Here is a 55,325-nt window from a genome sequence, read left to right on the forward strand (position 1 = left end):
GATCGGGGGCCGACTTGAACGTGCCGGTCAGCTTGGCCGCGTCGACTTCCACCCACTGGGGGATGCCGATGCTGGTGGCCAGGTCGAGCGATTCCTTGATACGGCCTTGCTTCTTGGCCTTTTCACGAACCGAGACGACGTCGCCAGCCTTGACCAGCATCGAAGCGATGTCAGCCGTGTGGCCGTTCAGTTCGATGGCGCGGTGGCTCACCAGCTGGCGAGCTTCGGCGCGCGTCGAGCCGAAGCCCATGCGGTAGACGACGTTGTCCAGACGCGATTCCAGCAGCTGGATCAGCGTTTCGCCGGTGTTGCCACGGCGACGCTCGGCTTCAGCGAAGTACTTGCGGAATTGCTTTTCCAGCACGCCGTACATGCGCTTCAGCTTTTGCTTTTCGCGCAGCTGCAGGCCGTAGTCGGAAGTGCGGGCACCCGAAGTGCGGCCGTGTTGGCCAGGCTTGGAATCCAGCTTGCACTTGGAATCCAGCGAGCGGCGGGCGCTCTTCAGGAACAGGTCAGTACCCTCGCGGCGCGAGAGCTTGCATTTGGGTCCAATATAACGTGCCATGTGGATTCCCTTTAGATACGACGACGCTTCGGCGGACGGCAGCCGTTGTGCGGAACGGGCGTGATGTCGGCGATGGACGAAATCTTGATGCCCAGCGCGTTCAACGCACGGACCGACGACTCGCGGCCAGGACCGGGGCCCTTGATGCGGACTTCCAGCGTCTTGATGCCGTACTCGAGCGCAACGCGGCCAGCCGTTTCAGCGGCAACCTGCGCGGCAAACGGGGTCGACTTGCGCGAACCCTTGAAGCCAGCACCGCCCGACGTGGCCCACGACAGTGCGTTGCCCTGACGATCGGTGATGGTGATGATGGTGTTGTTGAACGAAGCGTGAACGTGCGCGATGCCGTCCGAGACGTTCTTCTTGACCTTTTTGCGCACGCGCGAAGCGCCGCTGGTGGAAGCTTTCGCCATAATCCTGTTCCTCGATTATTTCTTCAGGGACGCAGCAGCACGACGCGGGCCCTTACGGGTCCGGGCGTTGGTGCGAGTGCGCTGGCCGCGCACGGGCAAACCGCGCTTGTGACGCATACCGCGGTAGGTTCCCAGGTCGATCAAACGCTTGATCGAGAGCTGTACTTCACGACGCAGGTCGCCTTCAACCGTGAACAAACCAACATGTTCGCGGACGCGTTCCAATTCAGCGTCGCTCAGATCCTTGACCTTTTTGTCAAAGGGTACGTTTGCCGCTTCGCAAATCTTGCGAGCGCGCGTACGACCGATGCCAAAAATGGCGGTCAGGCCGATCTCGGCGTGCTGTTGCGGCGGAATGTTAATGCCAGCAATACGGGCCATGACTGTTCCTTGAATAAATCCGTTGCGTAGTCGCTAACCCGAGTTAGCCTTGACGCTGCTTGTGACGCGGGTCGGTGCAGATAACGCGCACCACGCCGTGACGTTTGATAACTTTGCAGTTGCGGCAGATCCGCTTAACCGATGCCATTACTTTCATGGTTGACTCCTAATTTTCCGTAATCCGGTTTCGCTCACTTGGAGCGGAAAACAATCCTGGCTCGCGTCAGGTCATAGGGCGTGAGCTCCACTGTGACCTTGTCACCCGGCAGGATCCGGATGTAATGCATACGCATCTTGCCGGAAATATGGCCCAACACCACGTGGCCGTTTTCGAGCTTGACGCGAAATGTCGCGTTCGGGAGGTTCTCAAGAACCTCACCTTGCATCTGAATGACGTCGTCCTTGGACATTCTTTTGCTTACCGCATCGGCAAACCCGCGCCCTTGAAGTTGGCCTTCTTGAGCAACGAGTCGTACTGGTGAGACATCATGTAGGCCTGAACCTGCGCCATGAAATCCATCGTCACCACCACAATGATCAACAGAGACGTACCACCGAAGTAGAAGGGAACGTTCCAGCGCATCACCAAGAATTCCGGCAACAGGCACACCAACGTGATGTAGATGGCACCTGCGAGCGTCAAACGCATCAGGATCTTGTCGATGTAGCGCGCCGTTTGCTCGCCCGGACGGATGCCCGGAACAAACGCACCACTCTTCTTCAGGTTGTCCGCCGTTTCGCGGCTGTTGAAAACCAGAGCCGTGTAGAAAAAGCAGAAGAAAATAATCGCGACCGAGTACAGCGTGATGTAGAGCGGTTGACGAGGCGACAGGGCCGCAGCCAGGTCGCTAAGCCAGCGCATGTTCTCGCTGCTGGAGAACCAGCTCGTGATCGTGGCCGGGAACAGAATGATCGACGACGCGAAGATCGGCGGAATCACCCCTGCCATGTTCAGCTTCAGCGGCAAATGCGAGCTTTGACCACCGTAGACCTTGTTGCCGACCTGACGCTTGGCGTAGTTCACCGTGATCTTGCGCTGTCCGCGTTCCACGAACACCACAAAAGCGGTAACCAGCACCACCAGAGCCACGATGAACAGTGCCGAAAGCACAGACATCGCGTTGGTGCGGACCAGGTCCAACAGTGCAGCCAGCGCCGCGGGAAGACCCGCCACGATACCTGCGAAGATCAGGATGGAAATCCCGTTGCCCAGACCGCGTTCCGTGATCTGCTCACCCAGCCACATGACGAACATGGTGCCAGTGACCAAAGTCACGACGGTCGTGAAGCGGAACAGCATGCCCGGATCGATCACCAGTCCCTGCTGAGACTCCAACGCCACCGAAATGCCCACGGCTTGCACCAGCGCCAGCACGACCGTGCCGTAGCGGGTGTATTGGGTAATCTTCCGACGGCCGGATTCGCCCTCTTTCTTGAGCGCTTCCAGCGACGGCACCACCACCGACATCAACTGCATGATGATGGATGCCGAAATGTACGGCATGATCCCCAGGGCAAAAATCGAGAAACGCGAGAGCGCTCCGCCCGAGAACATGTTGAACAGGCCCAGGATCCCGCCCTGGTTCTGACGGAACAAGTCCGCCAGCGCGTCCGGGTTGATACCCGGAACCGGGATGTGTGTACCCAAACGGTAAACCACCAGGGCGAGCACCAGGAACACCAGACGGCGCTTCAGATCGCCGTATCGTGCTCCGGATTTGCCCAATGCCTGCGCGTTAGCCACTCGTCACCTCTGATCAAGCAAGCGAGCCGCCCGCGGCTTCGATGGCGGCGCGAGCGCCGGCCGTCGCGGTAATGCCCTTGAGCACGACCTTGCGCGAGAGTTCACCAGACTTGATGACCTTGGCGTAACGAACCGCCTGGCCAATCACGCCGGCCGCCTTCAGCGCTTGCACATCGATGTCATCGATGGGCAGGGCCTGGAGGTCCGACAAGAGAACTTGTGCATACAGGTGTTGACCCAGCGGGGTGAAACCACGCTTGGGCAGGCGACGTTGCAGCGGCATTTGACCGCCTTCGAAGCCAACCTTGTGGAAACCGCCCGAGCGCGACTTCTGACCCTTGTGACCACGGCCGGCGGTCTTACCCAGACCCGAACCGATGCCACGGCCGACGCGGCGCTTGGCGTGCTTGGAGCCCTCGGCGGGCTTCAGCGTATTAAGTTGCATATCCGACATGGTGATTCCTTAGGCTTCCGAGACGGAAACGAGATAATCCACCTTACGGATCATCCCACGCACCTCGGGCGTATCGACCAGCACGCGGCTGCTGTTGATGCGGCCCAAGCCCAAACCGCGAACCGTATCACGGTGCGATTGCTTGGTACCGATCACCGAGCGCACGAGGGTCACTTTGATCTGCTTCTGAGCCATGATTTACCCCAGGATCTCTTCGACCGTCTTGCCGCGCTTGGCAGCAACATCGGCCGGGGTCAGGGAGGCGCGCAGGCCGTTCAACGTGGCGCGAACCATGTTGTAGGGGTTGCTCGAGCCCAGGCTCTTGGCAACCACGTTACGCACACCCATCACTTCGAAAATAGCGCGCATCGGGCCGCCGGCGATAACGCCAGTACCTTCAGCAGCGGGCGAAATCAGCACGGTAGCGGCGCCATGCTTGCCGACCACGGTGTGGTGCAGCGTGCCGTTCTTCAGAGCGACCTTGAACATGCCGCGACGGGCCTGTTCCATAGCCTTCTGAACGGACACCGGCACTTCACGCGCCTTGCCCTTACCCATGCCGATGCGGCCATCGCCATCGCCAACCACGGTCAGCGCGGCAAAGCTCATGGTGCGACCACCCTTGACCACTTTGCTCACGCGGTTGACCGCGATCATCTTTTCGCGGAGGCCGTCATCGTTCTCTTTTTCCGCGGCGTTCTTGCCTTGTACTTTAGCCATTTGACAGATCCTCGCTTAGAACTTCAGGCCGGCTTCACGCGCGGCATCGGCCAGCGCCTTGACGCGGCCATGGTAACGAAAGCCCGAGCGATCGAAAGCGACCAGTTCGATACCGGCAGCCTTGGCCTTTTCGGCCACGCGCTTGCCAACCAGCGTCGCAGCGGCTTTGTTGCCACCCTGACCGGTTTGGCCGGCCAGTTGCGCACGCACTTCGGCTTCCACCGTCGAGGCGCTGACCAGAACGCGATCGCCTTCCGGCGAAATGATGTTGGCGTAGATGTGCTGGTTCGAGCGGAAAATCGAGAGGCGATGAACGCGCAGCTCGTTGATCTTCCGGCGAGTCGGAACCGCACGACGCAAACGGGAAACTTTTTTGTCCATGATTCGTCCTTGCGTGCGCCGTTATTTCTTCTTGGTTTCTTTGATGACGACGCGTTCGTCCGAGTAACGCACGCCCTTGCCCTTGTAGGGTTCGGGTTCGCGGTACGCGCGGATTTCAGCGGCCACCTGACCGACGACTTGCTTGTTGGAGCCCTTGATGACGATTTCCGTCTGGGTGGGGCATTCGGCCTTGATACCGGCCGGCAACTGATGCAAAACGTCGTGCGAGAAACCGAGCTGCAGCTTAACGGCGTCGCCTTGAACCGAGGCGCGGTAACCCACGCCGACCAGGTTCAGCTTGCGCTCGAATCCCTTGCTCACGCCGTTGACCATGTTGGCCACGAGCGCGCGCACGGTGCCCGACATGGCGTTGGCGTGACGGGAATCGTTGGCAGCGGCAAACGTGAGCTTGCCACCGTCCAGCGAGATCGTGACGTCGCCAGTCAGGGGTTGGGTCAGGGAGCCCAGCGGGCCCTTGACAGTGATCTGATCCTGCTTGATGTCAGCTTCGACACCCTTGGGCAGTTCGACCGGATACTTAGCGATACGTGACATTCGAATTTCTCCTTAGGCCACGTAGCACAGCACTTCGCCGCCGACGCCGTTGGCGCGAGCCTTACGGTCGGTCATGACGCCGCGCGAGGTCGAAACGATAGCCACGCCCAGGCCGTTCATGACCTGAGGAATGCTGGTACGGCCCTTGTAGATACGCAGACCAGGGCGCGAGACGCGTTCGATGCGCTCGATGACCGGGCGGCCAGCGTAGTACTTCAGGGTGATCTCGAGCTCAGGCTTGGCCTGGGTGCCCTTGATTTCAAAGCTGTCGATGTAGCCTTCGTCTTTCAGCACAGCGGCAATAGCCGCCTTCAGCTTCGAGGAGGGCATGCTCACCGTAACTTTGTCCACTTGCTGCGCATTGCGAATGCGGGTCAGCATATCGGCGATGGGATCGCTCATGCTCATATTGTTTCTCCTACCAGCTGGCCTTGGTGATGCCGGGGATTTCACCCTTCATCGCCATTTCACGCAGTTTGTGGCGCGTCAGGCCGAACTTGCGGAACACGCCGCGAGGACGACCGGTGACCACGCAGCGGTTGCGTTGACGCGTCGGGTTGGCATTGCGCGGCAGCTGTTGCAGCTTGAGCCGAGCTTGGTAACGTTCTTCGTCGGTCTTCGACTGGTCGTCGATGATCGCCTTCAACTCAGCGCGCTTGGCAGCGAACTTGTCAGCCAGCTTGGCGCGCTTGATGTCGCGATTGATGAGGGAAAGTTTAGCCACGTCATCAGCCCCTTAGTTACGGAACGGGAAGCTGAAGGCCGTCAACAGCGCCTTGGCTTCTTCGTCGGTCTTGGCGGAGGTGGTGATGCTGATGTTCAGCCCACGCAGCGCGTCGATCTTGTCGTACTCGATTTCGGGGAAAATGATCTGCTCTTTCACCCCGATGTTGTAGTTGCCACGGCCGTCGAACGCACGACCCGAGATACCGCGGAAGTCGCGCACGCGAGGCAGCGCAACCGCCACCAGGCGATCCAGGAATTCGTACATGCGTTGACCACGCAGCGTGACCATGCAACCAATCGGGTAGTTTTCGCGGATCTTGAAACCGGCGATAGCCTTCTTGGTCTTCGTCACGACGGGCTTCTGGCCGGCGATCTTGGTCAGATCCGACACAGCGTGCTCGATGACTTTCTTGTCGGAGACCGCTTCCGAGACACCCATGTTCAGGGTGATCTTGGTGATGCGCGGCACTTCCATTGCGCTCTTGTAGCCAAACTTGGCCTGCAGGTCGCCAGCGACCTTGCTCTTGTAGAAATCTTGCAAACGAGACATGTCTATCGCCCCTTACGCCTTGGCGCCGACAACGGCACCATTGGAACGGAACACGCGGACCTTGCGACCTTCGACTTCTTGAACGCCCACGCGGTCGCCACGACCGGTTGCGGGGTTGAAGAGCGCCACATTCGAGATGTGGATCGGCATGGTCTTTTCGACAATCCCGCCCGGGTTGTTAGCCATCGGGTTGGCTTTCACGTGCTTCTTGGCAACGTTGACGCCTTCGACCAGAACGTGGTCGGCACCAACGCGGGCCAGCACCGTGCCACGACGCTTCTTGTCGCGGCCGGTCAGGACGATGACTTCGTCGCCTTTACGAATGTTGTTCATCGTAGGGCTCCTTACAGCACTTCCGGGGCCAGCGACACGATCTTCATGAACTTCTCGGTACGCAGTTCACGCGTAACGGGTCCGAAGATGCGGGTGCCGATAGGCTCCAGCTTGGCGTTGAGCAACACGGCGGCATTGCCACCGAAACGAATCAGCGAACCGTCTTTACGGCGCACGCCCTTGGCGGTACGAACCACCACGGCATTGTAAATTTCGCCTTTCTTGACGCGTCCGCGCGGAGCCGCATCTTTGACGCTCACCTTGATGATGTCGCCGATACCGGCATAACGGCGCTTGGAGCCACCGAGCACCTTAATGCACATGACATGACGCGCACCAGTGTTATCGGCCACGTCCAGCGTGGTCTGCATTTGGATCATGATTTTTCCTGTTCCAACTTAACTGGAAATACGGTTTTCCCAACAAGGGAACACTGCAATTCCTGCCAGTTTTGGTCCCGTCAGGTCAGCCGCCCTGCTTTTTTGTCGGCAAGTCCGTACTATCTGGACCAGCAACTGGTGGCAACGCAACGACCCTGGGTTGAAATCCTGCGGGTATTCCCCCCGACGCGCTCACCTAACCTTCGGCTAAGTGAATCGACAATCTGGGAAAGCTGATAATTCTAACGTGGTTAATTTTTGAGCGCAAGCACTTTGTTGGGATTGCGCACAAAAGACCACGCCCCCTGTCAAGGGGGTCGGTTTGTCGGGCCATCCGCCCCTATTTCTGGCGGTAGTAGCCCTTCTCCCAGGCGTCATGATTTGCCTTGCCGCGACGGATTTCGTCCGTGAACGGCGCGGCCATGAGCACAAGGCGATTTAGCCATTTTACAGGAGCTCGGCAGGGACGCTCGAAATCCACGAAAAGCACGGCTCTGACGCCGCCGGTGTCGTTGTGTACCTCGTGGGGATACAGGTCGTCAAAGACCACCGCCTGTCCTTCGCGCCAGCTATAGCGCTGGCCGCCGACTTCTATCCAGCAGCGTTCGGGCGGGTCGGGGACGACCAGGCCGAGGTGCAGGCGCAGCACGCCGTTGTACGGCCCCGTGTGCAGCGGAATGCGCTTGCCCGGTTCGAGGATGGAGAAGAAGGCAGTGCGCAGGCCCGGGATGTCCTGCAGGGCGCGCGCGGTGGACGGACATCGGGCAAGGTTGCGTTCAGAGCGCAGGCCATAGCCCAGGAAGACGAACGTCTTCCATCGGTCGTCGGAGGTGATCATGCCCACATCCGGGGAGAGTTCGTGGAAGGCCGGAAGCGCCTGGCGGTCGGCCAGCAGGCTCATCAGTTCGGCCCGAATGGCAGGCGCCCGCGCTTCGAGGGTGGCAACCCACGGGAACTGGCTGTTCTGGAATATCGGCTTGTCGCCGACCAGCGAGGCCTGCGCAATGCGCTGACGCAGCCAGTCAATGAAGCGGAAAACAACCCGCGAATAGAGGCTGGGCTTGGCGGCCGGACGCGCATCGATGGGTTGCACGATGGATATACGGATGACAGCCGAAGATTCCTCATTTTTGTCCACGGCGATGCGCTTGTCCACGGTGGCACGCGTGCCGGCACTTGGCAGGCCAATGGACCCAAGTCCGCGGCGGGGATTGGCTCCTTCCACTACGGGGAAGCTGGTTTAGACTGCCGTGGGCGACAGCGGTCGCTCTCGCCCTTGGCTACCCATTCCTATTACGCAAGGAACGACAGGCATGTATGAACAGTTGGCGCTGTATATCGACGGCGAATTCGTCGCCGGCGAGGGCAGGCGCACCCAGGACGTCATCAACCCCGCCACGCTCGAGGTGCTGGGCCAGCTGCCTCACGCCACGCAAGCCGATCTGGACCGCGCCCTTGCCGCTGCCCAGCGCGCCTTCGAATCGTGGAAGAAGTCCTCGCCCATGGACCGCTCGGCGATCCTGCGCAAGGTCGCCACGCTGTCGCGAGAGCGCGCCCAGGAGATCGGCCGCAACATGACGCTGGACCAGGGCAAGCCGCTGGCCGAAGCCGTGGGCGAAGTCACCTCCTGCGCGGAACATGCCGACTGGCACGCTGAGGAATGCCGCCGCATTTACGGACGCGTCATCCAGCCGCGCAATCCGGATGTGCGCCAGATCGTGGTGCGAGAACCCATCGGCGTCTGCGCCGCCTTCACGCCCTGGAACTTCCCGTACAACCAGGCGATCCGCAAGATCGCCGCCGCCATCGGCGCCGGCTGCACGGTCGTGCTCAAGGGTCCCGAGGACTCGCCCAGCGCGGTCATGGCGATTGCGCGCATGTTCCACGATGCGGGTCTGCCCAAGGGCTGCCTGAACATCGTCTGGGGCGAACCCGCCACCATCTCCGATTACCTGATCCGTTCGCCGATCGTGCGCAAGGTGTCGTTCACCGGCTCCGTTCCGGTCGGCAAGCAGCTTGCGGCGCTGGCAGGCGCGCACATGAAACGCGTCACCATGGAACTGGGCGGCCACTCGCCCGTGCTGGTGTTCGACGACGCGGATATCGACCGCGCCGCCGAGATGCTGGCCAAGTTCAAGGTGCGCAACGCGGGCCAGGTCTGCGTATCGCCCACCCGCTTCTACGTGCAGGACGGCGCGTACGAGCAGTTCCTGGCGCGATTCTCTGAGGTCCTCAAGAACATCAAGGTCGGCGACGGCCTGGAAGCCGGCACCGAGATGGGGCCGCTGGCGCATGAGCGCCGCGTGCCCGCCATGAGCGCCTTCATCGACGACGCCAAGAAGCACGGCGCCAAGGTGGTGGTGGGCGGCGGTCCGCTGGACCGCAAGGGCTTCTTCTTTGCGCCGACCGTGGTCACGGAACTGCCCGACAACGCCATGCTGATGACCGAAGAGCCGTTCGGCCCCGTGGCGCCCGTCGTCCGTTTCAAGGACACCGACGAGGTGCTGCGCCGCGCCAACAGCCTTCCCTTCGGCCTGTCCTCGTACGTGTTCACGAATTCGCTGAAGACCGCGACCAAGGTGTCCAACGGCCTGGAAGCCGGCATGGTCAACATCAATCACTTCGGCAGCGCCCTGGCCGAGACGCCCTTCGGCGGCATCAAGGACAGCGGCATCGGCAGCGAAGGCGGCACCGAGACCTTCGAGGGCTATCTGGTCACCAAGTTCATCACGCACGTCTGATCCTGCGGCCATCGCAAAGCAAAGCCCCGCACCTGGCGTGCGGGGCTTTTTTTTGTCTGTCGTGTGGCGCGGACCGGTTAGGAATTCATGACGCTGTCATGCGGCTCAGTGAGCATTGGGCCCGCTTACAAGCAGCTGACCCAGGTAGCTGACCCAATTAGCTGACCCGCGGCTGCCGCTTCGGCATGGCCCACGCCCATGCCCGACCGCCGCCACACTGAACCCAGGACCCCGCCCCCCGATGACGCTTCGCCCTTCCCGCCCCGTCCGCGCCGCAGCCTCCCTGCTGCTCGTTGCCCTGCTCGCCGCTTGCGGCGGCGACAAGGACGATGACACGCCACCGCCCGTCGCCGAGACGCCGCCCCCGGCCGAAACGCCCGCACAGCCGCCCGCCCCCGTGCAGGTCGCGTTCATGCCCGACATCCACTTCCATGATGTCTACGCGGACTTCAAGGACGGCTCGTTCCCCGGCATCCCCAACCCGAAGGCCGGCGACAACGCGACCATCCGCACGATGTACGCGCAGCTCACGTCCACGCGCCTCTTCAACGAAAACTACTTCGCCTTCCTGGCCGCGCTGGACGACGCCGTGAAACGCGGCGTGAAGTACATCGCACTGCCGGGCGACTTCTCGGACGACGGCCAGCCTGTGCACATGCGCGGCCTGGTCAAGATCATGGACGACTATTCAAAGAAGCACGGCATCCAGTTCTTTGCCGCGCCCGGCAACCATGACCCCAACCGCCCTTTCAACCAGCCCGCGGGCAAGGGGGACTACCTTGGCCTGGATCCCGTGACGGGCGCAATCGGCTTCTCGCAGCCGATCTACAGCCGCGGCGCGAACATATGCAACACCGCCTACAGCGGCGACTGGACGCGCATCGGCAACACCTATTGCACCGAGGAAGTGCTGCACATGGGCTACTCGGGCATCACGACCGCGCTCGAGCAGCATGGCTTCATGCCGCAGCCGCAGAACGTGTATTACGAAACCCCGTACAGCACCTACAAGTACGAAGACTACGATTACGCCACGGCGGTCTCGCAAGCCAACTGGATCAACCGTCAGTACGAGATCTGCGCCGAAGGCACCGGCGGTCCGAACAAGCCGCAGAACTACACGCTGTGCAAGATGGTGCCCGACACGTCGTACGTGGTCGAGCCCGTCGAGGGCGTGTGGCTGGTGGGCCTGGATGCCAACGTCTACGTGCCGACCGGTCCGGGCGCCAACGACTTCACCGGCTCGGGTGACCAGGGCTACAACAAGATGCTGACCCACAAGGCGCACGTCATCACGTGGCTGGCCGACGTGGTGGCGCGCGGCAAGGCGCAGGGCAAGCAGGTCATCGCCTTCAGCCACTTCCCGATGTCCGAGTTCTTCAATGGCGCGTCCGACGACATCGAAGCGCTGCTGGGCGCGAACAAAATGCAGATGATCCGCCGTCCCGCGGAGAACACCACGCGCGCGCTGGCCGAGACCGGTTTGAAGGTGCACGTGGGCGGCCACATGCACTTCAACGACATGGCGCTGCGCAACTACGGCGGCGACCACGCGCTCTTCAACATCCAGGCGCCCTCCATGGCCGCCTATGTGCCCGCGTACAAGCTCATGACGCTGCAGAGCGCCGATGAGATCGAAGTGCAGACCATCCGACTGGACAAGGTGCCGCGCTTCGATGAGCTGTTCGACCTGTACCGCGCGGAAAACGCCTACACCGTGCCGCCGCGCTGGGACGTTTCCATCCTGGACGCCAAGGACTACGGCGATTTCACCTATCGCTACATGAGCGAACTGGTGCGCCTGCGCCTGCTGAACGACGACTGGCGCTGCGAGATGCGCGAGCTGGTCAAGAGCCCGCTGACGGGCGCCGACCTGCTGGCGTTGTCGCAACTGCAGACGACGGTCACGCTCAAGGAATTGGCGAACACCGGCAATCAGAACAATCTGACGCCCGCGTTCTTTGCATGCCTGTCTGACGGCGGCGGCAGCGGCGCCAGCAATCCGGCCTATGCCGCGGATGCCACCAACGCGCAATCGCGCGCGCAAGCCTTGGCCCAGGCCAACGGCATGCAGCTGGCGGACTTCGCGCAGTGGACGGCGCTGGAGATGGCCGGGGACTTCGTGCGCCTGGCCAATGCCGGCGACCTCGCGTTTACCGATATCCCGGCGCAGCGCGCCAGTCAGTACAAGCTGCTGGCTCAAGCACTGAACCAGACCAACGCCGCCGTGCAGATGAACGGCAACAACGTCAGCGACGCCAACACGCCCGCAGACCTGTTCAAGGCGCGCTTCAAGCCGCTGATGGCGATCATGCTCAAGCTCGCAAACGGTGCGCCGTCCGAGCACATCCGCCTGGACTTGACGACCAACAGCATCGTCAACCTGTCCAACCAGCCTTCGCCGTTCTAAGCCTGATTCGAAGGTTCCGAAAGGCCGACGGCCCGCTGATCAAGCGGGCCGTTTTTGTTTGGCGGCATTGCCTGGCGCGCAACGGTCCGCGTTCACGCCTACAAGGCGCGCCCGCCCGCGCGCAGGTCCCGCGGCGTCATGCCGAAGCGCTGCTTGAACAGCCGGCTGAAATGCGAAGGATGAGAGAAACCCACCTGATACGCCAGCTCGGCGATGCCGCGATGGCGGTGCCGCGCGTCCAGCAGCAGTTCGCGGCACCGGTCCAGCCGCTGCTCAAAAATGAACGACTCCACCGACAACCCGCCCGCGCGCAGGATGCGGTGCAGATAGGCGACCGAGACCCCACAGCCCTGCGCTACCCGCGCGGGCGACAGATCCGGATCGGCGAGATGCTGGCGGATATAGGCCAGCACACGCGCTCTGTGCGCCACCGTGACGCTGCTGTCCGCCTCCGAGACCTGTCCCTGTCCCGGCTGCACCAGGAAGAGCACGATGAGGTCGATCAGACGCTCGCCCAGCTCGGCGGCCTCGGTCTCGGACCAGCCGTCCATGCCTTTGAACAGGTGATCCATGTAGCCGGCCAGCAGCGCGCCGCGGGGCGACCCGTCGTCGGTGCGCAGCTTGTAGAAGGCGCCGATGCGTGAGTCCCGCTGCGACAGTGCGCTGCGCGGGAACGAGACGCTCAGGCTGCGGTAGCCCGCCGCGCCGTTCGCGGTTGCCTGATACGGCAGGCTCTGGTTCATCAGATACACGCAACCCGGTTCCACCTGGAATTCGCGGCCCGCTTGTCGCACTGCCAGCGGACCGGCCAGCGGCAGGCCAAAGGTGTAGAACTCCTGATCCAGCCGCGACACGTTGCCCGGCGTGCGTTCCAGCCGCTGGCCCTGGTAATGCAGATCGTTGAATTGAAGGCTGGCGCGTCGCGCATAGCGGACATGGCCCGCGAAATGACCGGGTTTGCCGCCATGCACCTCGAACGGCCCGAAAGCATCGGCCAGCGCGGCGCGCCACGCATCGCGCCGGTCAGCGCCGGCGCTGGCCGAAATGGCGAATTCCGTATCTGGCATGGCACGGTCTCCTGGGGGCTGCGCAAATTGATCTTGCGTCTACATATTGTTGACTCACCCTGCTGTGGGGTGGCCGGCGCATTGTGGGCGCGCTTGCCGCAAGTCTATATTCAGCCCGACAAGCACACAACCTGGACAAACCGGGAGGAGACGCATGGACGAGGCAGGGTCGGCAACCGCGCGCCATACGCCGGCGTCGCGCTATCTGCGCTGCGCGGGACGCGAGTTGCACTACACGGACTGGGGCGCTTCTGACGCGCCGCCCATCATCATGTGGCATGGCCTGGCTCGCACCGGCCGAGACTTTGACGAGCTGGCGCAGGCACTGGCCGGCGACTACCGCGTGATCTGTCCCGACGCGATCGGGCGCGGCCTGTCGCAATGGAGCCCCGATCCGGTCGCCGAGTACCGGCTCGACTTCTACGCCACGTTGGCGCGCGCCCTGCTGGACGGCCTGTCGCTGGCGCGCGTGCGCTGGGTGGGAACGTCCATGGGCGGCGCGACCGGCATGCATGCGGCCGCGACCACGTTGCGCGATCGCATTTCGCACCTGGTCGTCAACGACATCGGACCGGAACTGCCGCAGCCTGCCATCGAGCGCATCCTGGCCTATGCCGGCAACCCGCCGGCCTTCGACACGGTGACGGAACTCGAAGCCTGGCTGCGCGCCGCCTACAAACCCTATGGCTGGCAGAGCGACGATCAGTGGCGCCGGATGGCGGAAACGTCGGTGCGCCGGCTGCCCGACGGCCGCGTCACCGCCCATTACGATCCGGCCATCGTCGGGCAGTTCAGCCATCACCCGAACGACTATGACCGGTGGGCCGGCTACGACACGCTGCGCATGCCGACGTTGCTTTTGCGCGGCGCCGATTCGGACCTGCTGCTGCCCGACGTTGCGCACGCCATGACGCAGCGCGGCCCCCGCGCACAGCGCATCGACTTTCCCGATTGCGGGCACGCCCCCGCGCTGAACGTGCCCGCCCAGATCGAACCCATCCGTCAATTTCTCGCCAGGCCGGACGACACGGCCGCGCGCGCCCAATGACACCAGGAGACTTCCATGAAACGCATTCTGCTCGCCGCCATGGCCAGCCTGTGCATGAGTTCCGCGCTGGCGGCAAAGGACTTCGTTGTCGCCCATGTCTATGACAAGACCGGCCCGCTTGAGGCTTACGCCAAGCAGACCCAGAACGGACTGATGCTGGGGCTGGAATACGCCACGCAGGGCACCATGACGGTGGCCGGGCGCAAGATCCGCGTCATCGAGAAAGACAACCAGGGCAAGCCCGACGTGGCCCGCGCGCAGCTCGCGTCCGCCTATGCCGACGACAACGCCGACATCGCCGTCGGTCCGACGTCGTCGGGCGTGGCGCTGGCCATGCTGCCGATCGCGGAGGAATACGAAAAGATCCTTCTGGTGGAGCCGGCGGTGGCCGATTCCATTACCGGCGAGAAGTGGAACAAGTACATCTTCCGCACCGGGCGCAACTCCTCGCAGGACGCCATCGCCAACGCCGTGGCGTTCGACCAGGACGGCACGTCGATCGCCATGCTGGCGCAGGACTATGCGTTTGGCCGCGACGGCGTCAAAGCCTTCAAGGGCGCGCTCAAGAACGCCAAGATCGTGCACGAGGAATACCTGCCGGCCAACGCGACCGACTTCACGGCCGGCGCGCAGCGGCTCTTCGATGCACTGAAGGACAAGCCCGGCCGCAAGATCATCTTTATCCTGTGGGCCGGCGCCGGCAATCCGTTCAAGATCGCCGATCTGGATCCCAAGCGCTACGGCATCGAGATCGCCACGGGAGGCAACACGCTGACCGCCATGACGCCGCTCAAATCCCTGGCGGGCATGGAAGGCGCCACGTATTACTACTACGGCATCCCCAAGAACCTGGTCAATGATTGGCTCGTGGCCGAGCATCAGAAGCGTTTCGGCCAACCGCCTGATTTCTTCACCGCGGGTGGCATGGCGTCGGGCATTGCGATCGTTGCCGCGTTGAACAAGACCGGCGGCGATTCAGATACCGACAAGCTCATCAAGGCGATGGAAGGCATGAGCTTCGATACGCCCAAAGGCAAGATGACCTTCCGGCCCGAGGATCACCAGGCCATGCAGTCGATGTACCACTTCCGGATCAAGAACGATCCCTCGGTGCCATGGGCAGTCCAGGACCTGGTCAAGGAAATCACGCCGGACCAGATGGCCGTGCCTATCCAGAATAAGCGCTGATTCCCGCCGCTCATGCTTGAGACCCATTCGCTCACCGTTCGCTTCGGCGGTCATGTGGCGGTCAATGATGTCAGTTGCGCCTACGCGCCCGGCACCTTGACCGCCATCGTCGGCCCGAACGGCGCCGGCAAGACGACGTACTTCAATCTGATTTCGGGGCAGTTGCGCGCCAGTGCCGGCACCGTGACATTGAACGGACGCGATTTGACCACGCTGTCCGCGCCGGCCCGCATGCACGCGGGGCTAGGCCGCGCATTTCAGCTGACGCAGCTGTTCCCCCGGCTGAGCGTTCACGAAAACGTGCGGCTTGCCCTGCAGTCTCGGCAACAGGGCATGGGCTGGCGCCACATCCGATTCTGGCGCACGTGGCGCGACGATCGCGGTCTCATGGAGCGTGCCGATGCCCTGCTCGCACGCACGCGGCTGACCGCGCGCCGCGACCAACCCGCCGCCGACCTGCCCCACGGCGACCAGCGCAAGCTGGAGATCGCCATGCTTATCGCGTTGGAGCCTTCGGTGTTCATGTTCGACGAACCTACCGCCGGCATGAGTGTGGACGACGTGCCTGTCGTGCTGGACCTCATCCACGAGCTGAAGGCCGACGCGTCCAAGACCATTCTGCTCGTCGAGCACAAGATGGATGTCGTGCGCGAGCTGGCGGACCGCATCGTCGTGCTGCACAACGGCCGGCTGATGGCCGACGGCGATCCGGCCACCGTGATTGCCTCGCCCATCGTGCAGCAGGCCTACCTGGGCATCAGCGCGCAGGAGGCGGCATGACGGCGCAACCGCTTCTGGAATTGAAGGACGTGCACACGCACATCGGCGCGTATCACATCCTGCACGGCGTGAACCTGTCGGTGCCGGCATCGGCGGTCACCATGCTGCTCGGGCGCAATGGCGCGGGCAAGACGACGACGCTGCGCACCATCATGGGATTGTGGCGCGCATCGCAGGGCCAGGTCTGCCTGGACGCCAAGCCGATCGGCGGACCCGGCACGCGCACATCGCCACCCGACATGGCGCGCATGGGCATGGCTTATGTGCCCGAGAACATGGGCATCTTCGGCGACCTGTCCGTCAAGGAGAACATCCTGCTCGCGGCACGCCTTGCCAGAAATGCCGCGCAACTGGACACCGCCCGGCTGGAGTGGATCTTCGGATTCTTTCCGGCGTTGAAGAAGTTCTGGCTGCACCCCGCCGGCAAACTGTCGGGCGGGCAGAAGCAGATGCTGGCGATGGCGCGCGCGATCATCGAGCCGCGGCGCCTGCTGCTGGTCGACGAACCCAGCAAGGGTCTGGCGCCGGCCATCATCCAGAACATGATCGACGCGTTCATCGAACTCAAGCAGTCCAGCACCACCATCCTGCTGGTCGAGCAAAACTTCAACTTTGCCCGCCGCGTTGGCGACTACGCAGCAATTATGGACAACGGCCAGGTCGTGCACGCAGGCGCGATGGCCGACCTGGCCGCGGACGAGGCGCTGCAGACGCGCCTTTTGGGCCTGTCACTGGGAAGCCACCAATGAGCACGCTGGACATCGAAGCGCCGCTGCCGCGCGCACGCGTCGACCTCATGCCTGTGCTGCTGGTGCTGGCGCTGGCGGTCATCGCATTGCCCCTGGTCGGGTCGTTTTCCACCTGGGTCACGCTGACCTTCGCTGGGCTGGCGATGGGCATGATCATCTTCATCGTGGCGTCCGGCATGACGCTCGTCTTCGGCCTGATGGACGTGCTCAATTTCGGCCACGGCCTGTTCATTGCCATCGGCGCCTACATGGCGGCCACCGTGCTGGGTTCCATGGCTGACTGGACGCAGTCCGGCAGCCTGTGGACCAATCTGGTCGCCGTGCTGCCAGCCATGATCGTGGGCATGCTGGTGGCGGGCGCCGTGGGCCTGGCATTTGAGCGCGTGATCGTGCGGCCGGTCTACGGCCAGCATCTGAAGCAGATCCTCATCACGATGGGCGGCATGATCATCGGCGAAGAAATCATCAAGATGATGTGGGGACCGCAAACGATCACGTTGCCGTTGCCCGAATCCCTGCGCGGCGCGTTCCTGCTGGGCGACGCCGCCATCGAGAAGTATCGCGTGGTGGCGCTAGTGGTCGGCCTGATCGTGCTGGGCGGCATGTTGTGGGTGTTGAACCGTACCAAGCTTGGCCTGCTGATCCGCGCCGGCGTCGAAGACCGTGAGATGGTCGAAAGCCTGGGCTACCGGATCCGGCATCTGTTTGTCGGGGTGTTCGTTGCCGGGTCGATGCTGGCCGGATTGGGCGGCGTGTTGTGGGGGATGTACCAGCAATCCATCGTGCCGCAGTTGGGCGCGCAGGTAAACGTGCTGATCTTCATCGTCATCATGATCGGCGGCCTGGGCTCCACGGTGGGCTGCCTGATCGGCGCGCTGCTGGTCGGGCTGATGGCCAACTACACCGGCTTTCTGATGCCGAAGGCCGCCCTCTTCTCGAACATCGCGCTGATGGTCGCCATTCTGCTGTGGCGCCCGCAAGGCGTGTACCCCGTCACGAACCGCTAGGAGCCGCCGACATGTCGTTTCGCCTGCTTTCCGGCGATCCTCCGCGCAGCGCGATCCTGGCGCTGCTGCTCATGGCAATCGTGGCCGCGCTGGCCGCGGCGCCCTTCCTGTTTCCCGGCCCCAAGGCATTGGCCGTCGCGGCGAAGATCCTCGTCTTCATCGTTCTGGTTGCCAGCTACGACCTGCTGCTGGGATACACGGGCATCGTCAGCTTCGCGCACACCATGTTCTTTGGCATCGGCGCGTACGGCGTGGCGATCGCCAGCATACGCATGGAACCCGGCTGGACGGCGGTGTTTGCCGGGACCGCGGCCGGACTGGCCGTGTCGCTCGCCTTCGCCTTGCTGATCGGTCTGGCCAGTCTACGCGTGCGCGCCATCTTCTACGCGATGATCACCTTGGCCGTCGCTGCGGCGTTTCAGACGCTGGTGTCGCAGTTGTCGGAATTGACCGGTGGCGAGGATGGCCTGAACTTCAAGGTTCCGCAGATGTTGCGACCGGCGTTCCGTCCGCTTTCTGAACCCCTGTTTGGCGTCACAGTCGACGGACGGATCATCACTTACTACCTGATCGCGGCGGTCTGCGTGGCGCTCTTCCTGATGTTGCTGCGCATCGTGAATTCGCCGTTCGGCCGCGTGCTGCAGGCGATTCGCGAGAATCCTTTCCGCGCCGAAGCGATCGGCTACCGCACGGTGCTTTACCGCAGCCTGTCGAACCTGCTTGCGGCGGCGTTCGCGACCCTGGCGGGCGCGCTGTATGCGCTTTGGCTGCGCTACAACGGCCCGGACACGACGTTGTCGTTCGAGATCATGCTCAACATCCTGCTGATGGTCGTGATCGGCGGAATGGGCACCATGTACGGCGCAGTGGTCGGTGCGAGCCTGTTCGTGTTCGCGCAGAGCTATCTGCAGGACGGCCTGCATGCCGTGCATGAGGTTGTGGCGGGCATCGCCCCGCTGGCCTTGCTGTTCGAGCCGGACCGCTGGCTGCTCTGGCTTGGAATTCTGTTCGTGCTGTCGGTGTATTACTTTCCGACCGGCGTCGCCGGACGGCTGCGGGAGTTTGCTCGGCGCCCATAGGCAGCGCCGCGGAACAACATCGCGTTCTGCGCGTCTGTCGTCCCGCCTAAGGCCATGGGCTAGCGTCCGCCTTGCCTCAGGGTATCGGCACCACGCCTCAACTCATCGACGCGCCGCTGCATGTCGTCCACGCTGCGCTGCGTCTGACTGCTGGTGCGATTCAGTTGAGAACCCGACGGCGTGGGCATCAAGGGCGGCATGGTCATCTGACCGCCGGGGGTCAGCGGAATCATGGCGGGTGGGTGCGGATCCGCATTCGGCGGCGGGGCGTTCAGCACGCGCTCCAATACCTTCAGCTGGTCTCGCTGGGCCTGCAATGCGCGTTCCTGGTCCAGCAAACCCTGCTCGTCCTCGTCTTCGGTACCGAAGATGGCGGCATGATCTTTGGATCTTCCATCCAATTGAACCCGAGGATCCGGCCCGGCGTTGAGCAGTTGCTTGCCGAGCATCGTCGCATCCATCGGCGGTGGTATGGAACCGGGCGCCGCAGGCGGTGCACCCTCGGTTGCGCTCGCCCCACGTACGCCGGCAGCCGAGCTTGGCGGCATCGGAGCGGGAAACGTGCCGGCAATGGCAGCCTCGCCCGCACCAGGCGCGGCGCTGGCGGCGGACGGCATGGGGCCGTCTCGCTCCTGCGCGAACGCGGCGCCGGCGGCCATTGCCATCGAGCACGCGATGGCGACGGCAAGCCCGGCTGATTTGCGGACGATGACCATGCTTCCCTACAGAATTCCCAAATGCGAGACATAAAAAAACGGCAAGGGTTTTGGCCCTTGCCGTTTTATATCAGAACGGCGAACCGTTCCGAGGTGCAGCTTTCACTTAGATGATACGTGCGGCTTCAACCAGACGCACCACACGCCACGACTTCGAGCGCGAGATGGGACGGCCTTCAGCGATTTCAACCGTATCGCCTTCGTTGTACTGGTTCGATTCATCGTGCGCCTTGTACTTCGCGGAACGCATGATGATCTTGCCAAAGATGGGGTGCTTGACGCGGCGCTCAACCAGAACGACGACAGTCTTGTCCATCTTGTTGCTGACGACCTTGCCAACCAGCGTGCGCTGGCGCTTGGCCACTTGGGTGTTTTGAGTTTCGCTCATCTTTATTTCCCTGCCTTCTCGGTCAGCAAGGTGCGGACGCGAGCGATGTCGCGGCGCACGTTGCGCAGCTGGCTGGTGTTGGCCAGTTGCTGCGTGGCTTTCTGCATGCGCAGACCGAATTGGGCCTTCAGCAGGCTTTCGAGCTCTTTGCCGAGCTCGGCGGCGTCTTTCGAACGGAGTTCGCTAGCTTTCATGTTAGTACTCCTTAAGCACCGATATGACGCGCGACGAACGTGGTCGAAATCGGCAGCTTGGCAGCGGCCAGGCGGAAAGCTTCACGCGCGAGCTCTTCGCTAACCCCTTCCATTTCGTAGAGCACCTTGCCGGGCTGGATTTCAGCAACCCAGTACTCCGGGTTGCCCTTACCGTTACCCATACGGACTTCGGCAGGCTTCTGCGAGATGGGCTTATCCGGGAAAATGCGAATCCAGATACGGCCGCCACGCTTGATGTGACGATTGATGGCGCGACGAGCAGCTTCGATCTGACGGGCGGTCAGACGGCCACGGCCGGTAGCCTTCAGGCCGAACTCGCCGAACGACACGTGGGTGCCACGAGTCGCCAGACCGGTGTTGCGGCCCTTCTGCTCTTTGCGATACTTTCTGCGGGAGGGTTGCAGCATGGTTATTCTCCTTCAGGCGCCGGAGCAGCGTCCGCCTTGCGGGGAGCGCGGCCACGACCACCCGGACGACCGGTGCGAGCACCGTCCGGACGATCACCACGCGGAGCGCGGCGCGGACGACGTTCTTCTTCACGCGGGGCTGCGGTTTCCGGCGGCAATTCGCCGTTGGCCAGCATGTCGCCCTTGTAGACCCAGACCTTGATGCCGATCACGCCGTACGTGGTGTGGGCTTCGGAGGTGCCGTAGTCGATGTTGGCCTTGAGGGTGTGCAGCGGCACACGGCCTTCGCGATACCACTCGGTGCGAGCAATTTCGATACCGTTCAGACGGCCCGAGCTCATGATCTTGATGCCTTGGGCACCCAGACGCATGGCGTTCTGCATCGCGCGCTTCATGGCGCGGCGGAACATGATGCGCTTCTCGAGCTGTTGCGAGATCGAGTCGGCGATCAGTTGAGCATCGGTTTCCGGCTTGCGGATTTCTTCGATGTTGACGTGCACGGGCACGCCCATCAGACGCTGCAGATCAGCCTTCAGGCTTTCGATGTCTTCGCCGCGCTTGCCGATCACCACGCCCGGACGAGCCGAGTAGACGGTGATGCGGGCATTCTTGGCGGGACGCTCGATGATCACGCGACCAACGGAGGCGCTCTTGAGCTTCTTCTTCAGGTACTCGCGAACGCGAATGTCTTCGGCAAGCATCGAGCCGAAGGCCTTGTCGTCGGCGAACCAACGCGAGGACCAATTACGGGTGACCGCGAGACGGAACCCAGTGGGGTGAATTTTCTGACCCATCGTGACTCCTTAAGCTCCGACCTTGACCGTGATGTGGCAGGTCTGCTTCTCGATACGGTTGCCGCGGCCCTTGGCGCGAGCGGAGAAGCGCTTCATCGACTGAGCCTTGTCCACGAAGATCGTGGTGACTTTCAGTTCGTCGATGTCGGCGCCGTCGTTGTGCTCGGCGTTGGCGATGGCGGACTCGACAGCCTTCTTCAGGATGACGGCAGCCTTCTTCGGCGAGAAGGTGAGGATTTCCAGCGCACGGCCGACCTTCTGGCCACGGATCAGGTCCGCAACCAAACGGGTCTTCTGAGCGGAGATGTGAACCCCACGGATAATGGCAGTAGTTTCCATCGCTTACCTCTTCGCCTTCTTGTCCGCGGCGTGACCCTTGAACGTACGGGTCAGCGCGAACTCGCCCAGCTTGTGACCGACCATGTTCTCGTTGATATAAACGGGAACATGCTGCTTGCCGTTGTGCACAGCGATCGTCAGACCGATGAACTCGGGCAGGATCGTGGAACGACGCGACCAGGTCTTGATCGGCTTCTTGTCTTTGCCCGCGACGGCCGTGTCCACCTTTTTGATCAGGTGAGCATCGACAAACGGGCCTTTCTTGATCGAACGTGACATAGTGTTCGCCTCTTACTTGCGCTTGCGCCGTTGGACGATCATATTGTTCGTCCGCTTGTTGCGACGGGTCTTGTAACCCTTCGACGGAGTGCCCCACGGGCTGACCGGCTCGCGTGCTTCACCGGTACGGCCTTCGCCGCCACCGTGCGGGTGATCCACCGGGTTCATGGCAACGCCACGAACGGTCGGGCGGACACCGCGCCAACGCATTGCACCGGCCTTGCCGATTTGGCGCAGGCTGTGTTCTTCGTTACCGACTTCACCGATGGTGGCGCGGCATTCGATGTGCACACGGCGGACTTCACCCGAGCGCAGACGCACCTGAGCGTAGATGCCTTCGCGAGCCAGCAGGACGGCGGAAGCGCCAGCCGAGCGGACCATCTGGGCACCCTTGCCGGGGAGCATTTCGACGCAGTGGATCGTCGTACCGACCGGGATGTTGCGGATCGGCAGCGTGTTGCCAGCGCGGATCGGAGCATCGGTGCCCGACAGCACGGTCGCACCGACTTCCAGGCCACGGGGAGCGATGATGTAACGACGTTCGCCGTCGGCGTAGCACAGCAGAGCGATGTGCGCCGTACGGTTGGGGTCATATTCCAGACGCTCGACCTTTGCCGGGATGCCGTCCTTATCGCGACGGAAGTCGACGATACGGTAGTGCTGCTTGTGACCACCGCCACGATGACGGATCGTGATGTGACCGTTGTTGTTACGGCCAGAACCACGGGTCTTCTTTTCGAGCAGCGGCGCGTAGGGCTCACCCTTGTGCAGGTTCGGGCTGACAACCTTCACCATGCCACGGCGGCCAGCCGAAGTCGGCTTAACTTTTACGAGGGCCATTTACTTCACCTCCGCAAAGTCGATTTCCTGGCCGTCCTTGAGCGAGACGTAAGCCTTGCGCTCATTACGGCGACGGCCAACGAATCGGCCAAAGCGCTTGACTTTGCCCTTACGGTTGAGGACCTGCACGGACTCGACCTGCACCTTGAAGAGCAGTTCGACGGCAGCCTTGATTTCCGGCTTGGTAGCGTCAGCCACGACACGGAAAGCGACTTGCTGATTCTTCTCAGCGACGAACGTGGCCTTTTCGGTCACGATCGGAGCCAGAATGACTTGCATCAAGCGTTCAGCGTTCATCCCAGCATCTCCTCGAGTTGAGCGATGGCCGGCTTGGTGATCAGCACTTTCTTGTAGTGGACCAGCGACAACGGATCGGCATAACGGGGCTCGACAACGGCAACGTGCGGCAGGTTGCGGGTGGCGAGGTAAACATTTTCATCGACGCTGTCGGTGATGATCAGGACCGAGTCCAGGCCCAGGCTCTTCAGCTTTGCAGCGGCAGCCTTGGTCTTGGGCGATTCCAGATCAAACGATTCAACGACGGCGATGCGGTCTTCGCGAGCGAGCTGCGACAGGATCGAACGGATCCCGGCGCGGTACATCTTCTTGTTGACCTTCTGGCTGAAGTTCTCTTCGGGCGAGTTCGGGAAAGTCCGACCACCGCCACGCCACAGCGGCGACGAAGTCATACCAGCGCGAGCGCGGCCGGTACCCTTTTGACGCCAGGGCTTCTTGGTGGAGTGCTTGACTTCCGTACGGTCCTTCTGAGCACGATTGCCGGAACGCGCGTTGGCTTGGAAAGCCACGACGATCTGGTGAATCAGCGCTTCGTTGAAGTCACGGCCGAAGATCGTGTCCGGCGCGCTGAACGTAGCAGCGGCCTGACCTTGGTCGTTCAGGAGCTTGAGATCCATTTACTTACGCTCCCTTCTTGGCCGGGGCCTTGATGGCCGGGCGCACAACGATGTCGGCGCCAGCGTGGCCGGGGACAGCGCCCTTGACCAGCAGCAGGCCGCGCTCAACGTCAACGCGAACGACGTCGAGGTTTTGAACGGTGCGGGTGACGTCACCCAGGTGACCGGCCATGCGCTTACCCGGGAAAATGCGGCCCGGATCTTGTGCTTGACCAATCGAGCCCGGAACGCGGTGCGAACGGGAGTTACCGTGCGACGCGCGCTGCGAACCGAAGTTGTGACGCTTGATGGTACCGGCGAAGCCTTTACCAATGGTCGTGCCCGTGACGTCGACCTGTTGGCCGGCTTCGAACACGGATTCCACGGCGATCACGGAACCGGCCGCAAATTCAGCGGCGCGAGCGGGATCAAGGCGGAATTCTTTGAGGATGCTACCGGCTTCAGCGCCGGCCTTGGCGTAGTGGCCCGTTTGCGGCTGAGCCACACGCGAGGCACGACGAGTGCCATAAGCCACCTGGATGGCGGCGTAGCCGTCGGTTTCCAGCGACTTAACTTGGGTCACGCGGTTGTTGGACACGTCCAGCACGGTCACCGGGATGGATTCACCTTCCTCGGTAAAAATGCGGGTCATGCCGACCTTGCGACCCACCAGCCCCAGCCGGTGAGCGGCGGGCGTGGGTGTCGAATTCGACATCGTTTTCTCCATTCCCGACTGCGATTGGTCGGGGCTAATCAGGCAAAAGGTAACGGCCTTTGCCCTACGACTATGTTCAACCTGGACTAGGTGCAGCGCCCTCAAACAGCAAGGCGGCCTGGGCTTTGTCCATAGTTAGACTTGCCACAAAATGACAAGCTTCGCATATTAGCATGTTTTTTCTAAGCGGCACAAGCACTTAGCGGATTCAGGCCGTGCCTCGGTGGGCATTTTTGCCACGGTTTGCGCGGCCTGGCGGGCATGCTGCCTTCCAGCGTCGTTTGAGCAGGTAGTGAGCACATGCTTACATGCTCATTCGGGCCGGAACGCCAAAACAAAATGGCCGCAATCCCGAGGGAGTGCGGCCATTTTTTTACGAACCTGCCGGCGAAGGTAGCAGGCCCGGAGCGTCTTACTGCAGCGCGATTTCGACGTCGACGCCGGCCGGCAGGTCCAGACGCATCAGGGCGTCAACGGTCTTGTCGGTGGGATCAACGATGTCCATCAGGCGCTGATGGGTACGGATTTCGAACTGGTCACGCGACGTCTTGTTGACGTGCGGCGAACGCAGAACGTCGTAGCGACGGATACGCGTGGGCAGCGGCACCGGACCGCGGACGACAGCGCCCGTGCGCTTGGCGGTGTCGACGATTTCGGCGGCCGATTGATCGATCAGCTTGTAATCGAAGGCTTTCAAGCGGATGCGGATCTTTTGGTTTTTCATGGCGTTTCCTAAAGAACGAGACGCGAGGGCGGGATCACGCCCTCGCTGGTTGGGTGCTGCTTAATAGATCCGAATTACTTCAGGATCTTGGCGACGACGCCGGCGCCGACGGTACGACCGCCTTCACGGATGGCGAAACGCAGACCTTCTTCCATGGCGATCGGGGCCAGCAGCTTGACGGTCATCGTCACGTTGTCGCCCGGCAGAACCATTTCCTTGTCGGCCGGCAGGTCGATCGTGCCGGTCACGTCCGTCGTGCGGAAGTAGAACTGGGGACGATAGCCGTTGAAGAACGGGGTGTGGCGGCCGCCTTCTTCCTTGGACAGGATGTACACCTCGGACGTGAAGTCCGTGTGCGGGGTGATCGAGCCCGGCTTGGCCAGAACTTGGCCGCGCTGGACGTCTTCACGCTTGGTGCCGCGCAGCAGGATGCCCACGTTGTCGCCGGCTTGACCTTGGTCCAGCAGCTTGCGGAACATTTCCACGCCCGTGCAGGTCGTCTTGACCGTCGGAACGATACCGACGATTTCGATTTCTTCGCCGACCTTGATGATGCCGCGTTCGATACGGCCGGTCACCACGGTGCCGCGACCCGAGATCGAGAACACGTCTTCAACGGGCATCAGGAACGCGCCGTCGATGGCACGCTCAGGCGTCGGGATGTACGAATCCAGCGCAGCAGCCAGCGACAGGATGGCCTGTTCGCCCAGTTCGCCCTTGTCGCCTTCCAGCGCCAGCTTGGCCGAACCCTTGACGATCGGGGTGTCGTCGCCCGGGAAGTCGTACTTGGACAGCAGTTCGCGAACTTCCATTTCCACCAGCTCGAGCAGCTCGGCGTCGTCAACCATGTCAGCCTTGTTCAGGAAGACGATGATGTACGGCACGCCAACCTGGCGGCTCAGCAGGATGTGTTCACGCGTTTGCGGCATGGGGCCGTCAGCGGCCGACACGACCAGGATCGCGCCGTCCATCTGGGCGGCACCCGTGATCATGTTCTTGACGTAGTCAGCGTGGCCCGGGCAGTCAACGTGCGCGTAGTGACGCGTTTCCGTTTCGTACTCGACGTGAGCCGTGTTGATCGTGATGCCGCGGGCCTTTTCTTCAGGAGCTGCATCGATCTGGTCGTAGCCCTTGGCTTCGCCGCCGAACTTGGTCGACAGAACGGTCGTGATCGCCGCCGTCAACGTCGTTTTGCCGTGGTCAACGTGACCAATCGTACCCACGTTCACGTGCGGCTTGGTACGTTCAAACTTGCCTTTTGCCATGATCTCTATCCTTTGACTTTCAAGGAAACTTGATTTCTGCCGGGGCCGTCCGGATGGACGGACCCGGCAAGGGTTATTTACTTGGCCCGAGCGGCGATGACTTCGTCAGCGACGTTCTTGGGAGCCTCGGAGTAATGCTTGAATTCCATCGTGTACGTAGCACGGCCTTGCGTCAGCGAACGCAGGTTCGTGGCGTAACCGAACATCTCGGCCAGGGGCACTTCAGCCTTGATGGTCTTGCCACCGCCAACCATGTCGTCCATGCCTTGGACCATGCCGCGACGCGAGGACAGATCGCCCATCACGGTGCCAGCGTAGTCTTCCGGCGTTTCGACTTCGACGGCCATCATCGGTTCCAGCAGCACGGGGCTAGCCTTGCGCATGCCTTCCTTGAATGCCATCGAACCGGCCATCTTGAACGCGTTTTCGTTCGAGTCGACGTCGTGGTACGAACCGAAGAACAGCGTGACCTTGACGTCCACGACCGGGTAGCCGGCCAGGATGCCCGAAGGCAGCGTTTCCTGGATGCCCTTGTCCACCGCGGGGATGTATTCGCGAGGAACCACACCGCCCTTGATGGCGTCCACGAATTCGTAGCCGCCGCCAGGAGCCAGGGGCTCGACCTTCAGGACAACGTGACCGTACTGACCACGACCGCCCGACTGCTTGACGAACTTGCCTTCGACTTCTTCGCAGACCTTGCGGATGGTTTCGCGGTAAGCCACTTGCGGCTTGCCGACGTTGGCTTCCACGCCGAATTCGCGCTTCATGCGGTCGACCAGAATTTCCAGGTGGAGCTCGCCCATGCCGGAAATGATGGTTTGGCCGGATTCTTCGTCGCTGCGCACGCGGAACGACGGATCTTCCTGAGCCAGACGCGACAGCGCCAGACCCATCTTTTCCTGGTCAGCCTTCGACTTGGGTTCGACGGCCTGCGAAATCACGGGCTCCGGGAAAATCATGCGTTCGAGCAGGATGTGGGAGTCGATGTCGCACAGCGTTTCGCCGGTGGTCACGTCCTTCAGGCCGACCACGGCGGCGATGTCGCCTGCCAACACTTCCTTGATTTCTTCGCGGTTGTTCGCGTGCATCTGCAGAATGCGGCCGATACGTTCCTTCTTGCCCTTGATGGGGTTGTAGACCGTATCGCCCGACTTCAGGACGCCCGAGTACACACGCACGAAGGTCAATTGACCCACGAACGGATCGCTCATCAGCTTGAATGCCAGGGCCGAGAACTTCTCGGTGTCGTCGGCATTGCGCTTGATCGCGTTGCCGTCGTCGTCCTGACCGTCGACCGGGGGGATGTCCACGGGCGAAGGCAGGTAGTCGATGACCGCGTCCAGCATGCGCTGCACGCCCTTGTTCTTGAAAGCGGTGCCGCACAGCATCGGCTGGATTTCGCCAGCGATGGTGCGTTGACGGATGGCCAGGTTGATTTCGGCTTCTTCCAAGGAACCCGTTTCCAGGTACTTGTTCATCAGCTCTTCCGACGACTCAGCGGCGGCTTCAACCAGCTTTTCACGCCATTCGTTCGCCAGACCTTCCAGCTCGGCCGGAACGTCCTTGTAGTCGAACTTGGTGCCTTGGCTGGCTTCGTCCCAAATGATCGCCTTCATCTTGACCAGGTCGACCACGCCTTGGAACGTGTCTTCGGCGCCGATGGGAATGACGATCGGCACGGGATTGGCGCGCAGGCGGTTCTTCAGCTGGTCATAGACCTTGAAGAAGTTGGCGCCGGTGCGGTCCATCTTGTTGACGAAGGCCAGACGCGGCACGCCGTACTTGTTGGCTTGACGCCACACGGTTTCGGACTGGGGCTGAACACCGCCCACCGCGCAGTAGACCATGCAAGCACCGTCCAGGACGCGCATGGAACGTTCCACCTCGATGGTGAAGTCCACGTGTCCCGGGGTGTCGATGATGTTGATGCGGTGCTCGGGGTAGTTGCCGGCCATGCCACGCCAAAACGCCGTCGTAGCAGCCGACGTAATGGTGATGCCACGCTCTTGCTCTTGCTCCATCCAGTCCATGGTGGCTGCGCCATCATGCACTTCGCCAATCTTGTGATTGACACCGGTGTAGAACAGGATACGTTCGGTCGTGGTGGTCTTCCCTGCATCGATGTGCGCAGAGATACCAATGTTGCGATAGCGCTCGATCGGGGTTTTGCGGGCCATGGTGGATTAGTCCTTAAATTACCAGCGGAAATGGCTGAAGGCCTTGTTGGCCTCTGCCATCTTGTGCGTGTCTTCGCGCTTCTTCATCGCGGCGCCACGACCTTCGGAGGCGTCGATCAGTTCGCCAGCAAGACGCAGATCCATCGACTTCTCGCCACGCTTCTTGGCGGCTTCACGGAGCCAACGCATAGCCAGGGCCAGGCGGCGCACGGGGCGCACTTCAACCGGCACTTGGTAGTTGGCACCGCCAACGCGGCGGCTCTTGACTTCGACGATCGGCTTGATGTTGTTGATCGCCAGGCTGAAAACCTCGATCGGCTCTTTGCCGGTCTTGGTGGCGACTTGCTCGAGGGCGCCGTAAACGATGCGCTCGGCGACGGCCTTCTTGCCGTCCAGCATGACGACGTTCATGAACTTGGCGAGCTCGACGCTGCCGAACTTGGGATCGGGCAGAATCTCGCGCTTGGGTACTTCGCGACGACGGGGCATTGTTGCTTCCTTGTGTCTGTTCAGTTGAACCGTGTTTCATTACACGGCCATGGCCGTCCATTGGGACGACCCCTTACGTGCCGCGCACCTTCCCATCATCTGGACGGCGCGGTCGCACTTCCCGGGTGACGGACTTCCGTCACGTGGGGGTACTGCCGACTTGCTATTAAGCCTTCTTCGGGCGCTTGGCGCCGTACTTCGAGCGGGCTTGCTTACGGTCCTTGACGCCTTGCAGGTCAAGGGAACCGCGCACGATGTGATAACGCACACCGGGCAAGTCCTTCACACGGCCGCCACGCACCAGAACCACCGAGTGCTCTTGCAGGTTGTGGCCTTCACCGCCGATGTACGAAATGACTTCGTAACCGTTGGTCAGACGCACTTTGGCAACCTTACGCAGAGCGGAGTTCGGCTTCTTGGGGGTGGTGGTGTACACGCGAGTGCACACGCCGCGGCGTTGCGGGCAGTTTTCGAGCGCGGGGCTCTTGCTTTTGATGATGCTGACTTCGCGCGGCTTGCGCACGAGTTGGCTAATGGTAGGCATGACCTTTGAAATCCCTTTTACGTACCACTGGTAAGTACTTACGTACTCGTCTCCTGGAGCGGGTGAGCTTTCGGAGAAGGCAGTTCGCGCAAAACCGCCTCAAACGTTCAAATACGTAAAAGAGCGGGCTTGCCAACAAACCATGACAAACGCACAAAATCGGGTGCAGCCAGAAAAACAGTTGGTGCTAGCTGGGCCAAGGACAAAGGTTCGTGACGCGCCTTTGGGCCTTGATCCTGAACTGTCTGCCTGAGCGTGCGGATTTTGCGCGCGAAATAAAGCAGTAAGCCCTTTAGCATAACTGAGATCAAGGGCTACTGTCAAAGTTTTTTGTAAGTGTCGCGCAGCGGCGAGTTGGCGCGAAAAGCGGGGCATTTGACCGCCGCTGGCGAAAATTGGGGCCACGTAGCGGGCAGATCGAGGACCGGCAAGTGCGGCCGGCCGTGACGCCCTATCCGGGCAATCCCTGCCCTCCGGCATGGCTCCGCGAAGTGTACAGCGTGCGCGTTTAGCGGTCTGTAAAAAGATAGCCGCTGCCGTATACCGTGCGGATCGGCAACACCACGCCTGCCTGTTCGGCCTTGCGCCGCAGCCGGCTGACGATAACGTCGATGCTGCGCGCGCTGCTGGCTCGTGCAGCGCCCCCTTCCACCTGCAATTCGTTCCCCAGGGCTTCGCGGTCGACCGCCTTTCCCGCCACGTTCAGCAGGGCGCGAACGATGAGGCGCTCGTTGGCGGACAGCGACAGCGTGACGCCATTCGGGGCGGCCAGCGTCCAGCCCTGGTCGTGGAGCTCCCAGCGGCCGTTGCCCGCGTCCTGCGGCTCGGCGGGATCGGCGGCCGCCGGCAGGCGGCGCGCCAGCGCCAGCAAGATGCAGACGAGTTCACGAGGATCCTGGGGATCGGGCAGGCAGGCATCGGCGCCGCTCTGCAGGCAGCGCAGGCGGCTGTCCACGGGCATGCCCTTGCCGACAACCACGATGCCCAGCGGCGCGGAGCCATGCAGCCGCGCAATGAGGGCGTAACCGATTTCGCCCGACGCGCCGATGTCCAGAACCACGGCGTCGTGGTGGCCGCTGCTGAGCAGGCCGAACAATTCCAACGAGGTCGAGCATCCGCGGGCCGAGATGCCGGCCTGCAACAGCGTGGACACGGACGAACCGCGCACGGTTTCGTCCGGTGACATCACAAGTATGCGCAATTGATTCATATCTGTTCCGGTCTGCATTCCCTCCCCTTGCACCGCCTGCTGTGTCGCGGCTGGTGACATCGTTGGAACAGTTTGGCGTCGCCCTATGCAACAACTCCAGTCAAGATTCGTCAACTTTGCAATGTTTGACAGTTCTTGCCATAACGTAGCCGCCGAAGGGTTTTCCCGAGTTATCATTCGTTTACATAAATCCCCCCTTCGTTTTGCTAGGTCGCCACACGCGCGCCTGCGCAGCCAACTTTCGCGAGAACTCGTCCAATGAAAATCGCGTCGCTGGAAGACGACCTGGACCAGGCTCGGCGCATCCAGCAAGTTCTGACCGCCGCCGGCTATGCTTGCACCAGCTATCACCAGAGCCGGGATCTGCTCGCCGCCCTTCGCACTGAAACGTATGACCTGGTGCTGCTGGACTGGCACCTGCCCGACATCGACGGCGACGACGTCGTCCGCTGGCTGCGCACACACATCGGCGCGCGCATTCCCGTGATTTTCCTGACCAACCGGTCGGCCGAGGATGATCTGGTCGAAGGCCTGCGTGCAGGCGCGGACGACTACATCGTCAAGCCGATGCGTCCGCTCGAGCTTCTGGCACGGGTCGCGGCGCTGCTGCGCCGCAGCCAGATCGCCGAGCCCGTCGACCAGACCATTGAAGTCGCGCGGTATCGGGTCGACCCCGCGGCGCGCGCCATTTCGCTGGACGACGTCGCGATTTCGCTGGCCCCGAAGGAATTCGAGCTGGCGCTGCTGTTCTTTCGCAATGTCGGCCGGCTCATGTCGCGCGACGTGCTCGCCGAGTGCGTCTGGAACCGCGAAATCCCCGCCACCTCGCGCACGTTGGATACGCACCTATCGAACATCCGGCAGAAGCTGCAGCTCCGTCCGCAGCACGGCGTGCGCCTGACCTCCTCTTATGCGCTTGGCTACCGGCTCGAACTGGTCAGCCCGTCCGACGACGGCCAGAACCTCTCGCCGTAACGGCGTCGCCCGAATCCCTGGAGAATCGTTTGCCATGAGCCGCTTCCGCGCGCTTTCTCTGCTTGTCCTGGCTTCCTGCATGACGCTGGCCGCCCCCGCGCACAGCCAGCCCGCCGGCGCATTGGGCGACGACTTCATCCATCGCGTGCGCCAGGGCGAGACGCTGATCGAACTGGCCACGCAGTACACACGCAACCAGGCCAACTGGAACCGGTTGCAGACGCTCAACAAGGTCGTGACCCCGGAATTGCTGCCCATCGGGTTGGAACTGCACATCCCGCTGGCGATGATTCCGGTGCGCGACGCGCAGGCGCAGGTCGTGCACGTCAGCGGTCAGGCCAGCCTGAATGGCAAGTCCGTGCAGCCCGGAACGCCGGTGTCCGAAGGCAGTACGCTGGAAACCGCCCCCAACGGTTTCGTCACGCTGCAGCTTGCCGACGGATCGCGGCTCACGTTGCCGTCCAACGGCGCGGTGGACCTCACACGCCTGCGCCAGTTCGAGGGCACTGCGCTGACGGATTCGGTGATCAATGTGCGGCGCGGCAGCGTGGAATCCAGCGTCGCGCCAGCGGGCCAGGGTGTGGGCCGTTTCGAGATCCGCACGCCGGTCGCCGTGACGGGTGTGCGCGGCACGCGATTCCGCGTGCAGAGCAGCGCGCAAGGCGTCCATAGCGAAGTCCTGGAAGGCAGCGTGCGCTTGCAGGCGCACGCGCCCGGCGATTCGCCCGCCAAGCCGGTCGCGGTGGCGCAAGGTTACGGGGCCGCGGTGGGCGCCGACGGCGCCATGTCCGCCCTGCGTCCGCTGCTCGCCGCGCCGCAATTGGGCGATCCGGTACGCGCCGGCGGCACGTGGTCAGTGCCGTTTGCGCCGGTCGAAGGGGCGCAAAGCTATCTGGTTCGCGTCTCGCGCGATGCCGATGGCGCGCTGCCCGTGTCGTCCGCCAGCTTTCCCGCCAACGACATCCGCTTTTCCGCGCCGGGCCCCGGCACGTTCTACGTGTCGGTGCGCGCCGTCGATGCGCTTGGCCTGCACGGGGCGGATTCGGTCCGATCCTTCGAGGGCGCGAACATGTTGATGACGTCGTACGGCCTTGGCGTTGGCAGCGGCTCTGGCGGGCTTGTGACGCTGACCGCGTACTAAGACAGGCGCCATGGCCGCCCCCGCCGACTCGCTCGACCGGTCCTGGCGGTCCGGATTGTGGCTGACGTTGGCGTTGGCGGCGCTGGCCGCTTTCCTGGGCACTTTCAATGGGCTCGGCCGTCTTGATCAGGTCTTGTACGACCGCGCGGTGATGATGACGGGCCGTCCGGCTGATCCGGACATCCTGGTCGTGGCGATCGACGACGCGAGCATCGACGCGCTGGGACGCTGGCCGTGGCGGCGTGCCATCCACGCGGCCTTGCTCGACCGGCTGGCGGGCGCGCGGGCTGTGGGGGTGGATCTCATCTTTGCCGAGCCAGACAAGATCAATGCCGCAGACGATGCCATCCTGGCGGACAGCATCCGGCGCAACGCGCACACCGTGCTGCCCGTGGTTCTGGACCGTCTGAAAAACCCGACGGCCATCGGCCTGCCGATCCCCGAATTGGCGCAGGCATCGGCCTCCACCGGCTTCATCAATGCAGTCATCGACCCGGACGGCGTCGTGCGCGAAGCCGCCCTCACCGCGCAATTTGCCGGCGACCGCAGAAATCATCTGGCCATCTCGATGCTCGAGGTCGGCGGCGAAGCTGATCGCGCCCAACGGTTGCTCAAGCGTGCAAACGCCGACGGACGGATCCTGATCCCGTATGCAGGCCCGCCCGGCCACGTGCGGACCGTCTCCTATCTTTCGGTGCTGCGGGGCGATTGGACGCCCGATGAGCTGCGCGGCAAGTATGTGCTGGTGGGCGCCTGGGCGACGGGCCTGGGCGACGAGTATCCGACGCCGGTGTCGCACGACGTCAGCGGCATATCGGGCGTGGAGATCATCGCCAACGTTCTGCAGGCCGCGCGGGACGACATCGCCTTCCAGCGGCCACCGGCCGGGTGGAGCGCGCTTTTCGCGCTGTTGCCGGTGTTGCTCGCCAGCTTGGCCTTGTGGCGCCTGTCGCCCAAGAAGGCGCTGCTGGTCAGCCTTGCGCTGCTTGCCGCCATCCCGCTTGCATCGTGGCTGCTGCTTGCCCAGGCCTATCTGTGGTTCGCACCGACCGCGGCGTTGGCGGGCGTGGCCTTGTGCTATCCGCTCTGGAGCTGGCGCAATCAGGAAGCCGCGCTGCGCTATATGGATACGGAACTGCAGCGCCTGCAGCGCGAATACCCCCCGATCCTGAACGAAGCCCGCGTGCAGCTTGCCAATCCGAATGCGTCGCTGGAGAGCCGGGTCGGCGAACTTCGGCGTGCGCTGGCGCGAGTGCGCAACCTGCGGCGGTTCCTGGCTGACGGGCTGGACGGCATGCCGGATGCGACGCTGGTGTTCGACCAGGAAGGCCGCATGCGATTCCGCAACCAGGCCGCCATCCTGTTCTTCCAGCGGCTTGGCATCCGTCCGCCTCGGATCGGCCGGCCGGCGGCGCACCTGCTGGAACATACCCTCGCCGACGAGGCGGCGCGGACACGCGTGGCAGAGGCCCTAAGCGGCCGTCCGCCCGCCGACGCCGCCTCGCCTTGGAGCGCGGACGTCGAAGTGCGCGACCGCGCCGGCCGCGACCTGATCCTGAAATGCGCCCCCATCCACACGGCCGAGGGCCAGTTCGCAGGCACGGTCGCCACGCTGACCGACATCTCAAGCATTCGCCAGGCCGAGCGGCAACGCGAAGAAACGCTGCGCTTCATCTCGCACGACATGCGCGCGCCGCAAAGCTCGATTCTTGCGTTGGTGGAGCTATCGCGGGAAGGCGGGCAGCAGGAAGTGCGGCCCGACACGCTCGAGCGCATTGCGATGCTGGCCAACCGCACGCTCACGCTGGTCGATGACTTCGTGCATCTGACACGTGCCGAATCGATGCCGATCAGCACCATCGAGCTGGATCTGGGCAGTTTGCTGCAGGACGCCGTCGACGATCTCTGGCCGTCTGCCAACAAACGCGGCATCGCATTGGAGACCCGGATGCCGCTGCCGGTTGCCTACACCCGCGGCGAACAGACGCTGCTGATACGCGCGCTCTGCAACCTGGTCGACAACGCCATCAAGTACAGCGCCAGCGGCACGCGCATCGAATGCGGCATTGATGAACAGCCCGGCTTCTGGCGCGTGCGCATCAAGGATCAAGGCCAGGGAATCGCGGCCCAGGACGTAGCCCGGTTGTTCGAACCGTTTGCGCGGGTGGGCGTTGAAACGCGGGGGGATGTGGGCGGTGCCGGATTGGGACTGGCTTTCGTGCACACCGTAGCCAAACGGCATGGCGGGCGCATCGAGGTGCAGAGTGAACCGGGCGTCGGCTCAGAGTTCATCCTGCACCTGCCGAAGGTGTAGACCGCCTTATTTACTGGAAGGTGTGCGAGATGACCGCCGGCTTGCCCGGCTTGACCTCAAGCGTCATGCGCAACGGCGGCAGGTCGGCGTTGCGCACGACCACCTGGTACTTGCCCGGAATCAGCTTGAGGTCCTTCACGGGCGGGCTGATGCCGCGCGCCACGCCGTTGATCCAGACTTCACCCCATGGACGGATGTCCAGCCGCACGGTGACCGGCACGGGCTTGGGCTTGGGCGCCTCTTCAGTGGCGGCGGGCGGCGCCGGTTCCTGCACTTCGGGGGTTGGCGGCGCCTCGGCGGTACTCGCCGGATTTGACTGCGCCCCCGCGGATGACGCGGCGGCCGTCGCGGCAGACCCGGCGGCGGCTGGCTGGCCGGATGCGGCGCCGCTGGCCGTCAACGACGGCAGATCCGCAGGCGCCTGAGTGGTCGCTGGCGCCGGCGGTGGCGCGGGCGGCGGGGTCTGCGGCAACGGATGCACGACGGGCGGATTCGGCTGCACGACTTCCGAGCGCGTGATGAGGGCGTTGGGCGTGCCCTTGCCCCACTGAAACCACGCGTATACGCCTGCGCCGATGAGCGCCAGGATCAACAGCCAGAACAGCAACGGTCCCCGCCGGCGGGCGGGCTCGCGCCGTTCCGGTAAACCCGCCATGGGCGCGACCTTGGCCACTTCGTCCAATTCGTCTTCGGGCGCTTCGGGTTCGTCGTAGGCCGCAACGCCCAGCAGGCTGGCCAGCTCAGCCAACGACTGCGGCCGCGCCTTGGTGTCCATCGACATGCCGGCATCGATGACACGCAGGAATTCCTGGCTGTACTTGGGCAGCCCCATGTCCGCCAGCGCTTCGTATTCGTCGTGGGCGCGGCGTTCCGGCGCCGGCGGCGGCCGGCTGCCGATCACCAGGGCGTACGCCACCGCGCACAGGGAGTAGATGTCCGACCAGGGGCCGCGCGGCCATTCCATTGAGTCGGTGTACAGCTCGAACGGCGCGAAGCCGGCGGCCGGCGTCCGGCTGGAACGGCGCGACCGCGCCACCGCCAGTTCGGGCAGCAGATGCGCGCGCGCGTTCTCGTCCATGCCGACGGTTTCGAGCGAAATGTCGCCACAGATTTCGCCCTGCGCATGCAGTGCGACGAGAGACGGCAGAAGGTCCGAGAGAAGCCGCTTGATGCGCGACTCCGGCACCCCGCCTGCCGCGCTGGCGGCAATGGCGCTCAACGGGCGCAGGGCCAACGGCGCGGCGCCGGAAAAGGGGCCACGCGGCGTCAACAAGCCGGCGGGAGTAGACATCATCGAAGCTGCGCGTGCGCGCCAAAACGGGTTCAGGGGCTATTTAGGCGGAATATTATCCAATCCGCAAGGTCAGGACATTGCCGAAAATGTCCGAGCGCATCAGGCTGTGGCACGATAGCGTACTGCGTCATCACCCTACATCTTTAGAAGCCATGAAAATTCGCATCCTGAGCAGTCTGCTTGGCGTATCGGCCCTCCTGGCCGGTTGCGCGGGCATCTCCAAACCGAAACCCGAGAGCCCTCCGACGGCCGAAGCCCTGGCCGAGCTGCAGCAGGTGCGCGACCAATACAGCGCCGGTCAATATGGCGAAGTCATCCGCGGCGTTGCCCGGTCCGATACCCTGGCCACCTCGTCCAAAGCAGTACGCATAGAGGCCTACAAGCTTCAGGCGTTCAGCTATTGCGTGACGCGTTATACCCAGCTTTGCGAGGACAGCTTCGCGCGTATCCTGGTGCTGGATCCGGCGTTTGAACTCGCCCCCGCCGAAGCCGGTCATCCGGTCTGGGGACCGGTCTTCCAGCGCGCCCGCGCACAGGCCGCCAAGTAGTCCTGCCGCACCCGTTCTTTTCGCAAGAAAAAAGGCCGCTGATTCGCATCAGCGGCCTTTTTATTTTCAGGCTTCCACCGCAGCCTCGCGGTGGAACCTGTCCGGACGATCCGCTTATTCGGCGGCGTCGTCGGTACCCACGTCGGAAGCAGGCGTCTCGGCGTCCGAACCCACCGTGACCGGTGCGTCTTCGAACGGGTTGGCCTGCTGGCGAGCGGCTTCGCGTTCCGCCGCCTCCAGCTGTTCCTTGTCGCGGCGTGCATGGTGGTAAGCCAGGCCGGTACCCGCCGGGATGAGGCGGCCGACGATGACGTTTTCCTTCAAGCCACGCAGGTCGTCGCGCTTGCCCATGATGGCGGCTTCGGTCAGGACACGGGTGGTCTCCTGGAACGAAGCGGCCGAGATGAACGAGTCGGTCGACAGCGAGGCCTTCGTGATACCCAGCAGCACGTTGTCGTACGTAGCCGGACGCAGGTCGGCAGCCGTGACGCGGTCGTTTTCGTTCAACAGCTCGGAGCGCTCGACCTGCTCGCCCGGGATGAACTCGGTGTCGCCCGCGTCAACGATGTTCACACGGCGCAGCATCTGACGAACAATCACTTCGATGTGCTTGTCGTTGATCTTCACGCCCTGCAGACGGTAAACGTCCTGCACTTCGTCGACGATGTACGTCGCCAGCTTCTCGATGCCTTGCAGGCGCAGGATGTCGTGGGGATCGGCCGGGCCGTCCACGATCATTTCGCCCTTGTTCACCACCTGGCCGTCGTGCACCAGCACCTGCTTTTCCTTCGGAATCAGGAACTCGTGGCTCACGCCTTCCAGGTCGGTGATGACCAGACGCTGCTTGCCCTTGGTGTCCTTGCCGAACGAAACCGTACCGGTGACGTCGGCGAGCATGCCGGCGTCCTTCGGCGAACGGGCTTCGAACAGTTCGGCCACACGCGGCAGACCGCCGGTAATGTCGCGGGTCTTTTGCGATTCTTGCGGAATACGCGCCAGAACCTCACCCACGGCAACCTGCTGGCCGTCACGCACCGTGATCAGCGCACCCACCGGGAACGAGATGTTCACCGAGTGATCGGTGCCGGCGATCTTGACGTCTTCGCCGTTCTCGTTGACCAGCTTGATCTGCGGACGCATGACGATCTTGCCGCCACGGGTCTTCGGCGTGATGACGACGAGCGTCGACAGGCCGGTGACTTCGTCCACCTGCTTGGCAACGGTCACGCCTTCTTCGATGTTCTCGAAGCGGACGGCGCCGCCGTATTCCGACACGATCGGACGGGTCAGCGGATCCCACGTTGCCAGGCGCGCGCCGGCCTTCACGGCCTCGCCATCGCCCACCAGCACGGTCGCGCCGTACGGGATCTTGTGACGTTCGCGTTCGCGGCCGTTGTCGTCGAAGATCGCCAGTTCGCCCGAGCGCGAGATCGCGACACGTTCGCCCTTGGCGTTCGTGACGTAGCGCATCGTGCTGGCAAAACCGACGGTACCGGTCGACTTGGTTTCCACCGCGCTGGCCAGGGCCGAACGCGACGCCGCGCCACCGATGTGGAACGTACGCATCGTGAGCTGCGTGCCCGGTTCACCGATGGACTGGGCAGCGATAACGCCAACTGCCTCGCCCTGGTTGACCGGCGAACCACGACCCAGGTCGCGGCCGTAGCAGTGCGCGCACAGACCATGACGCGTTTCGCAGGTCAGCGGCGTGCGGACCTTGACTTCGTCAACGCCGATGCGGTCGATGGTGTCGACCAGATCTTCGTCCAGCAGGGTGCCGGCGACGATGGCCGTTTCCTGCGTGTCCGGGTTGACGATGTCCACGGCAGCGACGCGGCCGAGGATACGGTCGCGCAGCGGTTCGATGACTTCACCGCCTTCGACCAGGGCCTTCATGTTGTAGCCCTGCGACGTGCCGCAGTCGTCTTCGGTAATGACCAGATCCTGCGTCACGTCGACCAGACGACGGGTCAGGTAACCCGAGTTCGCGGTCTTCAGTGCCGTATCGGCCAGACCCTTACGCGCACCGTGAGTGGAGATGAAGTACTGGAGTACGTTCAGGCCTTCACGGAAGTTTGCGGTAATGGGCGTTTCGATAATCGAGCCGTCCGGCTTGGCCATCAGGCCGCGCATGCCGGCCAGCTGGCGGATCTGGGCAGCCGAACCGCGGGCGCCCGAGTCAGCCATCATGTAGATGGAGTTGAAGGACTCCTGGCGCACTTCCTCGCCGTGACGGTTGGTCACGGGCTCGGTGGCCAGTTGTTCCATCATCGCCTTGCCGACCTTGTCGCCAGCCTTGCCCCAGATGTCCACAACGTTGTTGTAGCGCTCTTGGGACGTGACCAGACCCGACGAGTACTGCTTGTCGATTTCCTTCACTTCGCGGCTGGCTTCGGCCAGGATGCCTTCCTTGGCGGTCGGGATCAGCATGTCGCCCATGGCGATCGAGATACCGCCGCGCGTGGCCAGGCGGAAGCCCGACTGCATCAGCTTGTCGGCGAAGATCACCGTGTCGCGCAGGCCGCAGCGGCGGAACGACTGGTTGATCAGACGCGAGATTTCCTTCTTCTTCAGCGCCTTGTTCAGGACGGTGAAGGGCAGGCCCTTGGGCAGGATCTCGGACAGCAGCGCGCGGCCGACCGTCGTCTCGTGACGGCGGATGACCGGTTGCCATTCGCCGTTCTCGTCGCGCTCGTGTTCCTTCAGGCGCACGGTGATGCGGCTTTGCAGCTCGACTTCGTTGTTGTCGTAGGCGCGCTGGACTTCAGCGACGTCCATGAAGAAGATGCCTTCGCCACGGCCGTTGATGCGCTCGCGGGTCGTGTAGTACAGACCCAGCACGATGTCCTGCGACGGCACGATCGACGGTTCGCCGTTGGCCGGGAACAGCACGTTGTTGGACGCGAGCATCAGCGTACGCGCTTCCAGCTGGGCTTCCAGCGACAGCGGCACGTGAACGGCCATCTGGTCACCGTCGAAGTCGGCGTTGAACGCCGCGCAAACCAGCGGGTGCAACTGGATCGCCTTGCCTTCGATCAGCACCGGCTCGAACGCCTGGATGCCAAGACGGTGCAGCGTCGGCGCACGGTTCAGCATGACCGGGTGTTCGCGGATGACTTCTTCCAGGATGTCCCAGACCACCGGTTCCTGGCTTTCGACCAGTTTCTTGGCAGCCTTGATGGTCGTGGCCAGGCCCATCATCTCCAGACGATTGAAGATGAACGGCTTGAACAGTTCCAGGGCCATCAGCTTGGGCAGACCGCACTGATGCAGCTTGAGCTGCGGACCCACCACGATGACCGAACGGCCCGAGTAGTCGACGCGCTTGCCCAGCAGGTTCTGACGGAAACGACCGCTCTTGCCCTTGATCATGTCGGCCAGGGACTTGAGCTGGCGCTTGTTGGCGCCCGTCATGGCCTTGCCTCGGCGGCCGTTGTCCAGCAGCGAGTCGACCGCTTCCTGCAGCATGCGCTTTTCGTTGCGCAGGATGATTTCAGGCGCCTTGAGCTCGAGCAGACGCTTCAGACGGTTGTTGCGGTTGATGACGCGGCGGTACAGGTCGTTCAGGTCGGAGGTCGCGAAGCGGCCGCCGTCCAGCGGCACCAGCGGACGCAGGTCCGGCGGCAGCACGGGCAGCACTTCCATGACCATCCACTCGGCCTTGATGCCGGACTTCTGGAAGCCTTCCAGCACCTTCAGGCGCTTGGAGATCTTCTTGATCTTGGCTTCCGAGCTGGTGGCCTTCAGTTCGCCGCGCAGCGTTTCCACTTCGCGGTCGATGTCGATGGTGCGCAGCAGTTCGCGCACGGCTTCGGCGCCCATCAGGGCACGGAAGTCGTCGCCGTATTCCTCGGTCTTGGCCAGGAAATCGTCGTCCGACATGATCTGGCCGCGCTTGAGCGGCGTCATGCCGGGTTCGATCACGCACCAGGCTTCGAAGTACAGCACGCGTTCGATGTCGCGCAGGGTCATGTCGAGCACCATGCCCAGACGCGACGGCAGGCTCTTCAGGAACCAGATGTGCGCGACGGGGCTGGCCAGCTCGATGTGGCCCATGCGTTCACGGCGAACCTTGGCGACGGTGACTTCAACGCCGCACTTTTCGCAGATCACGCCACGGTGCTTCAGGCGCTTGTACTTGCCGCACAGGCACTCGTAGTCTTTGATCGGGCCAAAGATCTTGGAGCAGAACAGGCCGTCACGCTCGGGCTTGAACGTGCGGTAGTTGATCGTCTCGGGCTTGCGGACTTCGCCGTAGGACCACGAACGGATCTTCTCGGGCGAGGCGATGCCGATCTTGATGGCATCGAACTGCTCGTCTTGAGAGACTTGCTTAAAGAGGTCGAGTAGCGCTTTCATTAGTTACGCTCCAAATCCATGTCCAGGGCCAACGAGCGGATTTCCTTGACCAGAACGTTGAACGATTCCGGCATGCCGGCGTCGATCACGTGGTCGCCCTTGACGATGTTCTCGTAAACCTTGGTACGACCGTTGATGTCGTCCGACTTCACCGTCAGCATTTCCTGCAGGGTGTAGGCGGCGCCGTATGCTTCCAGCGCCCACACTTCCATTTCCCCGAAACGCTGGCCGCCGAACTGCGCCTTGCCGCCCAGCGGCTGCTGGGTCACGAGCGAGTACGGGCCGGTGGAACGGGCGTGCATCTTGTCGTCGACCAAGTGGTGCAGCTTCAGGTAGTGCATGTAGCCGACAGTCACGGGGCGCTCGAATTGCTCGCCCGTGCGGCCGTCGAACAGCCATGCCTGCGTACGCGAAGGCGTCAGCGCCATGCGCTCGGCGACGTCGTCCGGATAGGCCAGTTCCAGCATCTTGGTGATTTCCTCTTCGGTCGCGCCGTCGAAGACGGGCGTCGCGAACGGCACGCCGTTCTTGAGGTTCTGGGCCATTTCCATGACTTCGTCATCGGTCAGTTCGTCGATGCGCGCGCCGGAGCCGGTCGTGTTGTAGACCTTGTCCAGATAAGCGCGGACGTTCTTGACCTGCGCCGTGCGCTCGTCACGCAGCATGTCGGCGATGCGATGGCCAACACCCTTGGCAGCCCAGCCCAAGTGAACTTCCAGCACCTGGCCGACGTTCATCCGCGAGGGCACGCCCAGCGGGTTCAGAACGATGTCGGCCGGCGTGCCGTCAGCCATGTGGGGCATGTCTTCCACCGGGGTGATGCGCGAGACCACACCCTTGTTGCCGTGACGACCTGCCATCTTGTCGCCAGGCTGCAGACGACGCTTCACGGCCAGGTAGACCTTGATCATCTTCAGCACGCCCGGGGGCAGCTCGTCGCCTTGCGTCAGCTTCTTGCGCTTCTCTTCGAAGGCCAGATCGAACTGGTGACGCTTCTGCTCGAGCGATTCCTTGGCCTGTTCCAGCACGACAGCGTGCGGCTCATCGGCCAGACGGATGTCGAACCACTGCCAGCGATCCAGGTCGGCCAGGTAGGCCTTGGTGATCGTCGCGCCCTTTGCCAGCTTGCGCGGGCCGCCGTTGACGGTCTTGTTGACCAGCATCTTTTCGATACGGTCGAACTGGTCGTTTTCAACGATGCGCAGCTGGTCGTTCAGGTCCTGGCGATAGCGGCGCAGTTCATCGTCGATGATGGACTGGGCGCGCTTGTCGCGCACGATGCCTTCACGCGTGAACACCTGCACGTCGATCACGGTGCCGGTCATGCCCGAAGGCACGCGCAGCGAGGTGTCCTTAACGTCGGACGCCTTTTCACCGAAGATGGCGCGCAGCAGCTTTTCTTCCGGCGTCAGCTGGGTTTCGCCCTTGGGCGTGACCTTGCCGACCAGCACGTCGTCGGCGCTGACTTCGGCGCCGATGTACGTGATGCCGGAATCGTCCAGACGGTTCAACTGCGTTTCAGCCAGGTTGCTGATGTCGCGGGTGATTTCTTCCGGTCCGAGCTTCGTGTCGCGGGCGACAACCGTCAGTTCCTCGATGTGCACCGAGGTGTAGCGGTCATCCGCCACGACCTTTTCGGAGATCAGGATCGAGTCTTCGAAGTTGTAGCCGTTCCAGGGCATGAACGCGATCAGCATGTTCTGACCCAGGGCGAGTTCGCCCAGGTCGGTCGATGCGCCGTCAGCCAGCACGTCGCCCTTGGCAACGCGGTCGCCACGCTTGACGATCGGACGCTGGTTGATGTTCGTGTTCTGGTTGGAACGCGTGTACTTGATCAGGTTGTAGATGTCGACGCCCACTTCGCCGGCGACGTTTTCTTCGTCGTTCACGCGAATCACGACGCGCTCGGCGTCGACGTGGTCAACCAGACCGCCACGCAGCGCCTGCACGGTGGTGCCCGAGTCAACGGCCACGGTGCGCTCGATACCCGTACCCACGACCGGCTTTTCCGGGCGCAGGCAAGGCACGGCCTGACGTTGCATGTTGGCGCCCATCAGTGCGCGGTTCGCGTCATCGTGCTCGAGGAACGGAATCAGCGAGGCAGCGACCGACACGATCTGCGACGGGGCAACGTCCATGTAGTGCACGTTGGCCGGGGCGGTCAGCATCGTTTCGCCAGCTTCACGGCAGGCGACCAGGTCGTCAACGAAACGGCCTTCTTCGTCGAGTGCGGCGTTGGCCTGCGCGATGACGTAGTGGCTTTCTTCGATGGCCGACAGGTAGTCGATCTGGTCGCTGACGCGGCCGTCGACAATCTTGCGGTAAGGCGTTTCCAGGAAGCCGTACTCGTTCAAGCGAGCGTACAGCGCCATGGAGTTGATCAGACCGATGTTCGGGCCTTCCGGCGTTTCGATCGGGCAGACGCGGCCGTAGTGGGTCGGGTGCACGTCGCGGACTTCAAAGCCGGCGCGCTCGCGGGTCAGACCGCCCGGGCCCAGTGCGGAAACACGACGCTTGTGCGTGATTTCCGACAGCGGGTTGGTCTGGTCCATGAACTGCGAGAGCTGGCTCGAACCGAAGAACTCCTTGATGGCAGCCGAGATCGGCTTGGAGTTGATCAGGTCATGCGGCATCAGGTTTTCCGTCTCGGCCTGGCCCAGACGTTCCTTGACGGCGCGCTCGACGCGCACGAGACCGGCGCGGAACTGGTTCTCGGCCAGTTCGCCCACGCAACGCACGCGGCGGTTGCCCAAGTGATCGATGTCATCGATCTGGCCACGGCCGTTACGCAGCTCAACCAGCACCTTGATGGTTTCAAGGATGTCTTCGTTGGTCAGCGTCATCGGGCCGGTGATGTCTTCACCACGGCCCAGACGGCTGTTGACCTTCATGCGGCCGACGCGCGACAGGTCGTACGTCTCTTCGCTGTAGAACAGACGCTGGAACAGCGCTTCCACCGCTTCTTCGGTGGGCGGCTCACCAGGACGCATCATGCGGTAGATGGCAACGCGCGCGGCCATCTGGTCGGCGGTTTCATCGGTACGCAGCGTTTGCGAGATGTAGGGACCGCGGTCCAGGTCGTTGGTGTACAGCGCCTGGAAATCGTGCACGTTGGCGGCGCGCAAGGCGCCCAGCACGCTTTCCGTGATCTCGTCGTTGGCGTTGGCGATGACTTCGCCGGTATCTTCATCGACGATGTTCTTGGCCAGCACGCGGCCGTACAGGAAATCTTCCGGCACGGAGATGCGCTGGATGCCGCCGGCAGCCAGGTCGCGCAGGTGCTTGGCGTTGATGCGCTTGTCTTTTTCGACGATCACTTTGCCCGAACGGTCGGCGATGTCGAAACGGGCCATTTCGCCCTTCCAGCGCTCAGGCACGAATTCCATCATCGCGCCTTCGCTCTTCAGTTCGAAGTTGTCGAAGTCGAAGAAGTTGGCCAGGATGGATTCCGGCGTCATGCCGATGGCCTTGCATAGGATCGTGACAGGCATCTTGCGACGGCGGTCGACGCGGAAGAACAGGACGTCCTTCGGGTCGAATTCGAAGTCCAGCCACGAGCCGCGGTAAGGAATCACGCGGGCCGAGAACAGGAGCTTGCCCGAGCTGTGCGTCTTGCCGCGGTCGTGTTCGAAGAACACGCCCGGCGAACGGTGCAGCTGCGAAACGATGACGCGCTCCGTGCCGTTGATGACGAAGGAACCCGTGCCCGTCATGAGCGGAATTTCGCCCATGTAGACTTCCTGTTCCTTCACTTCCTTCACGGTGGGCTTGCTGACTTCGCGGTCAAGCAGCACCAGGCGGACCTTGGCTCGCAGGGGCGAGGCATAGGTCAGGCCACGTTGCTGACATTCCTTGACATCGAACACCGGTTCGCCGAGCACGTAGCTCACGAACTCCAAGCGCGCCATACCGTTGTGACTAACGATCGGGAAAATCGACGAGAACGCCGCCTGCAAACCGTCGGCTACGCGTTCGGACGGGGCGGTATCCGCCTGCAGGAAAGTTAGGTAGGATTGAAGCTGAGTCGCCAAAAGGAAGGGAACGTTTTGAACGTCTTCACGCTTGGCGAAGCTTTTGCGGATGCGCTTTTTTTCGGTGTACGAGTAAGGCATGAGCACTCCGACTCGAGGTTGCATGGGCCGTCAACCACGGCCCCAGGTGATACGACTCCAGGAAACCCCACTGAATGGGCATACCCTCAGTAGGGGTTTCCTGGAAACGCAAAAGCCCGGGGACTGCAAACTGTGCTGTCCCCGGGCAGTTGACGCAGGTCTTACTTGACTTCGACCTTGGCGCCAGCTTCTTCCAGCTTCTTCTTGGCGGCTTCGGCGTCAGCCTTGGCCACAGCTTCCTTGACGGGCTTCGGAGCGCCGTCGACCAGGTCCTTGGCTTCCTTCAGACCCAGACCGGTCAGCTCGCGCACGGCCTTGATGACGCTGACCTTGTTCGCGCCGGCTTCTTGCAGGACGACGGTGAACTCGGTTTGCTCTTCAGCAGCGGCGGCAGCGCCACCAGCGGCGGGAGCAGCAACAGCGACGGCAGCGGCAGCAGCCGACACGCCGAACTTCTCTTCCATTTCCTTGATCAGCTCGGACAGCTCGAGCACGGTCATGCCAGCGATGGCGTCAAGGATTTCAGCTTTGTTAAGTGCCATTTTTCAGAACTCCAAATATTTTGGTAATGCCAGGGTTTGGGTGTCGCTTCGTCGTTCAGCGAATTCCGGACAGCAGGGCGATTAGGCCGCTGCCTTCTGGTCGCGCACGGCAGCGAGGCCACGGGCGAACTTGGTCGGAACTTCGTTGAGCGTACGCACGAATTGCGCGATGGGGGCTTGCATGGTGCCAAGCAGCTTCGACAGCAACTCTTCGCGCGAGGGCATGGTGGCCAGAGCCTTCACACCTTCTTGGTTCAGCAAGTTGTTGGGCAGAGCGCCCGCCTTGATGACCAGCTTGTCGTTGCTTTTCGCGAAGCCAGCGATGACCTTGGCCGCCGCGACCGGATCGGTGCTGATGCCATAGATCAGCGGACCGGTCAGTTGCTCAGCCAACGGCTCGAAAGCCGTGCCGGCAACAGCACGACGGGCCAGCGAGTTCTTCAGAACACGCAGATACACGCCCGATTCACGCGCAGTTTTGCGCAGTACGGTGACAGAGGCGACGTCCAGACCACGGTACTCAGCGATAACAATCGATTGGGCCTTGGCGACTTCCGCCGAGACTTCCTCGATTACCACCGCTTTCTCTTGACGATTGAGACTCACGGTTTGAACACTCCATCAAAAGACGCCTGGGGCCGGAGCCTTGCGCGTCAACCGAATGCGGCGCCTGGACGAGTTCTTCGGGTAAAGAAATCTTCCTGGGGACGCCGTCTACGCTGGATCCGGACTATGCGAGCTCCGGGATTAAGCGGGGCAGCGGCGATGCTGCTTTCCTTGCGGAAGGAAGAATCCCTTCCACTGCCCTGCTCCAGCGGTCTTTGACAGCAACATCCGGAGGGGTCCGGATGCAGCCCAAAGTACGTTTACTGCTGTTGGCTTAGTTGGAAGCCGACAGCGAGGCAATTTCCACACGCGCACCGCCGCCCATCGTGGACGAAACGGCGAGCTTGCGCAGGTAAATGCCCTTGGCAGCTGCGGGACGCGCCTTTTGCAGGGCGTCGACCAGAGCGGCCAGGTTGGTTTGCAGCTGGTCCACGCCGAACGACGCACGGCCGATCGTTGCGTGGATGATGCCAGCCTTGTCGGTACGGTACTGAACCTGACCGGCCTTGGCGTTCTTCACAGCGGTTGCGACGTCGGGGGTCACGGTGCCGACCTTCGGGTTCGGCATCAGGCCGCGCGGGCCCAGGATCTGACCCAGGGCGCCGACGACACGCATCGTGTCGGGCGAGGCGATGACGACGTCAAAGTCCATTTGACCGGCTTTGATGCTGTCAGCCAGGTCGTCCAGACCAACGATGTCAGCGCCAGCAGCCTTGGCGGCTTCAGCCTTGTCGCCTTGGGCGAACACGGCGACGCGAACCGACTTGCCGGTGCCGGCGGGCAGCACGACCGAACCGCGGACCAGTTGGTCCGACTTCTTCGGGTCGATGCCGAGTTGCACGGCCACGTCAATGGATTCATTGAACTTGGCGACGGCGGTTTCCTTGACCAGGGTCAGGGCTTCAGCGACCGGGTACAGCTTGGTGCGGTCGATCTTTTGTGCAATAGCGGCGGCGCGCTTGGACAACTTTGCCATGATTAGATCCCCTCAACCGTGATGCCCATGCTGCGGGCGCTGCCAGCGATCGTGCGCACTGCGGCTTCCAGATCGGCGGCGGTCAGGTCGGGACCCTTGGCCTTGGCGATTTCTTCAGCTTGTGCGCGCGTCAGCGTGCCGACCTTGTCGGTATGCGGCTTGGGCGAACCCTTTTGCACGCCAGCGGCCTTCTTGATGAGGACCGTCGCGGGCGGGGTCTTCATGATGAAGGTGAAGCTCTTGTCCGCGAAGGCGGTGATCACCACCGGAATCGGCAGACCAGGCTCCATACCTTGGGTCTTGGCGTTGAACGCCTTGCAGAATTCCATGATGTTCAGGCCACGCTGACCCAGAGCCGGGCCAATCGGGGGGGAGGGGTTAGCCTTACCAGCCGGCACTTGCAGCTTGATAAAGCCGACGATCTTCTTCGCCATGCTTTGCTCCTTGCGGGTTATATCGCCCTGGCCTGTGCGGACAGGGCTCCCCGGGGGTTAAATTCAGGTCTTTTCGACCTGGCTGAAATCGAGCTCGACGGGCGTGGCGCGACCAAAAATGGTGACGGACACACGGACCTTGCTCTTTTCGTAGTTGACTTCTTCGACGTTGCCGTTGAAGTCTGCAAACGGACCTTCCTTGACCCGAACCATCTCGCCCACTTCGAACAGGATCTTGGGGCGGGGTTTCTCGACGCCCTCTTCCATCTGGGAGAGGATCTTTTCGACTTCCTTTTCGGAAATCGGGGTCGGACGATTGCCCGAGCCGCCCAAAAAGCCGGTGACTCGGTTGGTGTTCTTGACCAGGTGCCACGTTTCGTCGGTCAGGTCCATTTCAACCAGGACGTAACCGGGGAAAATACGGCGCTCGGTGATCGACTTCTGACCACCCTTGACCTCGACGACTTCTTCGGAGGGCACAAGAATGCGGCCAAAAGACGTTTGCAGGCCCGCGCGCTCGATGCGCTCGTTCAGGGCCTTGTGTACGCTTTTTTCCATGCCGGAGTACACATGGACGACATACCAACGCTTACTCATTTGCCGTCCTTATTTCCAGCCCAGCAGCAGGCCGTAGAGAATCCATTCGATGCCCTTGTCGAGCACCCACATGAAAATGCCCATGACCGCGACAAACGCAAAAACGATGCCCGTCATCTGGGTCGTTTCCTTGCGAGTGGGCCACGCGACACGCTTGACTTCGTTGTAGGACTCGCTGGCAAAGCTCAGGGTACGGCGACCGGGTTCGCTGAACCAGGCGATCGCAGCTGCGATCACGAGGCCGCCGACGAACACACCGATACGAGCGGGCATCGGCTGTGCGCTAAGCACGGAAAACCCGACGATGCCAGCAATAACGACGAGAACCGCCAGCCCGAGCTTGACCCGGTCGGCGGTACTGGTTACGGTTTCAACGCTGGTATTAGACATATTGCGACGCGAGCCGCCGTGAATGCGTAACTCGCGATGATCTCCCGCGGGTTTATCCTGGCGGTGGCAGGGGCAGTAGGAATCGAACCTACAACCTTCGGTTTTGGAGACCGACGCTCTGCCAATTGAGCTATGCCCCTAAACACATCAAACTCTTGTTCCGCCTGCATCGGCTCGCGGAACCATACATAGTACTACTTTTACAGCAAAGATGGATAGAGGGGCATGAATGCCCACCCTACCCATCCGGGTATTGCTTACTTCAGGATCTTGGCGACGACGCCGGCGCCGACGGTACGACCGCCTTCACGGATGGCGAAACGCAGACCTTCTTCCATGGCGATCGGGGCCAGCAGCTTGACGGTCATCGTCACGTTGTCGCCCGGCAGAACCATTTCCTTGTCGGCCGGCAGGTCGATCGTGCCGGTCACGTCCGTCGTGCGGAAGTAGAACTGGGGACGATAGCCGTTGAAGAACGGGGTGTGGCGGCCGCCTTCTTCCTTGGACAGGATGTACACCTCGGACGTGAAGTCCGTGTGCGGGGTGATCGAGCCCGGCTTGGCCAGAACTTGGCCGCGCTGGACGTCTTCACGCTTGGTGCCGCGCAGCAGGATGCCCACGTTGTCGCCGGCTTGACCTTGGTCCAGCAGCTTGCGGAACATTTCCACGCCCGTGCAGGTCGTCTTGACCGTCGGAACGATACCGACGATTTCGATTTCTTCGCCGACCTTGATGATGCCGCGTTCGATACGGCCGGTCACCACGGTGCCGCGACCCGAGATCGAGAACACGTCTTCAACGGGCATCAGGAACGCGCCGTCGATGGCACGCTCAGGCGTCGGGATGTACGAATCCAGCGCAGCAGCCAGCGACAGGATGGCCTGTTCGCCCAGTTCGCCCTTGTCGCCTTCCAGCGCCAGCTTGGCCGAACCCTTGACGATCGGGGTGTCGTCGCCCGGGAAGTCGTACTTGGACAGCAGTTCGCGAACTTCCATTTCCACCAGCTCGAGCAGCTCGGCGTCGTCAACCATGTCAGCCTTGTTCAGGAAGACGATGATGTACGGCACGCCAACCTGGCGGCTCAGCAGGATGTGTTCACGCGTTTGCGGCATGGGGCCGTCAGCGGCCGACACGACCAGGATCGCGCCGTCCATCTGGGCGGCACCCGTGATCATGTTCTTGACGTAGTCAGCGTGGCCCGGGCAGTCAACGTGCGCGTAGTGACGCGTTTCCGTTTCGTACTCGACGTGAGCCGTGTTGATCGTGATGCCGCGGGCCTTTTCTTCAGGAGCTGCATCGATCTGGTCGTAGCCCTTGGCTTCGCCGCCGAACTTGGTCGACAGAACGGTCGTGATCGCCGCCGTCAACGTCGTTTTGCCGTGGTCAACGTGACCAATCGTACCCACGTTCACGTGCGGCTTGGTACGTTCAAACTTGCCTTTTGCCATGGCTGACTCCTGACCTGGATTGCGCTTCTGACTGAAGAAAAGAATTTGGAATTTGTGGTGCCCATGGCGCGGATCGAACGCGCGACCTCTCCCTTACCAAGGGAGTGCTCTACCACTGAGCCACATGGGCATTTAAAAATCTTGGAGCGGGTGAAGGGAATCGAACCCTCGTCGTAAGCTTGGAAGGCTTCTGCTCTACCATTGAGCTACACCCGCGGCAAACCCTTTCACCTTCTCGCTTCCCAACCCTTCGAAACGTAGGCCCTAAAAACTTTGCCGCCTTCTTTGCGAAGGCCGCCCAGTTTTTCGGGCCTTACATTGCAAATCCAGGCAAACCGCGCCTGGATTTAGGTATGGGTCTCTGGTGGAGGAGGTTGGATTCGAACCAACGTAGGCGCAAGGCCAACAGATTTACAGTCTGCCCCCTTTAACCACTCGGGCACCCCTCCAGCGGAGAACTTGAGATTATGAACACTTTCAAATCCGCTGTCAAACCATTCGGACGAAAAATTCAAAATTTCAGTTCCACCTCCGCCGCGTTTCCGCGCAGAGGGGGCGAAGCTTACAGGTTTCCGCGAATTGCTGCACGGAAAAGCTGAGAATATTTTTCTGCGGAGAAATTTACCGGGTTGGTTCCAGCGGACGGATCCTGGCTCGCCATGTGCCCTACCCGCTCGGCCTGGGCATCGTCCAAGCCGATTTCCGCCAGCGTGTGGGGGATGCCGACTGCCTGGCGCAGCCCCAGCACCCACTCAAGCACTGCCCCGGGTCCCTGCTGCGGCAGGCCGAGGTAGCGAGCGAGCGCTTCAAGACGCGGCGCGACCGCATGCTCGTTGGCTTTCAAGACATAAGGCATGAGGATGGCGTTGAGCAACCCGTGGTGTGCGTCATACAGCGCGCCAAGCGGATGTGCGAGCGCGTGCATCGCGCCCAGGCCGCGCTGAAACGCGGTGGCGCCCATACATGAGGCGGTAAGCATCTGCTGACGCGCCTGCAGGTCGGCACCATCGGCGACGGCCTGCGGCAGATACTCCTTGATGAGGCGCATGCCTTCGAGTGCGATGCCGGCCGCCATGGGATGAAATACCGGCGAACAATAGGCCTCGAGATTGTGCGATAGCGCATCCATGCCCGTGGCAGCCGTGATTTTCGGCGGCAGGCCGACCGTGAGCTCGGCGTCCAGGATCACGATGGACGGCAGCATGCGGGCGTGGAAGATGATGCGCTTTACTTGCGCGGCCTCATCGGTGATGACGGAGGCGCGCCCGACTTCGGAGCCCGTGCCCGCGGTGGTGGGCACGGCCACGACGGGCGCCATGGCGGCGGCATTGACGCGCAGGTAGTTGTCGCCGATATCTTCGAAGTCCCATAGGGGCCGGTCCTGCCCGGCCATCAAGGCAATAGCCTTTGCCGCATCAAGCGCGGAGCCGCCGCCGAAGGCGATCACACCATCATGTTGCCCTCGCTTGAACGCAGCCACGCCGTCATCGACGTTGCGACCGGTCGGATTGCCCTTGATGTCGTGGAACACCGCGCAATTCAGCCCCGCATCGCAGCATGCGCTTACCGCGTCGCGAACCATGGGCAACGCAGCGAGCCCCGGATCCGTCACGAGCAATGGGCGTGTCATGCCAAGCTCGCGGCAATAGCCCGCAAGCTCCTTGATGCGCCCGGGGCCTGCCTTGATGTTGGTGGGATAGTTCCAGTTGACGGCGGGGACGGTCATGATGCGAATCCTGATGGCGCGGCGTCAGAGGCTGCGCAGATGAAAAGACTTGGGCTGCGTGAGCTGTTCGTATCCGACGGCCGACAAGGACACGCCCCGTCCCGATTGTTTGACGCCCGTCCACGCCAGCGCCGGATCGAGGTAGTCGCAGCGGTTCATGAAGAACGTGCCGGTGCGCAGCTGCCTGCCGATACGCAACGCGGCGGCTTCGTCCTGCGTATAGGCCGCGGCGGTCAATCCATACGGACTGTCGTTCATCAGCGCAATGGCTTGATCGTCGCTGTCGACCGGCATGATGCCAACCACCGGACCAAAGCATTCGTCGCTCATGATGCGCATCCGGTGGTCAACCTGAGTCAGTAAAGCGGGCGCCACATAACACGAGCTTTTGCTCATAGATGAGCCTTCACTCGCATTCTTGAAATGCGAGTGATCAATCAGATTTACCGCACCTGAACTGACCGCCTGTTCGATGACGTCGAGAATCTCTGCCGCCGCGCGGGCACGCACAACGGGGCCAAGCGTCGTGTCCGGCTGCAACGGATTGCCCAGCACGTAGCGGTGCGTCAAGGCAACGGCGCGCTCGACAAACGCGTCATGTACGCCGCGCGCCACGTAAATGCGCTGGATGCCGCAACAGGACTGGCCGGCGTTGAAGAAGGCGCCGTCGACCAACGACTCTGCCGCCGCGTCAAGGTCGGCGTCTTCTCGCACATAGGCCGGATCGTTTCCGCCCAGCTCCAGCCCGACGCCGATGAAGCGGCCCGCCGCACTTTCCTCGACGACGCGCCCTCCCCGCACCGAGCCGGTAAAGGAAACGTGGCCGATCTCGGGAGCGCGGATCAGCCGCTGCGTGATGTCGTGGCTGGCGTGCAGGTATTGAAAGACGCCTCTCGGCGCCCCCGCGTCTCGAAACGCGCGATCGAGGAGTTCCGCGCACAGCGGCGTCTGGTCCGAATGCTTGAGGATGACGGTGTTGCCCGCCATCAAAGCGGGCACGATGCTGTTCACCGCGGTCAGCAAGGGATAGTTCCACGGCGCGATGGTGAGCGCCACGCCGATGGGCTCGCGGCTGATGAAACGTGTGAAGCCGGCTTGCGCGGGCGCGGCGATGGGCGCGAGCGCTGTTTCCGCGATGCCGATCATGTGACGCGCCCGGGCCGCGAAGCCGTCCACCTCGCCGGGCGCGTGGCGCAACGGGCGGCCCATCTGGATGGTGATGGCGCGCGCTATCTCATCCTTGGCCGCCACGAAATGCGCCACTGCGGCCTCGACGATGCGCCCCCGCGCGGTGATGCCGAGCGCGTGCCATTCCGGCTGCGCGCCCTGTGCGTTGGCCAGCGCCTGCGCGATCTGCGCATCGCTGGCATATGCGCGGCGGACGACCTCGCGTCCGTCTATCGGGCTGATGGTGATCAGTTCGTCGGTCATGGCGGCCCTGGTGGCGATGAACAGTTCAGATGATTTCGAAGTAGCGCGCCAACTCCCAATCGGTCACATGGCGCCGGAACTGCCGCTCTTCCCACTCGCGCGTCGCGGCATAGTGCTCGACGAACGCATCGCCAAACAGCTGACGCGCCGCTTCAGATGCGCGGAGACGCTGCGCTGCCTCCCACAAGGTGGTGGGCAGATGCAGATGCGCCGGAAACTCCTGCGTGTAGGCGTTGCCCTGCACCATGGGCTCGGGCGTCAGTCCTTGTTCGATGCCGTGCAAGCCAGACGCCAGCGCCGCGGCCAGGGCCAGATAGGGATTGGCGTCGGCCGAGCCGATGCGCACTTCGACGCGCTGCGATTTGTCGCTGCCGGGAATGAGCCGCAGCGCCGTCGTCCTGTTTTCCATGCCCCAGGTGGCGTCCAGCGGGGCCCAGTAGCCGGGCACCAGGCGCGAATAGCTGTTGATGGTCTGCGCGTACAACGCGGTGAACTCGGGCAGGTAGTGCTGCACACCCGCCATGAAGGCGGCCTGCGTGCTGCTGACGCCATGCGGCTGCGACTCGTCGAAGAAGGCCGATCGATCCGTGTCGTGGTGGCGCAGCGACAGATGGATGTGGCCGCTCTGTCCGGGATGCTCGTGCGACCACTTCGCCATGAAGGTGGCCATCAGGCCGTTCTGCTGCGCGAGCGCCTTGGTGAAGGTTTTGAACAGAAATGCCTTGTCGGCCGCGGCCGCCGCCCGGTCCACGGCAAGCGCCGCTTCCAGCACGCCCGGGCCGGTTTCGGTGTGCAGGCCTTCGATGGGCATGTCCATGCGTTCGCACAGGTCGAGCAGCTTGCGGTAGAAGTCTCCCTCGACCGTGCTGCGCAGCACCGAGTATCCGAAATTGCCCGGCGTCCAATTCTCCATGTTGCGGTAGTGCTTGGCGCGGACCGAGTGCGGTGTCTCGCGGAACATGAAGAACTCGTACTCCAGTGCGGCGTAGACGTCATAGCCCATGTCCGCCGCGCGATCGATCACGCGGTGCAGCAGGCGGCGCGGGCAGATGGCGGCGGCATCGCCTTCGAATTCGGCCAGGAACAGCAGCATGTCCTCGCCGCCGGGGCCTTGCTCCAAGGGAAGCCGGCGCGCGCTCTGCGGCACGATCCGCATTTTTGCA

General features: G+C 62.6%; 60 protein-coding genes and 4 tRNA genes (2 of these 64 running past the window's edge). 12 read left to right on the plus strand and 52 right to left on the minus strand.

Annotated features, from left to right (window positions below):
• From rpsD to HV681_RS20625, 17 genes are all read right to left on the minus strand, one after another.
• Window positions 1-565: the 5' portion of a 30S ribosomal protein S4 gene (rpsD, locus tag HV681_RS20545; RefSeq protein ID WP_175124780.1), read on the minus strand. The gene continues 59 nt to the left of window position 1, outside the view; only the first 565 of its 624 coding nucleotides appear in the window; the start codon lies at window positions 563-565; its stop codon lies beyond the left edge, outside the window.
• An 11-nt stretch (window positions 566-576) separates the two neighbouring features.
• Window positions 577-978, minus strand: coding sequence for a 30S ribosomal protein S11 (gene rpsK / locus HV681_RS20550; protein ID WP_006216516.1), 402 nt, complete (start codon window positions 976-978; stop codon window positions 577-579).
• Window positions 979-993: 15 nt separating this feature from the next.
• The gene (gene rpsM / locus HV681_RS20555; RefSeq protein WP_008168996.1) at window positions 994-1,359 is read right to left on the minus strand and encodes a 30S ribosomal protein S13; all 366 of its coding nucleotides are present in this window, start codon (window positions 1,357-1,359) and stop codon (window positions 994-996) included.
• Window positions 1,360-1,402: 43 nt separating this feature from the next.
• A complete protein-coding gene (gene rpmJ, locus HV681_RS20560; protein ID WP_003806928.1) occupies window positions 1,403-1,516 on the minus strand; it encodes a 50S ribosomal protein L36 in 114 nt (37 codons plus the stop codon).
• 34 nt (window positions 1,517-1,550) lie between these two features.
• Window positions 1,551-1,769, minus strand: a complete 219-nt coding sequence (gene infA / locus HV681_RS20565) for a translation initiation factor IF-1 (protein WP_003806927.1) — start codon at window positions 1,767-1,769, stop codon at window positions 1,551-1,553.
• Window positions 1,770-1,777: 8 nt separating this feature from the next.
• On the minus strand, window positions 1,778-3,103 hold the full coding sequence (gene secY, locus HV681_RS20570) for a preprotein translocase subunit SecY (protein ID WP_056327063.1): 1,326 nt from the start codon (window positions 3,101-3,103) through the stop codon (window positions 1,778-1,780).
• Window positions 3,104-3,116: 13 nt separating this feature from the next.
• Window positions 3,117-3,557: a 50S ribosomal protein L15 gene (gene rplO / locus HV681_RS20575; protein ID WP_175124781.1), complete on the minus strand. Its 441-nt coding sequence runs from the start codon at window positions 3,555-3,557 to the stop codon at window positions 3,117-3,119.
• Between the two features lie 9 nt (window positions 3,558-3,566).
• Window positions 3,567-3,752 (minus strand): 50S ribosomal protein L30, encoded by a 186-nt coding sequence (gene rpmD / locus HV681_RS20580; protein ID WP_006216520.1) that lies wholly within the window; start codon window positions 3,750-3,752, stop codon window positions 3,567-3,569.
• 3 nt (window positions 3,753-3,755) lie between these two features.
• On the minus strand, window positions 3,756-4,277 hold the full coding sequence (rpsE, locus tag HV681_RS20585; protein ID WP_008168987.1) for a 30S ribosomal protein S5: 522 nt from the start codon (window positions 4,275-4,277) through the stop codon (window positions 3,756-3,758).
• A gap of 15 nt (window positions 4,278-4,292) precedes the next feature.
• Window positions 4,293-4,658 (minus strand): 50S ribosomal protein L18, encoded by a 366-nt coding sequence (gene rplR, locus HV681_RS20590; protein WP_008168985.1) that lies wholly within the window; start codon window positions 4,656-4,658, stop codon window positions 4,293-4,295.
• 21 nt (window positions 4,659-4,679) lie between these two features.
• Window positions 4,680-5,213 (minus strand): 50S ribosomal protein L6, encoded by a 534-nt coding sequence (gene rplF / locus HV681_RS20595; protein ID WP_062838799.1) that lies wholly within the window; start codon window positions 5,211-5,213, stop codon window positions 4,680-4,682.
• A 12-nt stretch (window positions 5,214-5,225) separates the two neighbouring features.
• Window positions 5,226-5,621, minus strand: coding sequence for a 30S ribosomal protein S8 (gene rpsH / locus HV681_RS20600; RefSeq protein WP_006216525.1), 396 nt, complete (start codon window positions 5,619-5,621; stop codon window positions 5,226-5,228).
• A gap of 10 nt (window positions 5,622-5,631) precedes the next feature.
• The gene (gene rpsN, locus HV681_RS20605; RefSeq protein WP_006216527.1) at window positions 5,632-5,937 is read right to left on the minus strand and encodes a 30S ribosomal protein S14; all 306 of its coding nucleotides are present in this window, start codon (window positions 5,935-5,937) and stop codon (window positions 5,632-5,634) included.
• A 12-nt stretch (window positions 5,938-5,949) separates the two neighbouring features.
• Entirely contained in the window at window positions 5,950-6,489 is a 540-nt protein-coding gene (gene rplE, locus HV681_RS20610; RefSeq protein WP_008168978.1) for a 50S ribosomal protein L5, read from the minus strand.
• 12 nt (window positions 6,490-6,501) lie between these two features.
• Complete coding sequence (gene rplX / locus HV681_RS20615) at window positions 6,502-6,822, minus strand: 50S ribosomal protein L24 (protein WP_008168975.1); 321 nt, start codon at window positions 6,820-6,822, stop codon at window positions 6,502-6,504.
• 11 nt (window positions 6,823-6,833) lie between these two features.
• Window positions 6,834-7,202 carry a 50S ribosomal protein L14 gene (gene rplN, locus HV681_RS20620; protein ID WP_006216531.1) on the minus strand — a complete coding sequence of 123 codons (369 nt, stop codon included), beginning with the start codon at window positions 7,200-7,202 and terminating at the stop codon, window positions 6,834-6,836.
• A 340-nt stretch (window positions 7,203-7,542) separates the two neighbouring features.
• Window positions 7,543-8,295, minus strand: a complete 753-nt coding sequence (locus tag HV681_RS20625) for an aspartyl/asparaginyl beta-hydroxylase domain-containing protein (protein WP_175124859.1) — start codon at window positions 8,293-8,295, stop codon at window positions 7,543-7,545.
• 220 nt (window positions 8,296-8,515) lie between these two features.
• Between HV681_RS20625 and HV681_RS20630 the strand changes: the two genes are divergently transcribed.
• Both HV681_RS20630 and HV681_RS20635 read left to right on the plus strand, forming a co-directional pair.
• Complete coding sequence (locus HV681_RS20630; protein WP_175124782.1) at window positions 8,516-9,943, plus strand: NAD-dependent succinate-semialdehyde dehydrogenase; 1,428 nt, start codon at window positions 8,516-8,518, stop codon at window positions 9,941-9,943.
• Window positions 9,944-10,184: 241 nt separating this feature from the next.
• A complete protein-coding gene (locus tag HV681_RS20635) occupies window positions 10,185-12,353 on the plus strand; it encodes a metallophosphoesterase (protein WP_175124783.1) in 2,169 nt (722 codons plus the stop codon).
• A gap of 98 nt (window positions 12,354-12,451) precedes the next feature.
• Here the strand turns inward: HV681_RS20635 and HV681_RS20640 are convergent, their stop codons facing one another.
• Complete coding sequence (locus HV681_RS20640) at window positions 12,452-13,420, minus strand: AraC-like ligand-binding domain-containing protein (protein ID WP_175124784.1); 969 nt, start codon at window positions 13,418-13,420, stop codon at window positions 12,452-12,454.
• A gap of 154 nt (window positions 13,421-13,574) precedes the next feature.
• Between HV681_RS20640 and HV681_RS20645 the strand changes: the two genes are divergently transcribed.
• Genes HV681_RS20645 through HV681_RS20670 form a run of 6 tightly spaced genes read left to right on the plus strand, consistent with a single transcriptional unit; the run spans window position 13,575 to window position 19,271 of the window.
• On the plus strand, window positions 13,575-14,468 hold the full coding sequence (locus HV681_RS20645) for an alpha/beta fold hydrolase (protein WP_175124785.1): 894 nt from the start codon (window positions 13,575-13,577) through the stop codon (window positions 14,466-14,468).
• Between the two features lie 15 nt (window positions 14,469-14,483).
• Complete coding sequence (locus HV681_RS20650) at window positions 14,484-15,656, plus strand: substrate-binding domain-containing protein (protein WP_175124786.1); 1,173 nt, start codon at window positions 14,484-14,486, stop codon at window positions 15,654-15,656.
• A 12-nt stretch (window positions 15,657-15,668) separates the two neighbouring features.
• Window positions 15,669-16,436 carry an ABC transporter ATP-binding protein gene (locus HV681_RS20655; RefSeq protein WP_175124787.1) on the plus strand — a complete coding sequence of 256 codons (768 nt, stop codon included), beginning with the start codon at window positions 15,669-15,671 and terminating at the stop codon, window positions 16,434-16,436.
• A complete protein-coding gene (locus HV681_RS20660; RefSeq protein WP_175124788.1) occupies window positions 16,433-17,185 on the plus strand; it encodes an ABC transporter ATP-binding protein in 753 nt (250 codons plus the stop codon). Before HV681_RS20655 ends, HV681_RS20660 begins: the two co-directional genes overlap by 4 nt.
• Window positions 17,182-18,192 (plus strand): branched-chain amino acid ABC transporter permease, encoded by a 1,011-nt coding sequence (locus HV681_RS20665; protein ID WP_175124789.1) that lies wholly within the window; start codon window positions 17,182-17,184, stop codon window positions 18,190-18,192. Before HV681_RS20660 ends, HV681_RS20665 begins: the two co-directional genes overlap by 4 nt.
• A gap of 11 nt (window positions 18,193-18,203) precedes the next feature.
• Window positions 18,204-19,271: a branched-chain amino acid ABC transporter permease gene (locus HV681_RS20670; protein ID WP_175124790.1), complete on the plus strand. Its 1,068-nt coding sequence runs from the start codon at window positions 18,204-18,206 to the stop codon at window positions 19,269-19,271.
• Window positions 19,272-19,330: 59 nt separating this feature from the next.
• Here HV681_RS20670 and HV681_RS20675 read toward each other — a convergent pair whose 3' ends face one another.
• From HV681_RS20675 to HV681_RS20755, 17 genes are all read right to left on the minus strand, one after another.
• On the minus strand, window positions 19,331-19,987 hold the full coding sequence (locus HV681_RS20675; RefSeq protein WP_254595028.1) for a hypothetical protein: 657 nt from the start codon (window positions 19,985-19,987) through the stop codon (window positions 19,331-19,333).
• Window positions 19,988-20,093: 106 nt separating this feature from the next.
• Complete coding sequence (gene rpsQ / locus HV681_RS20680) at window positions 20,094-20,375, minus strand: 30S ribosomal protein S17 (RefSeq protein ID WP_006216549.1); 282 nt, start codon at window positions 20,373-20,375, stop codon at window positions 20,094-20,096.
• Between the two features lie 2 nt (window positions 20,376-20,377).
• Window positions 20,378-20,569: a 50S ribosomal protein L29 gene (gene rpmC, locus HV681_RS20685; RefSeq protein WP_003806912.1), complete on the minus strand. Its 192-nt coding sequence runs from the start codon at window positions 20,567-20,569 to the stop codon at window positions 20,378-20,380.
• An 11-nt stretch (window positions 20,570-20,580) separates the two neighbouring features.
• Window positions 20,581-20,997 (minus strand): 50S ribosomal protein L16, encoded by a 417-nt coding sequence (gene rplP, locus HV681_RS20690; RefSeq protein ID WP_006389610.1) that lies wholly within the window; start codon window positions 20,995-20,997, stop codon window positions 20,581-20,583.
• 2 nt (window positions 20,998-20,999) lie between these two features.
• A complete protein-coding gene (gene rpsC / locus HV681_RS20695; RefSeq protein WP_008168950.1) occupies window positions 21,000-21,791 on the minus strand; it encodes a 30S ribosomal protein S3 in 792 nt (263 codons plus the stop codon).
• A 9-nt stretch (window positions 21,792-21,800) separates the two neighbouring features.
• A complete protein-coding gene (gene rplV, locus HV681_RS20700) occupies window positions 21,801-22,130 on the minus strand; it encodes a 50S ribosomal protein L22 (protein WP_006227021.1) in 330 nt (109 codons plus the stop codon).
• 3 nt (window positions 22,131-22,133) lie between these two features.
• Window positions 22,134-22,409, minus strand: a complete 276-nt coding sequence (gene rpsS, locus HV681_RS20705; RefSeq protein WP_006216555.1) for a 30S ribosomal protein S19 — start codon at window positions 22,407-22,409, stop codon at window positions 22,134-22,136.
• A gap of 12 nt (window positions 22,410-22,421) precedes the next feature.
• Window positions 22,422-23,249 carry a 50S ribosomal protein L2 gene (gene rplB / locus HV681_RS20710; RefSeq protein WP_056327037.1) on the minus strand — a complete coding sequence of 276 codons (828 nt, stop codon included), beginning with the start codon at window positions 23,247-23,249 and terminating at the stop codon, window positions 22,422-22,424.
• Entirely contained in the window at window positions 23,250-23,546 is a 297-nt protein-coding gene (gene rplW / locus HV681_RS20715) for a 50S ribosomal protein L23 (RefSeq protein ID WP_006216557.1), read from the minus strand.
• The gene (rplD, locus tag HV681_RS20720) at window positions 23,543-24,163 is read right to left on the minus strand and encodes a 50S ribosomal protein L4 (RefSeq protein WP_008168948.1); all 621 of its coding nucleotides are present in this window, start codon (window positions 24,161-24,163) and stop codon (window positions 23,543-23,545) included. Before rplD ends, rplW begins: the two co-directional genes overlap by 4 nt.
• Window positions 24,164-24,167: 4 nt before the next feature.
• A complete protein-coding gene (rplC, locus tag HV681_RS20725; RefSeq protein ID WP_008168945.1) occupies window positions 24,168-24,857 on the minus strand; it encodes a 50S ribosomal protein L3 in 690 nt (229 codons plus the stop codon).
• Between the two features lie 412 nt (window positions 24,858-25,269).
• Window positions 25,270-25,581 (minus strand): 30S ribosomal protein S10, encoded by a 312-nt coding sequence (rpsJ, locus tag HV681_RS20730; protein ID WP_003806903.1) that lies wholly within the window; start codon window positions 25,579-25,581, stop codon window positions 25,270-25,272.
• Between the two features lie 74 nt (window positions 25,582-25,655).
• Window positions 25,656-26,846: an elongation factor Tu gene (tuf, locus tag HV681_RS20735; protein WP_063953628.1), complete on the minus strand. Its 1,191-nt coding sequence runs from the start codon at window positions 26,844-26,846 to the stop codon at window positions 25,656-25,658.
• Window positions 26,847-26,923: 77 nt separating this feature from the next.
• The gene (gene fusA, locus HV681_RS20740) at window positions 26,924-29,026 is read right to left on the minus strand and encodes an elongation factor G (RefSeq protein ID WP_175124791.1); all 2,103 of its coding nucleotides are present in this window, start codon (window positions 29,024-29,026) and stop codon (window positions 26,924-26,926) included.
• An 18-nt stretch (window positions 29,027-29,044) separates the two neighbouring features.
• Window positions 29,045-29,515 (minus strand): 30S ribosomal protein S7, encoded by a 471-nt coding sequence (rpsG, locus tag HV681_RS20745; protein ID WP_006389600.1) that lies wholly within the window; start codon window positions 29,513-29,515, stop codon window positions 29,045-29,047.
• Window positions 29,516-29,681: 166 nt separating this feature from the next.
• Window positions 29,682-30,059, minus strand: coding sequence for a 30S ribosomal protein S12 (rpsL, locus tag HV681_RS20750; RefSeq protein ID WP_005017264.1), 378 nt, complete (start codon window positions 30,057-30,059; stop codon window positions 29,682-29,684).
• 508 nt (window positions 30,060-30,567) lie between these two features.
• Window positions 30,568-31,269, minus strand: coding sequence for a response regulator transcription factor (locus tag HV681_RS20755; protein ID WP_175124792.1), 702 nt, complete (start codon window positions 31,267-31,269; stop codon window positions 30,568-30,570).
• Window positions 31,270-31,527: 258 nt separating this feature from the next.
• Here HV681_RS20755 and HV681_RS20760 point away from each other — a divergent pair, with 258 nt between their 5' ends.
• From HV681_RS20760 to HV681_RS20770, 3 genes are read left to right on the plus strand one after another with little or no spacing between them, the layout of a single operon-like run.
• A complete protein-coding gene (locus tag HV681_RS20760) occupies window positions 31,528-32,244 on the plus strand; it encodes a response regulator transcription factor (RefSeq protein WP_175124793.1) in 717 nt (238 codons plus the stop codon).
• A 34-nt stretch (window positions 32,245-32,278) separates the two neighbouring features.
• On the plus strand, window positions 32,279-33,385 hold the full coding sequence (locus tag HV681_RS20765; protein ID WP_175124794.1) for a FecR domain-containing protein: 1,107 nt from the start codon (window positions 32,279-32,281) through the stop codon (window positions 33,383-33,385).
• Window positions 33,386-33,395: 10 nt separating this feature from the next.
• Window positions 33,396-35,699: a CHASE2 domain-containing protein gene (locus HV681_RS20770; RefSeq protein ID WP_175124795.1), complete on the plus strand. Its 2,304-nt coding sequence runs from the start codon at window positions 33,396-33,398 to the stop codon at window positions 35,697-35,699.
• A gap of 10 nt (window positions 35,700-35,709) precedes the next feature.
• On the opposite strand, the gene HV681_RS20775 is transcribed toward HV681_RS20770, so the two are convergent.
• Entirely contained in the window at window positions 35,710-36,990 is a 1,281-nt protein-coding gene (locus HV681_RS20775) for a serine/threonine-protein kinase (RefSeq protein ID WP_175124861.1), read from the minus strand.
• Between the two features lie 155 nt (window positions 36,991-37,145).
• On the opposite strand from HV681_RS20775, the gene HV681_RS20780 reads away from it, so the two are divergent.
• Entirely contained in the window at window positions 37,146-37,541 is a 396-nt protein-coding gene (locus tag HV681_RS20780; RefSeq protein WP_175124862.1) for a TssQ family T6SS-associated lipoprotein, read from the plus strand.
• Window positions 37,542-37,655: 114 nt separating this feature from the next.
• Here the strand turns inward: HV681_RS20780 and rpoC are convergent, their stop codons facing one another.
• The 16 genes from rpoC to HV681_RS20860 all read right to left on the minus strand — a co-directional run.
• The gene (rpoC, locus tag HV681_RS20785; RefSeq protein WP_175124796.1) at window positions 37,656-41,900 is read right to left on the minus strand and encodes a DNA-directed RNA polymerase subunit beta'; all 4,245 of its coding nucleotides are present in this window, start codon (window positions 41,898-41,900) and stop codon (window positions 37,656-37,658) included.
• The gene (gene rpoB, locus HV681_RS20790; RefSeq protein WP_175124797.1) at window positions 41,900-46,012 is read right to left on the minus strand and encodes a DNA-directed RNA polymerase subunit beta; all 4,113 of its coding nucleotides are present in this window, start codon (window positions 46,010-46,012) and stop codon (window positions 41,900-41,902) included. The genes rpoC and rpoB overlap by 1 nt, the downstream gene beginning before the upstream one ends.
• A 161-nt stretch (window positions 46,013-46,173) precedes the next feature.
• A complete protein-coding gene (gene rplL, locus HV681_RS20795) occupies window positions 46,174-46,554 on the minus strand; it encodes a 50S ribosomal protein L7/L12 (RefSeq protein WP_008157777.1) in 381 nt (126 codons plus the stop codon).
• A gap of 81 nt (window positions 46,555-46,635) precedes the next feature.
• Window positions 46,636-47,160, minus strand: a complete 525-nt coding sequence (gene rplJ, locus HV681_RS20800; protein WP_056320723.1) for a 50S ribosomal protein L10 — start codon at window positions 47,158-47,160, stop codon at window positions 46,636-46,638.
• A gap of 274 nt (window positions 47,161-47,434) precedes the next feature.
• The gene (gene rplA / locus HV681_RS20805; RefSeq protein ID WP_175124798.1) at window positions 47,435-48,136 is read right to left on the minus strand and encodes a 50S ribosomal protein L1; all 702 of its coding nucleotides are present in this window, start codon (window positions 48,134-48,136) and stop codon (window positions 47,435-47,437) included.
• 2 nt (window positions 48,137-48,138) lie between these two features.
• Window positions 48,139-48,570, minus strand: a complete 432-nt coding sequence (gene rplK / locus HV681_RS20810) for a 50S ribosomal protein L11 (protein WP_056320728.1) — start codon at window positions 48,568-48,570, stop codon at window positions 48,139-48,141.
• Window positions 48,571-48,633: 63 nt separating this feature from the next.
• A complete protein-coding gene (gene nusG / locus HV681_RS20815) occupies window positions 48,634-49,167 on the minus strand; it encodes a transcription termination/antitermination protein NusG (RefSeq protein WP_006389586.1) in 534 nt (177 codons plus the stop codon).
• A gap of 9 nt (window positions 49,168-49,176) precedes the next feature.
• Window positions 49,177-49,557, minus strand: a complete 381-nt coding sequence (secE, locus tag HV681_RS20820) for a preprotein translocase subunit SecE (RefSeq protein ID WP_046806052.1) — start codon at window positions 49,555-49,557, stop codon at window positions 49,177-49,179.
• A 64-nt stretch (window positions 49,558-49,621) separates the two neighbouring features.
• A tRNA-Trp gene (locus tag HV681_RS20825) sits at window positions 49,622-49,697 on the minus strand.
• Between the two features lie 117 nt (window positions 49,698-49,814).
• A complete protein-coding gene (tuf, locus tag HV681_RS20830; RefSeq protein WP_063953628.1) occupies window positions 49,815-51,005 on the minus strand; it encodes an elongation factor Tu in 1,191 nt (396 codons plus the stop codon).
• Window positions 51,006-51,060: 55 nt separating this feature from the next.
• Window positions 51,061-51,135: transfer RNA gene (locus HV681_RS20835), tRNA-Thr, on the minus strand.
• A 12-nt stretch (window positions 51,136-51,147) separates the two neighbouring features.
• A tRNA-Gly gene (locus HV681_RS20840) sits at window positions 51,148-51,221 on the minus strand.
• Window positions 51,222-51,367: 146 nt separating this feature from the next.
• A tRNA-Tyr gene (locus tag HV681_RS20845) sits at window positions 51,368-51,454 on the minus strand.
• A gap of 113 nt (window positions 51,455-51,567) precedes the next feature.
• Window positions 51,568-52,731 (minus strand): iron-containing alcohol dehydrogenase, encoded by a 1,164-nt coding sequence (locus HV681_RS20850; protein ID WP_175124799.1) that lies wholly within the window; start codon window positions 52,729-52,731, stop codon window positions 51,568-51,570.
• Window positions 52,732-52,755: 24 nt separating this feature from the next.
• Window positions 52,756-54,162 (minus strand): aldehyde dehydrogenase family protein, encoded by a 1,407-nt coding sequence (locus HV681_RS20855; RefSeq protein ID WP_175124800.1) that lies wholly within the window; start codon window positions 54,160-54,162, stop codon window positions 52,756-52,758.
• 25 nt (window positions 54,163-54,187) lie between these two features.
• Window positions 54,188-55,325, minus strand: the 3' portion of a protein-coding gene (locus HV681_RS20860) for a glutamine synthetase family protein (protein WP_175124801.1). The gene runs 248 nt beyond the window's last position; the window shows 1,138 of its 1,386 coding nt (coding positions 249-1,386); its start codon lies beyond the right edge, outside the window; it ends in the stop codon at window positions 54,188-54,190.

Source organism: Achromobacter animicus (assembly GCF_902859585.1).
Classification (GTDB): Bacteria; Pseudomonadota; Gammaproteobacteria; order Burkholderiales; family Burkholderiaceae_B; genus Achromobacter; species Achromobacter animicus.

What these genes read in the sequence shown, in the direction of transcription:
- HV681_RS20770 (WP_175124795.1), top strand. Translation starts at nt 33,396, where the DNA reads ATGGCCGCCCCCGCCGACTCGCTCGACCGGTCCTGGCGGTCCGGATTG.
- rplO (WP_175124781.1), bottom strand. Translation starts at nt 3,557, where the DNA reads ATGTCGGATATGCAACTTAATACGCTGAAGCCCGCCGAGGGCTCCAAG.
- rpsE (WP_008168987.1), bottom strand. Translation starts at nt 4,277, where the DNA reads ATGGCTAAAGTACAAGGCAAGAACGCCGCGGAAAAAGAGAACGATGAC.
- infA (WP_003806927.1), bottom strand. Translation starts at nt 1,769, where the DNA reads ATGTCCAAGGACGACGTCATTCAGATGCAAGGTGAGGTTCTTGAGAAC.
- rpsK (WP_006216516.1), bottom strand. Translation starts at nt 978, where the DNA reads ATGGCGAAAGCTTCCACCAGCGGCGCTTCGCGCGTGCGCAAAAAGGTC.
- HV681_RS20780 (WP_175124862.1), top strand. Translation starts at nt 37,146, where the DNA reads ATGAAAATTCGCATCCTGAGCAGTCTGCTTGGCGTATCGGCCCTCCTG.
- rpsM (WP_008168996.1), bottom strand. Translation starts at nt 1,359, where the DNA reads ATGGCCCGTATTGCTGGCATTAACATTCCGCCGCAACAGCACGCCGAG.
- rpmJ (WP_003806928.1), bottom strand. Translation starts at nt 1,516, where the DNA reads ATGAAAGTAATGGCATCGGTTAAGCGGATCTGCCGCAACTGCAAAGTT.
- rplK (WP_056320728.1), bottom strand. Translation starts at nt 48,570, where the DNA reads ATGGCGAAGAAGATCGTCGGCTTTATCAAGCTGCAAGTGCCGGCTGGT.
- rplW (WP_006216557.1), bottom strand. Translation starts at nt 23,546, where the DNA reads ATGAACGCTGAACGCTTGATGCAAGTCATTCTGGCTCCGATCGTGACC.
- HV681_RS20645 (WP_175124785.1), top strand. Translation starts at nt 13,575, where the DNA reads ATGGACGAGGCAGGGTCGGCAACCGCGCGCCATACGCCGGCGTCGCGC.
- rplL (WP_008157777.1), bottom strand. Translation starts at nt 46,554, where the DNA reads ATGGCACTTAACAAAGCTGAAATCCTTGACGCCATCGCTGGCATGACC.
- HV681_RS20670 (WP_175124790.1), top strand. Translation starts at nt 18,204, where the DNA reads ATGTCGTTTCGCCTGCTTTCCGGCGATCCTCCGCGCAGCGCGATCCTG.
- rplX (WP_008168975.1), bottom strand. Translation starts at nt 6,822, where the DNA reads ATGAACAACATTCGTAAAGGCGACGAAGTCATCGTCCTGACCGGCCGC.
- rpoC (WP_175124796.1), bottom strand. Translation starts at nt 41,900, where the DNA reads ATGAAAGCGCTACTCGACCTCTTTAAGCAAGTCTCTCAAGACGAGCAG.
- rplA (WP_175124798.1), bottom strand. Translation starts at nt 48,136, where the DNA reads ATGGCAAAGTTGTCCAAGCGCGCCGCCGCTATTGCACAAAAGATCGAC.
- fusA (WP_175124791.1), bottom strand. Translation starts at nt 29,026, where the DNA reads ATGGCCCGCAAAACCCCGATCGAGCGCTATCGCAACATTGGTATCTCT.
- HV681_RS20760 (WP_175124793.1), top strand. Translation starts at nt 31,528, where the DNA reads ATGAAAATCGCGTCGCTGGAAGACGACCTGGACCAGGCTCGGCGCATC.
- rplP (WP_006389610.1), bottom strand. Translation starts at nt 20,997, where the DNA reads ATGCTGCAACCCTCCCGCAGAAAGTATCGCAAAGAGCAGAAGGGCCGC.
- rplR (WP_008168985.1), bottom strand. Translation starts at nt 4,658, where the DNA reads ATGGACAAAAAAGTTTCCCGTTTGCGTCGTGCGGTTCCGACTCGCCGG.
- HV681_RS20655 (WP_175124787.1), top strand. Translation starts at nt 15,669, where the DNA reads ATGCTTGAGACCCATTCGCTCACCGTTCGCTTCGGCGGTCATGTGGCG.
- rplD (WP_008168948.1), bottom strand. Translation starts at nt 24,163, where the DNA reads ATGGATCTCAAGCTCCTGAACGACCAAGGTCAGGCCGCTGCTACGTTC.
- HV681_RS20630 (WP_175124782.1), top strand. Translation starts at nt 8,516, where the DNA reads ATGTATGAACAGTTGGCGCTGTATATCGACGGCGAATTCGTCGCCGGC.
- HV681_RS20635 (WP_175124783.1), top strand. Translation starts at nt 10,185, where the DNA reads ATGACGCTTCGCCCTTCCCGCCCCGTCCGCGCCGCAGCCTCCCTGCTG.
- rpmC (WP_003806912.1), bottom strand. Translation starts at nt 20,569, where the DNA reads ATGAAAGCTAGCGAACTCCGTTCGAAAGACGCCGCCGAGCTCGGCAAA.
- rplV (WP_006227021.1), bottom strand. Translation starts at nt 22,130, where the DNA reads ATGGAAACTACTGCCATTATCCGTGGGGTTCACATCTCCGCTCAGAAG.
- tuf (WP_063953628.1), bottom strand. Translation starts at nt 26,846, where the DNA reads ATGGCAAAAGGCAAGTTTGAACGTACCAAGCCGCACGTGAACGTGGGT.
- HV681_RS20660 (WP_175124788.1), top strand. Translation starts at nt 16,433, where the DNA reads ATGACGGCGCAACCGCTTCTGGAATTGAAGGACGTGCACACGCACATC.
- rpsJ (WP_003806903.1), bottom strand. Translation starts at nt 25,581, where the DNA reads ATGAAAAACCAAAAGATCCGCATCCGCTTGAAAGCCTTCGATTACAAG.
- rplC (WP_008168945.1), bottom strand. Translation starts at nt 24,857, where the DNA reads ATGTCGAATTCGACACCCACGCCCGCCGCTCACCGGCTGGGGCTGGTG.
- rplN (WP_006216531.1), bottom strand. Translation starts at nt 7,202, where the DNA reads ATGATCCAAATGCAGACCACGCTGGACGTGGCCGATAACACTGGTGCG.
- rplB (WP_056327037.1), bottom strand. Translation starts at nt 23,249, where the DNA reads ATGGCCCTCGTAAAAGTTAAGCCGACTTCGGCTGGCCGCCGTGGCATG.
- HV681_RS20765 (WP_175124794.1), top strand. Translation starts at nt 32,279, where the DNA reads ATGAGCCGCTTCCGCGCGCTTTCTCTGCTTGTCCTGGCTTCCTGCATG.
- rplE (WP_008168978.1), bottom strand. Translation starts at nt 6,489, where the DNA reads ATGTCTCGTTTGCAAGATTTCTACAAGAGCAAGGTCGCTGGCGACCTG.
- rpoB (WP_175124797.1), bottom strand. Translation starts at nt 46,012, where the DNA reads ATGCCTTACTCGTACACCGAAAAAAAGCGCATCCGCAAAAGCTTCGCC.
- rplF (WP_062838799.1), bottom strand. Translation starts at nt 5,213, where the DNA reads ATGTCACGTATCGCTAAGTATCCGGTCGAACTGCCCAAGGGTGTCGAA.
- rpsH (WP_006216525.1), bottom strand. Translation starts at nt 5,621, where the DNA reads ATGAGCATGAGCGATCCCATCGCCGATATGCTGACCCGCATTCGCAAT.
- rpsC (WP_008168950.1), bottom strand. Translation starts at nt 21,791, where the DNA reads ATGGGTCAGAAAATTCACCCCACTGGGTTCCGTCTCGCGGTCACCCGT.
- HV681_RS20850 (WP_175124799.1), bottom strand. Translation starts at nt 52,731, where the DNA reads ATGACCGTCCCCGCCGTCAACTGGAACTATCCCACCAACATCAAGGCA.
- HV681_RS20650 (WP_175124786.1), top strand. Translation starts at nt 14,484, where the DNA reads ATGAAACGCATTCTGCTCGCCGCCATGGCCAGCCTGTGCATGAGTTCC.
- HV681_RS20665 (WP_175124789.1), top strand. Translation starts at nt 17,182, where the DNA reads ATGAGCACGCTGGACATCGAAGCGCCGCTGCCGCGCGCACGCGTCGAC.
- nusG (WP_006389586.1), bottom strand. Translation starts at nt 49,167, where the DNA reads ATGAGTAAGCGTTGGTATGTCGTCCATGTGTACTCCGGCATGGAAAAA.
- rpsG (WP_006389600.1), bottom strand. Translation starts at nt 29,515, where the DNA reads ATGCCCCGTCGTCGCGAAGTACCCAAGCGCGAGATTCTGCCCGATCCC.
- HV681_RS20755 (WP_175124792.1), bottom strand. Translation starts at nt 31,269, where the DNA reads ATGAATCAATTGCGCATACTTGTGATGTCACCGGACGAAACCGTGCGC.
- rpsS (WP_006216555.1), bottom strand. Translation starts at nt 22,409, where the DNA reads ATGTCACGTTCGATCAAGAAAGGCCCGTTTGTCGATGCTCACCTGATC.
- HV681_RS20855 (WP_175124800.1), bottom strand. Translation starts at nt 54,162, where the DNA reads ATGACCGACGAACTGATCACCATCAGCCCGATAGACGGACGCGAGGTC.
- HV681_RS20640 (WP_175124784.1), bottom strand. Translation starts at nt 13,420, where the DNA reads ATGCCAGATACGGAATTCGCCATTTCGGCCAGCGCCGGCGCTGACCGG.
- HV681_RS20775 (WP_175124861.1), bottom strand. Translation starts at nt 36,990, where the DNA reads ATGTCTACTCCCGCCGGCTTGTTGACGCCGCGTGGCCCCTTTTCCGGC.
- secE (WP_046806052.1), bottom strand. Translation starts at nt 49,557, where the DNA reads ATGTCTAATACCAGCGTTGAAACCGTAACCAGTACCGCCGACCGGGTC.
- HV681_RS20675 (WP_254595028.1), bottom strand. Translation starts at nt 19,987, where the DNA reads ATGGTCATCGTCCGCAAATCAGCCGGGCTTGCCGTCGCCATCGCGTGC.
- rpsL (WP_005017264.1), bottom strand. Translation starts at nt 30,059, where the DNA reads ATGCCTACCATTAGCCAACTCGTGCGCAAGCCGCGCGAAGTCAGCATC.
- rpsQ (WP_006216549.1), bottom strand. Translation starts at nt 20,375, where the DNA reads ATGAGCGAAACTCAAAACACCCAAGTGGCCAAGCGCCAGCGCACGCTG.
- rpmD (WP_006216520.1), bottom strand. Translation starts at nt 3,752, where the DNA reads ATGGCTCAGAAGCAGATCAAAGTGACCCTCGTGCGCTCGGTGATCGGT.
- tuf (WP_063953628.1), bottom strand. Translation starts at nt 51,005, where the DNA reads ATGGCAAAAGGCAAGTTTGAACGTACCAAGCCGCACGTGAACGTGGGT.